Raw genomic sequence first — 57671 nt, forward strand, 5'->3', positions numbered from 1 at the left:
TGCCATAAATAATGAACCCCAAAAGTTTTTGTCTAACTTTTGGGGTTCACTTCAAATTGACACCCTTTTTCTATTCTTTCAACTCTTGGATAGCCCTTTCAACAGCGACAGGGTCTTTCAAATCAACCCCTCTTTTTTTCATCGAAATATAATAATTACCCGGAATAATAACATATCGATATTGTATGTTGACATTTATGGAAACTACTGGGCCACCATCATAAACCATTCTAAGAATTACTAATTCCCTCAATTTGGGGTGAAAGGTGATGGTCGACATCTTAAAAAACGCATTACTTGAAAATGGCAGTGGGTAAACACCTTGACCATAATCCAAATAAACCAAAATAGCAGAATTTGCTAAAACCTCCTTAGTTAATTGTGGTTCATAAATGTGAGCAGCTCTAACCCTTGTATTGTCAAATGATGTATCCACCATGCGGACCGCTAATCTCCAACCTGAATACATAATCTTAACATTGGCTTTTAAATTTGTTCCAGCTCCCCAACCAGTACTCGTCTTTGGTCCATATAAAACCATTTGAGCAGTGTTAAAATAAAAGTCGCCTACAACACCCAATGTTACCGCAGGAATTGCAGTACCTGAAAGAAATTGAGAGCCATTTTTCCCATTGGCTCCATTGGTTCCGTTCTTCCCATCAGCACCTTTGAGTTTGGTCGGTTTTCCCCAACCTGCAGCTACCTTTGGCCCATACAAATCACCCGTCGTCGTTCTAAAGTAGAAATCTCCATTTTTACCCAAACTTGCAGCAGGAACTACGGTACCACTATAAATCATAGATCCATCAGCTCCTTTTGCTCCAGTAACACCTTTATCGCCCTTATCTCCTTTTGCTCCTTCAGGGCCCATTTCACCCTGATCACCCTTCTTACATGAACCTGTCCCGAAAATAATGAAGGCCAGTAAAATCATTAAAAATTTAGTTTTCATAATCTTTTGTTTAAAATCATCATATATTATTGGATGACCTAAACTACTTGTTAATGAAAACTTAAATTATCAATAATGAGTAAAACCCAGTGCAGATTGAGTGAACAATTTATTCTAATGAGGGATTAAATCATAAGCTGTTTAAACATAAATCATCAAATCAATTTAAAGTCAGGGTATTCAACCCTTCCTTCACTTTAAATTCCTTAACAACCTCCCCAAAACGAACTTTAACCTTTTCAGCAGCTTTTGCTTGTACAGTTAAAGAAACAATCTTACCATTTTCCCATTTGAAACTTAGTTTTTTGTCACCCCTAGTTTTTATTCCATTGACTGAACCTGATTCCCATGAAGAAGGAATGGCTGGTAATAGATGGATTTCATTGTTATGGGATTGAACTAACATTTCAGCAAAACCGGCAGCTCCACCAAAATTCCCGTCAATTTGGAATGGTGGATGGGTACTGAACAAATTAGGCAGACAGGTTTTCCCGATCAACTCCTTTAGATGTTTATTAGCTTGTTCTCCATCATATAATCGAGCATAAAAATTGACAATCCATGCTTTACTCCAACCAGTATGCCCTCCCCCTGAGGCAAGTCTGTTTTCAATCGTTTTCTTGGCAGCCTCAAATAATTTAGGGTCATTAGGATTAATAGAATTCCCTGGATACAAACCCAACAAATGCGACATATGTCTATGCCCAGGCTCCACTTCATCATAATCATGGATCCATTCCTGGATTCCACCATTTTTCCCTACTCGGATTGGAGGTAATTGCTTCCTCACTCCTTTTATCCGTGCCACCAGCTCCTTGTCTTCATTCAATATTGTGGCAGCTTCTTCGAAATTATCAAAAAGCTCTAAAATGATTTCTATATCTATGGTACTCATATAAGATAACTGGGACCTAACTTCTTTCCCATCAACCATGGTCTTAAATTCATTTTCTGGAGAGTGAGAAGGATTAGTCACTAAATAACCCTCAGGTGACTTGATCAAGAAATCTAAAACCCATAACAAAGAACCTCGAAGAATAGGATAAGCCACATTCTTCAGGTATGCCCTATCTTGACTGAAAGCAAAATGCCGATAAACCGGGAATGTCATCCAAGGACCAGCCATTGGCGATACACCCCATACGCCATCAGCCACCCCTGTTCTTCCAAATGGGTCAGTCAAGTGGTGGATCGTCCAACCTCGCGCAGCATACATTTCCTTTGCCGTTCTTTCGCCCGGTTTCATTAATTCTTTCATGAATTTCGCCAATATCACACTTGTTTCCCCTAAATCTCCAGACTCCGCAGGCCAATAGTTCATTTGCAGATTGATATTGGTATGAAAATCAGAGTTCCATGGTGCTTCATATTCTTGGTTCCAAATCCCCTGCAAATTCGCCGGCAATCGTCCTGGAGATCGACTTGAAGACATCAAAAGATATCTGCCATATTGATAAAAAAGTACTGGCAGTCCAAAGTCTTCTTGCCCTTCCGAAAAAGCCTTCAACCTTTGGTCTGTAGGCAAATTTGATTCAGCAGATGAATTTATGGACACTTTAACCCTTTCAAACATCGACCGATGATCATTTACATGACTGAGTAAGTAATCCTGAGCTTGATCATCTAAAATTAAACCCAATCTACTTTTTACATCAGCCTCCAAATTTCTGTTTCCAGAAAAATTAAGCTTCTCCAATTCATAATCAGTCACACCTGTATAAACCAATTCAAGCTTTTTTACATCTTTAAATCGAATTCCAGATCCAGCATCATCACTGAATACTTCATATTCCCCATCTATGCTCTTGACCATAAGTCCAGCTGCAAATTGCATATGTGATCCGGCAGGTCCAGCATCCTTTTTGACTGAATCTTGAATCTGCCCCGAATAATATGCTCCATTCTTCCATGTTCCATATTCCTTCACATCTCGACTCCTATCAAGCTTTACAGTAAAGGAAATTGCTGCTGTTGACTCCCATTTCAGAAACATGGCATCAGCTAATGAAGGAATGTAGGAAGTTTGAACTATTTGATTCGATTTGACCATAAATGTCGTCCGATGGACTCCTTCATTAAGATTAAGAACTCTTGAATATTCTTCTACCTTTTCACTTCCCCAATCGTATTCCACTCTTATATTTCCCAATGGCTGATATGATCGGATCCTAGCAGGAGTGCCAACCATATACTTTGTTGCCAATTCTTTAGCCAATTCAAATTGATTTCGGAAAATGGCACCTTGAATTTCCTTCAAATGCAAAGCAGATTCAGGATTATTTTTATTGATTTGGTTTCCTGCCCATAGGCTCTCCTCATTCATCTGGAACAGCTCATGATCATATCTACCATGAACCATCGCCCCAAGACGCCCATTACCCAGTGGCAATGCTTCTGTCCACTTGGCAGCAGGTTGTTGATACCATAACTTTAGATCATTCTCCTGTCCGAACAGAAAACAAGGAATTAATATGAAGATTAGGTTTAGTAGGTTTTTCATTTCATTAATTTACGAATTTTGACCTAAGACCAAAAAACAAAAGACATTAGACTTGTGGAAGTTTCAAGTCTAATGTCTTTTATCTCTAAATCTTGTGTGAAAAAAGAAAGAGAGCAACTCGCATTGCTCTCTTTCCCTTAATTATTCGCCTTGCGGCTTATTTTCTTGTTTTGGCTTATCTTCTCTTGGAGGACGAGGCAACAAAACTTTACGGGAAAGCTTCATCTTACCTTGTTTGTCTACATCCAAAAGTTTCACGGTAACCATATCTCCTTCTTTGAACACTCCGTCCATAGTCTCAAGACGTTTCCAGTCAATTTCAGAAATATGTAATAATCCGTCTTTACCTGGCATGATTTCAACGAATGCACCAAATGGCATGATTGATTTCACTTTACCTTCATAGATCTCACCAATTTCTGGTTTAGCAACGATCGCTTTGATTCTTGCCAATGCAGCATCGATTGCTTCCTTATTATCAGCAAAGATTTGAACCACACCTTTATTGTCAACTTCTTCAATTGAAATAGTAGCACCAGTTTCACGTTGCATTTCTTGGATAATTTTACCACCTGGTCCAATTACAGCACCGATAAATTCTTTATCGATTAAGATTTGGATGATACGTGGAGCGTGTGGTTTGTAGTCCTCACGTGGAGCAGAAATAGTTTTAGCCATCTCTCCCAAGATATGTAGACGAGCTTCTTTCGCTTGATCTAATGCCTGAGTCAACACTTCCCATTTAAGACCATTGATCTTAAGGTCCATCTGACAACCTACAATACCTTTTTCAGTACCGGTAACTTTAAAGTCCATATCGCCTAAGTGATCCTCATCACCTAAGATATCCGAAAGGATTGCATATTTACCTGTTTTCTCATCAGTGATCAGTCCCATTGCAATTCCTGAAACCGGAGCAGCAATCTTAACACCCGCATCCATTAGCGCCAATGTACCAGCACATACGGTTGCCATAGATGATGAACCATTTGATTCTAAGATATCAGAAACAACGCGGATAGTATAAGGATTATCTTCTGTTGGAAGGACTTGTTTCAATGAACGCATCGCTAAGTTACCATGTCCAACTTCACGACGACCTGGACCTCTGTTTGGCCTTACTTCGCCAGTTGAAAATCCTGGGAAATTATAGTGTAAGATGAATTTGTTGTAACCATGGAAGAACGCTCCATCGATCATTTGCTCATCATCTTTTGCTCCTAATGTCACAGACGTCAATGATTGTGTTTCACCACGTGTAAACACTGCTGAACCGTGAGCTGCAGGTAAGTAATCTACCTCAGTCCAAATAGGACGTACAGTACGAACATCACGACCATCTAAACGAATTCCTTCATCTAATACAAGATTACGAACTGCGTCATATTGAACATCGTGGTAATACTTCTTCATCAAGAATTCTGTATCCTCATCGATCTCATCACCCATGGTTTCAAAGAATGATTGACCAATCTCAGCAAACTTCTCAGTACGCTCATGCTTGCTAGATTTTGATTTAGCAACTTCATAAACTTTCTCATAAGTTGCAGCATAGATCGCTTCTTTCAATTCTGGATTAGAAGGCTCATGGTTGAAATCACGTTTTTCTTGTGATCCAACTAGGTTTGCCAATTCAATCTGTCCAGCAACTTGCTTTTTGATAGCTTCGTGTGCAAAAGCAATCGCTTCTACCATTTCAGTTTCTGAAATTTCTTTCGCCTCTCCTTCTACCATCACGATGTCTTGTGCAGAACCCGCAACGATAAATTCCAAAGATGCTTTCTCCAAAGCTGAAACAGTCGGGTTGATCACCAACTCTCCTTCAATCTTCGCAACACGAACCTCTGAAATAGGTCCATTGAATGGAATATCAGAAACAGCAATAGCTGCTGATGCTGCCAATCCTGCCAATGCATCTGGCATAATTTCTTTGTCCGCAGAAATTAAGCTTACCATAACCTGCGTATCTGCATGGTAAGTCTCTGGGAACAATGGACGTAAAGCCCTATCGATCAAACGTGAAATCAAAACCTCATAATCTGAAAGCCTTGCCTCACGACGTAAAAATCCTCCTGGAATACGACCTGTAGCCGCATATTTCTCTTGGTAGTCTACTGATAATGGAAGAAAATCAGCACCTGCTTTAGGTTCTTTTGACGACACCACGGTCGCTAGCAACATCGTTGCTCCTTGTTTCAAAACTACTGATCCATCAGCCTGTTTAGCTAACTTACCAGTCGACAATTCAATGGGAGCTAGTCCGCCACCCATTTCAATTGTTACTTTCTTTTCGTTATAACTCATTGTTTTTTCTTTGTGATGCATTTGCCTCATTTTACATGCACCAAATTAATATTGACCTTTTTAATCGCACAAAGGTAATTAAAAATTCATTGCCGAATCATCAACGGCCAAAATTTTAGAATCTCTGCCCATTCATTATAAGCGTGGTGCAATTTTATTAATTCAAAATAAAAAAAGGGACCCTGAATTTTCAGGGTCCCTTTTAAAAGCTCTTTACAGATTGCTTATTTGATGATATCACGTAAGCCTAATGCTTTGATGATAGCACGGTATCTTTCGATATCCTTTTTGTACAAATAAGCTAATAATGAACGACGCTTACCTACTAATTTTTGTAGGGAACGTTGTGTGTTAAAATCTTTTCTGTTTGATTTCAAGTGCCCAGTTAAGTGAGCAATTCTTTTTGTAAATAAAGCTACTTGTCCTTCTGCAGAACCTGTGTTTTCAGCTGCTCCTGCAAATTCTTGGAAGATATCAGCTTTGTACTCTTTACTTAAATACATTTCGTGAATAATATTAAAGCGTTAAAAATTTTATTAATTGCGTGCAAAGTTAACATCTTCTTACCGAAACAAAAAATTTATTGTTCTTTTATTGATGCTTCTATTGCTCAGTAACTTAGAATTATACTTTAATGTAGATTTTCTTTTGATCTAACCAGTAACAAATCGCCCACATCACGACCAGAAAACATAATGAATAGGCAAACGAACCTATTTCGGGAATTCCTGGAATCTGTGCACATACATTTTTATAGAACCAGGTTAACGGACTACCGAATGTTGTTTCTCCAAGGTCGTTCACTCCCATTGGAATCCGGATTAAACCCAAGGTCTTCGGCAACAACCCACTTAAAACAAAGATAAAAAGTGGATTTTTCCCAAAGACATCAAAGAATCGTGTCAACCAATTCTTAACTCCCTGCACTTCTATATACCAGATCATGGTTCCAATAGTCAGAATTCCTAAACCAGTGGTATATAAAACATATGAACTTGTCCAGATCTTTTTATTGATTGGAAATCCTAATGACCAGATCCATGCCAAGACCAATAGAATAAAGCCAGTTACAAACATCCCTGACAACAACTTAAAATGAGGTTCATTGCTCTGTGGTACCTTTGTCCATAACCAATCTACTTGACCTTGCTTTTTGATGAAGACTCCAGCCAAATAACCGAAAACGACCTGAACAACAGCTGGCATAGCACTCATTAATCCCTCTGGATCAAACGGAACACCTTCTCCTTTATACATATGTGCAACCCCAAGGATCTGCTTGTCTATCGCTGTACCAAACCACCCTTCTAATGAATAAGGATCTCCTGTCCCCAAAAAGGCACATAATCCCCAATAACCTAAAAGGATCGCAGCTGAAATATATATTAAGGTTCTAGGTTTAAAATAATAAGCCAAAATAGAGGCAAAGAAATAAGCAATGGCAATTCGCTGTAATACCCCTAAAATCCGAACTCCCTGTTCAGGATTGCTGCTATTTACCCATTCCCTAAATTGAAGGACCCCATCAGACCAATGTACAAATGGAAACCAGTTCAATCCCAATCCAATCAAAAAGATCAGTATCGTTCGCTTGATCACTTTCTTCCAAAATATGCCATCGCCAGCCTCCTGTAATCTCGGAATCACAAATGACATCGCATTTCCAACTGCAAATAGAAAAAAAGGAAATACCAAATCCGTAGGGGTACAACCATGCCATGGAGCATGCTTCAAAGGTGCAAACATGTGCGACCAGGTCCCCGGGTTGTTAACCAAAATCATTAAGGCAACTGTCGCTCCCCTAAAGACATCTAATGAATAATAGCGCTGTTTCATAATTTATATTCTCCCGAAGTTACAATTAAACCCACATAAAAATGCAATACATATTCTTTTTATTAGCCAAACAGGCATAAAAACGCATAAATCCTCGCTACTTTGCTCTATTTTCTGATAAATTTAACAACACTTATTAATTTTTTTAAAAAGTATTTGTTTGTTAATTGCTTTTTATCATAACTTTACGAAAGTATTAAATAATCAATTTTAACTTTGGATAGCCTTAAATTATCAATACTAAAGCGGTTATATTTTTCCAATCCGCAATCGATTGCAGAACTTAGTGCGTCGATTGGGAAAAGTGTGCCCAATATTACCAATGCCGTAAATAAATTATTGCAACTAAACCTGATCGAACAAGACGGCCTTGCCCCTTCCACAGGCGGTAGACGTGCTGCTCAATTTGTGCCCAACGAAAAACATCTCCCTTTAATTCTATCCATTGCTATTGACCAATTCTATACTTCAGTGGTCGTTGTTGACTTTAAAAACCAATATAAAACTGCAATAAACACTGAAGTGATCGACCTAAGAGAGGACGATGCTTATGAAAAAATTATTGCACTGACTAAAAACACAATCAAACAAACCGACGCTTATCAAATTTATGGAATCGGTATAACCATTCCTGGATTTGTAGATAGCAAAACTGGCAAAAACAATTCTTATAGTAGCAATTCCCCATTCTACGACCTGAAAACTAACATTCAAAAAGAATTTAATTTGCCGACTTTTGTGGAAAATGACTCTTCCGCAATTGCAATAGCAGAACATAAATTTGGATCTGCAAAATCCATTCAAGATGTTATGGTGGTTAACCTCAATTGGGGTGTTGGACTAGGAATGATCCTGGACAACGAACTCTACCGTGGACATTCTGGATTTGCAGGTGAGTTCAGTCACATCCCTCTTTCTGACTCAAACAAACTTTGTTCTTGTGGTAAAAAAGGCTGCTTGGAAGTTGATGCTTCCCTGTTGGCTGCCGTAGAATCTGCATCTAACTCTCTAAAATCCGGCGAGGCATCCTCGCTACAAGCTGTTTTCAAACAACAAAAATACCTGACTGGTGACCAACTTTTAACTGCTGCCATACATGGAGATCAACTCGCCATGGAAGCGGTCAATAAAATTGGATATATGTTAGGAAAAGGTATTGCAACCCTAATCCATATCATCAACCCTGAATTGGTGTTGATATCTGGACGTGGTGCAAAAGCCAAGGATGTACTGTTGCCTAAAATTCAAAGCGCAGTATTGGAGTTTAGTATCAAAAGATTATCACAAAACACAAAAATTGAATTCTCTAACACAGAAAACATACAATTATTGGGTTCAACATGCATCTGCATCTTGAACGCAGACAAAAACATCTATAAAACACAATTAATAGACTAATTACTTAAAACATCAACAAATGAGCAATTTTTACTCAAAATGTTGCAGTATAACCTTAGTTATGCTTTTCAGCTTATCTTCGTTATTTGCACAACAAACTGTTACGGGGAGAGTAACAGATCCTAATGGAGCAGGTCTTCCAGGAGTGAGTGTGTCTGTTGTTGGAACAAACAAAGCAGCTCAATCCAACATGGATGGAAACTACTCCATCGAAGCCAATAATGGCCAAAAACTACGCTTCACCAGTGTAGGCTATCAAACACAAGAAATCAATGTTACTTCTTCTACATTAAATGTAACCATGCAGGAAGATGCTGGTAACATCGATGAAGTCGTGGTAACTGCCATGGGTATCAAAAGAGCACCTAAGGAATTAGGGTATGCCATGAGTACCGTTGAAGCAAAAGAATTGACCAAAACAGGTTCACCTAACTTTGCAGGTGCGTTATATGGTAAAGCGCCAGGCGTTCGTATTTCTGCAGCGCCAGGTGGTGCAACTTCTGGTATTAACATCAATATCCGTGGTGTCAACTCAATCACCGGTAACTCTCAGCCTTTAATTATTATTGATGGTGTTCCAATGAGAACGACTACCTTCAATAACTCTAACTACTGGGGTGACCAAAGAGCAAGAGGTAACGGATTAGAAGACCTAAACCCTGAAGATATCGAATCCATCACTGTACTTAAAGGTGCTTCTGCAGCCGCTCTATATGGTTCCGAAGCATTGAATGGGGTAGTAATGGTGACAACAAAATCTGGTAAAGGTGGAGAAGGCGTTGCAATCGACTTCAACGCAACCTACACCCATGACCAGATCGCCTACTTACCTCGCTTTCAAGATGTGAGAGGTCCAGGTTATACCACTCAATATGCTGATGCAGGTCAAGGTGAAGACATGTTCTTCTATTATGGTGATGATCTAGCTGTTGATGGTGTAAAAAGAGGTCTTTTAGGAGCAACAATTAACTTTGGTCCTAAATTCGACGGCCAACCTGTTGTTTCTTGGGATGGTAAAGTAAGACCTTATGTAGCGCAAAATTCATATGGCAAACTATTCAACAACCCAAATAACACCATCTTCAACTTAGCCCTATCGCATACAAGTGATAAAGCAAACACAAGGTTCTCGTTGACTAGACAAGACAACGAAATGACCGCTCTTTCTTCTTACAACAAGAAAAACATCGCTAGTATCAATTCAACTATGAAATTCTGGGATAAATTGACCACAGATATCGTAGTAAACTATGTTAACCAACATACCCACAACAGACCATTCTTGACAGACCGTCTTGTAAACAACTTTACAGGGATGATCTCAACTTTTGATAATCCAGAGTGGTATTTGGACAGATATAGCACTAGCTTGGGCTATAAATATGTAACTGGTTCTAACCAAAGTTTGACGCCTGGAGAAAACCTAAGACACAATGGCTATAAAGCTGACGTATTAGACTTCATGTGGAATAACTTGGCTAGACAATATGATGAATACTCGAACAGGGTTATCGGTTCATTTACCAACACTTGGCAAGTAACACAAGACTTCTCTATCCGCGGTAGATTCTCTGCAGATATGACGAACTTAAAAACAGATGATAAACAACCAAACGAAATTCCGGTTGCATTCGGACAGTCTGGATATTATGCATCTAATAATACAACTGCAAATATTTACTACACCGACTTATTGGCTTCATACAGCAAGCAAATCACCGAAGATGTAAAATTAGGGGCAATGCTTGGTTATACAGCTACTAAATTGAATACTACGAATTTATCTGCAAATACCGACGGTGGTTTATCAGTAAGAAATTGGTATGATATCAGTGCATCTAACAATATTTCAAGAGGAAACTCAACAAAATTGAACTCTTTACGTGATGCTACATTCGGAACCATCAACTTTAACTTTAAAGATTTCTGGTTTGTGGAAGGTACGTTAAGAAGAGAGCAAATTTCTCAAATGCACCCTGATAACAACGTATTATACTACCCTTCAGTAAATACCAGTATTATCTTGAATGAAGCTTTCCAAATGCCTGAATTCTTCAATTATGCTAAATTAAGAGGTTCATATGGTATCGTGGGTAAATATCCAGACATCTACTTAAGTGCCTTAAGTTATTCCCAAGCTACTTTGGGTAATCAAGGTACCGATGCATCAGTATTGTACACTCAGATCCCAACTTCTTCTTTCGGTAATGAGAAAATCAAACCTGAAAACAAACACGAATTGGAAATTGGTTTAGAAACTAGATTGTTCAACAACAAATTAGGTTTAGACATTACCTATTATAACGGTAAAATCGTTGACCAGATCTTAAACTATACCCTTCCTTATTCTACAGGTTCTAATTCAATCCTTGCTAACGTAGGTACATTGAGAAACACTGGTTACGAATTTGCGTTAAACGGAGCTCCTATTTCAAATGATAACTTCAAATGGAATTCGATCTTAAACTTTGCATTCAACCGCAATAAAGTAGAAGCCCTTCCAGGTGGTGCTTCCCAATTAATGTTAGCAGATTACGATGGTTCTGCAGCAAGATTAGTTGCAAACGTAGGCCAATCTATGGGTGATATCATGGTACACCCTTACGTATATGATGCAAGCGGCAAAAAGATTGTTAATGATAATGGTCTTTACCAATTAGATCCAGATGAATGGGTAAAAGCGGGTAATGCAATGCCAAAAGTAACAGGTGGTTTCATCAATACCTTCACTTACAAAAACATCACTTTAGATGCATTGATTGACTTCCGTTGGGGCGGACATGCCATGCCTACTGGTATCAACTGGATGAAATCTCGCGGTCTATTGGAAGAAACCCTTACAGCAATGGATGCTGAGCACGGTGGTCTAAGCTACTATATCAAAGATGGTAAAGGTATTGCAACAACTGGAAACGCTGGCCCTGCTGGTGAAAAAGTTTTCCACGATGGTATGGTAATGGACGGCGTATTAGCAGATGGTTCTCCAAACACCAATATCATTTCTCAAGCATTCTACTACGCTCAAACTTACAACTGGGGAGGTCCTCAATACTCTAACTCAAACTACGGTTTGTATGTTCAGAAAAACAATTACATTAAATTAAGAGAACTTTCATTGGGTTATAGATTACCTGCTTCTGTAGCAAAAAGCTTAAGAGCGAAAAACCTTCAGATCTCTGCATTTGCAAGAAACCTATTCTTCATTTATAGATCAATGAAAGATTTAGATCCTGAGCAAATGACAGGTGGTTCTTATTGGGTAAACAACGTTACTAATGCGGGTACTTCTCCTGCAACTAGAACTTATGGTTTCATGTTACGTGCAAGCTTCTAAAATTATGAAAACAAACAAATTATTGGTGATCGCGGGATTAATGGCTGCATCACTAGCAACGATAACCTCTTGTAAAAAAGAGTCCTTTGATGCTGAATATCGGAACCCTTCTAAAGTAACGAGTTCAACCATCGAAAAACAATATACAGGTGTACAATATGGCTATATAGAATTAGTCGTTCCTACCTATAGAAATTACTTTGTAACCCTTTCTCCAACCATCCACCGTTATCTACAGACGATTGGCTGGGCAAACACCACTGATCAATTAACGCCAGGTATGGCCGCAATTAACGATCGTTGGGAAAGATACTATAGAGGATTAGCTCAATTCAGGGAATTTGAAAAAGTGTATAACGCTAGCCCTGAAGATGAAAAGGCAATGAAGAAAATCTTCTTATTGACGGCAAAGGTCTTTTTCTATGACCTAACACAACAACAAGTGGATTTACATGGCGATATTCCATGGTCTCAAGCTGGTATGTTAAGTACAAATGGTGGTGATTATACCATCTCTTACTCAAAATTTGACAAGGCTGCTGATATCTATACAGCTATGTTAGACGATTTAAAATCTATCAGTAATGAGTTGAGCAATTATACGCTTCCAGCAGCTGTAGTTAGTTCTTTCAAGACTCAAGATCTGGTTAACTCTGGAAATGTAGACTTGTGGAAAAAATACTGTAACTCTTTAAGATTACGTATGCTGACCCGCGTTGGAAAAGCTTCTCAGTTTTCTGCTAGAGCTACCCAAGAGATCAATGAGATCTTAGGTAATCCAACAAAATTCCCTGTCTTGGCATCAAATGCAGATAATATCCAAATTGATATCTTCAATAACGCTTCTGATGTGAATGCAAGAGGATTTAGGGATGCAATCGAAAGCTGGAACAACAATATTGCTGGAAAAGTAATGATTGACCACATGCTAAACAATGCCGATCCAAGACTTCCATTTATGTTTGAACCAGGAGCTGGTGCCAATGGAGCTTTCATCGGTCTAGATCAATCCCTTACAAGCGCTGTTCAATCTTCACAGATTGCTGGAACACCTGCTAACCCGAGTAAGATTGCCATCTATAACAGATCTACTTATTCTCGCAACCAGAACTTCCCTGGTATCTTGATCACGGCTTCAGAAGTTGATTTCTTGAAAGCAGAAAATCAATTGAACAGTGGAAACGCGACAGCAGCAAAAGCTAGTTTTGAAAAAGCTATCAAAGAATCCATTGAACTCCAGGTTTCCTTGAGAAATATCAGTAATGATGGAACCGTAGCAAAACCTACTGCTCCAACTGCGGCTCAAACAACAGCTTATATCAATAAAATCGGATGGGGAACAAACAATCTCCAATTGATCGCTATGCAAAAATGGTTACACTTCAACATTATCCAATCCGTAGAAAACTGGTCGGAGGTGAGAAGATTAAACTACCCAACTTTTGCTTTCCGTGTTGAAACTTCGGATTTCCAAAAAACAGTTCCTGTAAAATGGAATATGGTTCAAGATGAAATTACGTACAATCAAGAAAACTACAACGCTATCAAAGATCAAGATAACGTAAATACAAAATTATTCTGGGATGTAAATTAATGCCCAAACTAATTATTATTTGAAAAGCCACTTCGCGTGGCTTTTCTTTTATCAACCCCCTAAACTTTATACCAATGAAGAGATCAACATTATTTACCGCAGCTTTCCTCCTTGCTTCATCCCTTTCTTTTGGCCAAGCGCACAACGTCTCCGCGGGTTATCAAAAACCTACTGATCAACAGGTCATCCAGAACCTGGAGCAGTGGCAGGACATGAAGTTTGGGCTTTTTATGCACTGGGGAACCTACAGCCAATGGGGAATCGTGGAAAGTTGGAGTATTTGCCCTGAAGATGAAGGCTGGACCCAACGCAAACCCGAACACGGAAAAACCTATTTTGAATATGTAAAAAATTACGAAAACCTACAGAAGTCTTTTAACCCAATAGATTTCAATCCCGAAAAATGGGCCGATGCAGCAAAAGCTGCCGGAATGAAATATGTCGTATTTACGACCAAACACCACGATGGCTTCGCCATGTTTGACACCAAAGAGTCTGATTATAAAATCACTTCCAAGAACACCCCTTTCTCTAGTAACCCAAAGGCCAACGTCACCAAGGAAATTTTCAATTCCTTCCGAAATGAAGGGTTCAAAATAGGAGCCTATTTCTCCAAACCGGATTGGCACACAGAACACTATTGGTGGCCCTATTTCCCACCAAAAGACAGAAATGTAAATTACGATCCTACTAAATATCCAGAACGCTGGAACAATTTCAAAAACTACACCTACAACCAGATCAATGAACTGACCTCCGAATATGGAAAAGTTGACATCCTATGGCTTGATGGGGGCTGGGTCAGACCCTTCAGTACCATTGACCAATCCGTGGATTGGCAACAAGGCATCAAGGTCGAACAGGATATTGATATGGACCGTATCGGTGGAATGGCAAGAAAAAATCAACCTGGAATCATTGTAGTAGACCGTACTGTTCCCGGAAAATGGGAAAATTACGTGACACCGGAGCAGGCTATTCCTGAACATCCGTTAGATATTCCTTGGGAAAGCTGTATAACCATGGGAAATTCCTTCTCTTATGTGCCTAATGACCAATATAAGCCTACAAAAAAGATTGTAGAAACCTTAGTCAAGATTATTTCTCGAGGTGGCAACTACCTGATGAACATTGCTCCTGGACCAAATGGAGACTTTGACCAAGCTGCATACGATCGCCTTAAGGAATTGGCAAAATGGGTGCAGATCAATGAGTCTGCAATTTACGCTACGAGAAGTGTTGCTCCATACCATGAAAATGAATATTACTACACCCGTAGCAAAGACAATAAGACTATCAACGTATTTCACTTGTCCGAAGGTGAAAAATACAGTGCTCCAACCTCCTTTTCATTCCAAATCCCTGCCAACAGTAAAATTAAGGCAGTGAAAATCCTAGGCCATCATGAAAAAGCAAAATGGACTTTAAAGGAAAACATACTCACTGTACAGAATTCAGCCAAGAACCTGGATTATGCAACAGCCATTCAAGTCAGCTTAAGATAACCACTATCTGATTACAATTTCTTATCTTAAATACCGGATAAGAAATTGTAATCTAAATTGAAAACAACGCGTATGAAAACCTCCTATATAATCATCCTTCTTCTTTTTAACTTAAATCTTTTCGCGCAATCTCCTCAACCTGAAATATTGAAATCGGAGTTTCTTTTTGAACAAGGCAAATATTTCGATCAATGTCATGCTTCAACCATTGAGGAGGCAAAAGACGGAACCTTACTGGCCAGTTGGTTTGCAGGAACTCATGAGGGCAACCAAGATGTTAAGATTTGGGGCGCTATATATGATGGAGAGAAATGGTCCGAACCAACAATTTGGGCCGATGGAGTCGCTGATAAAACCTATCCATGTTGGAACCCCGTGCTTTTCCGAAAAAACAACGATCAAACCATCTATCTTTTTTATAAAGTGGGCCCCAATCCAAGGGAATGGTGGGGAATGGTCAAAACCTCAAAAGACAATGGAAAAACTTGGTCAAAGGCAGAAAAACTACCTGATGGAATTTTAGGCCCAATCAAAAATAAACCTAAACAGCTTTCTAATGGTACCGTTGTTTCTCCATCCAGTGAAGAATTAAGTGAAACCCGTTGGCTTGCCCAAGTTGAAATTGCAGACAAGAATATGAAAACATGGAAAAAATACCCAATCAACCATGAATCAACCTTGAATGTCATTCAACCAAGCGTTCTACAACACCCAAACAATAAGTTACAGGTTTTATGCCGCAGCAGAGAGGGTTCGGTCATTTCATCTTGGTCTACCGATAATGGCAAAACTTGGTCAGACCTTGAAAAAACAAATCTGATCAACCCCAATTCTGGAACTGATGCCATACCGGTAAACAACCAATATTGGATTGTTTACAATCCTGACATTCCCGGAAAAGAATGGTGGGAAGGAAGAGCGAAATTAAATATTGCCTTTTCCAATGATGGACTGGACTGGAAAAAGTTCATGGAATTAGAAAATCATGATAAAGGTGAATTCAGCTACCCGACCATCTTCCAAGATTCCAAAGGCAAAATTCATATAACTTACACCTACAATAGAGTCAATGTAAAACATGTGGTTTTAGACCCAAAATAAAACAGAAGGCCAGAATGAATTCTGGCCTTTTTCTTATTTCAATTTTTTACTGTCCATAACCTCAAATTCCCCATTCAGCTTAATATTATCGGATGCTGGACCTATCAATACCTTGAACTTTCCTTTTTCGACTTGCCAATCTTTGCTTGCTGTCCATAACTTCAAATCATTTTGATCAAGGGTAAAACTAACTTTTCGCGTTTCTCCCTTCAACAAAGGAACCCGATCAAATCCACGTAATTGTTTAACTGCTGAAACAGCGGAGCTGACCTCATCGATTAGATATAGCTGTGGCACTTCCTCACCATCAAAATTTCCTGTATTGACCAAATCGAAGGAAACTTCCACAACTACATCCTCATCCCCTTCTAATATCCCCATCTCCAAATTCTTGTATTCAAAATCAGTATAACTCAACCCGTATCCAAAGCTATATAATGGAGTAGACTCTTCATCAATGTAAGGATGATGTTTGGGCTTTTGATGATTGTAATATACCGGCAACTGCCCAATAGACCTTGGAACGGATATAGGAAGTCGACCTGCTGGATTATAATCCCCAAACAGCACATCCGCGATTGCAGTCCCTCCTTCTTGCCCTGGATACCAGGCATCAAGAATGGCAGGAATATGTTCATCCGCCCAATTCAGGTTTAATGGCCTTCCTTTAATAACCACCAATACAACTGGCTTTCCAGTTGCTTGAATGGCCTGCATTAATTCCAATTGATCGCCCATCATATCCAAGGAAGCACGATCAAACCCCTCTCCACTTTCCATATCAGAAATCCCTTTTTTGCTACTTTCCACCTCTGCAGCGCCCGTTGCTTGATAGGAAGTCTTAAAGTCGCGAGCACTTGAACCTCCAACAACCAAGACCACAACATCCGAACGTTTCGCAGCAGCAACTGCAGCAGGGATATCGGTCTGCCCCGTATCACGGATCGCAGCCCCTTTTACATATTCAACTTCAGTTCCTGAGCCCAATTTCTCCTTAATCCCAGCCAAGACGGTCTTGACCTTGCCATCTGCCTGTGGGGCTGTATAATCTCCTAATTGATTGTAAACATTATCTGCATTCGGTCCAATCACCGCAATTCGCTTGAGATCTTTTTTCAAAGGAAGAAGATCACCCTCATTTTTTAGTAATATAATCGACTCTCGTGCAACTTGTCTTGCAACTTCTATATTTTCAGGACTAGCAACTTTCTTCTTTGCTTCCTTTTCTGAAACAAAAGGATTTTCAAACAGACCTAAGCGAAACTTCGTAGTTAAGACTCTGCCAACCGCTTGGTTTAATTCATCTTCACTCACTAATCCTTCCTTGATAGCTAACAACAGATTCTTACCATAAGCCGAACCGCTTAAATCTACATCCAATCCTGCTTTCAAGGCTTGCGATGCCCCTTCTGCTGGATTTGCAGCCGTATTATGCCCTCCAGACAATCCTTGTATACTCAATAGATCAGACACGACAAACCCTTTAAATCCCCATTCTTTTCTCAAAACTTCATTCAACAACCAGGAATTTGAAGAACATGGAATCCCATCTATGGAATTATAAGCCGTCATTACGGACCAAGCTTCCTGTCCAACCGCTTTTTCAAAAGGGAATAGATAATTCATCCTCAAATCCCGCTCCCCCACTGAAACACTACCTCCATTATGCCCCCCTTCAGGGACACCATATGCTACAAAATGTTTTAAAGTGGAAATCACCTTTCCTGCTTGACCAAGTTCCTCTCCTTGCATGCCCCTGACCATGGCTTCTCCCATCCTTCCCACTAAAAAAGGATCTTCTCCGTAAGACTCTTCCGTTCTTGACCATCTTGGTTCTCGAGCTAGATCCAATACAGGACCATAGCCATTATGGGCTCCAACTGCGGAGGCTTCTGAAGCAATTACCCCCGCCATTTTTTGGATCAAAAACCGATTCCAGGTACTGGCCTGACCGATCGCTGTCGGGAAGGTTGTAGCTCCAATAGCCATATGCCCATGTGGAGTCTCCTCGGAAAGCAACAATGGTATGCCCAAACGAGTACTATCTAACATGAACTTTTGAATGGCGTTGGTTGCCTTAGCAGCCTCTTCAGGTTTTAAACCAGTCGACAAAGTCTTCTGGGTCCAAGGGTCGGCACGTAGCGTAGCCCACATTAAACCTATTTGTTGATTCTTGACAGTCTCTTTAAACTTTTGACTTACGCCTATTTTTCCAGCACGTTTATCATACATTTCCCAACCCAAAACCTTTGACAGTTGACCGACCTTCTCTTCAAGGGTCATCCTGCCTAAAAGGTCTTCCACCCGTTTCTCTACGGGAAGATTCTTATTCTTATAGGGAAGTTCCTGCGCTTGTAAATTGGATTGACAGAATGCCATCAAACCAAATATCAAAAGTCCTTTTATCTTAATTTTCATCTATTAGCTATGCTTGGGTTTAGGGATTAAAATCTACTTGTTATAATCATGGTAATTTAATCAATTTTATCCTTTTAGCGGTAAATAAACTATCTATTGCTTGCCAACCCTATTAGAATATGTTTTCAGTTTTCCATATATTTGGATAGACCCAATTTTATTAAAACCAACATGGCATCATCATCAAAGCATATCCTTCTGATCCTGTTATTGACATTGACAAGTCTCAATATCTTTTCCCAAACCAAGAAAGCCCAATGGTTGGAAGATGACCGTTTCGGCATGTTTATTCATTGGGGCCTTTACAGTGCAACCGAAGGGATTTGGAAGGGCGAAAGGTTAAGACACCCCAATAATTACGCGGAATGGATTCGATACAGAAACCGCATCGGCGAAGCAGAATATGGTGAATTGGCAAAAAGATTTGACTGGGATAAAATCAATCCGGAAGAATGGGTACTCCTAGCCAAAAAAGCCGGCATGAAGTATATTGTCATAACCTCAAAACATCATGATGGTGTAGCCCTTTGGGATAGTAAAGTCAGTGATTATTCCCTCCCAAAACTTAGCGGAACGAATAGAGATGTCATTAAAGAAATTGCAGAAGCCTGTAAAAAACACAATATCAAACTATGTTTTTACTATTCCCACTGGATCGACTGGCAACATCCCTATGCTTGGAACCATAACCAAGAAGTCACAGGCCGAGTTACAGATGCTCAATACAATCAGTATTGGCAGCAAAAGGTAATCCCTCAAATCCGTGAATTGCTAACTGATTATGGCGATATCGCTATGATGTGGTTTGATATGTGGATTCCTTACCAACAGAGCATCATCAAAAAAGAACAGCTTGATCAACTCGCCAATCTCATCCATGAATTACAACCTCAGTGTTTAATCAATTCTAGATTAGGTTTCCCGATTGAAAATGAACATGTAGACTTTGAAACTTTAGGTGATAATCAATTCGGATCGGCTTATACCGACCATATTTGGGAAACACCTGGTACCATCGCTCATTCATGGGGATTCAATGCCCTGGAAAATGAATGGAAGTCCAGCAATCAATTGTTCCAATCTTTAATCAACAATGTTAGCTTGAACGGTTCTTACACCCTGAATATCGGTCCCCGTGCCGATGGTTCTGTGCCATACGAAGGCGTTCAGCGATTAATGGACATGGGACAATGGCTCAGTAAGTATGGACAAGCTGTTTATTATAACAATGGTCTGCCAATCCGCTTCTCCCAACATGACTGGGGTAAAATGACCATCAACAACAAAACAAAAGAACTTTATTTACACGTCTATAATTGGCCTTTGGATAAAATCCTTCGTGTGACCGGATTGCAGAGCAAACCAACCAAAATCGAGGTGCTAAACGGAAATAAAAGCCAAGCAGTAAAATTTGAACAGTTGGGCCCTATCATCCATATCCATGTACCGGAAGAGCAACCTGACCCTTATGTATCTGTCCTAAAAGTAACAATGGATCAGCCTCAATTCAATACAGAAGTCGTTGCTGAATCTACCTTTGGCGGATTCTCATTAAATGCCAAGAATCATCTTTCAAAAGGACTGGAGTTCAAGGCCTTTGATGGCACTAAACCCGACCACCTTGTACTAAAGGCCAACCAAAAAGTGCAATGGAAAGTTTATCTTCCAGAAGCCGGAGAATACAGCATAGAAACCTCTTTACATAATGGTTCAGGCAAAACCACCCAACTCAGCATCAAGGATATCGAAAGCACCTTCACCGTATCCGCAGCTCCCAATGGAAAAGTAACGGTGGAACCTAATCAAAACTGGTATGTAGAAGAATTCTTGGATGTCCCGGTAGGAAAGATCAACATCACAAAACCCATAGAACTAACCCTAGAATTCTCCGCATCAGACCCTATTCTTTTTAATAGAATATGGATTGACAAAAAGAAATAGTAAGGAAGGATTGGGGGATTGAACCATGATGCCAAGATTTGGTTTTGAACCAGGATTAAAGGGATGAGAGGATGGTCCAAGATTATTATTCCGCTAGGAAGGTGTCCAATTTTCGTAGGCTCTTTTCGAATACGCCCGTTTCAAAATTAATCGAACTTTGCCAAAGAAACCCCTGGTGGGGGTGAAATATTTGTAGAAATTGGATGGCTGAAATGGCGAACCCCCAGTGGGGGTGAAATATTTTTCAATAGATCTTTTTAAAGAAGGAAAACAGTTCGTTCGCTGTGCTCACGATGACAGCGATCCTAAAAAATAAAAAAATAGATTCTTCGTTTCACTCTGAATCCCTCTTTAGCATATTTTGATTCTGAACGACGAGTGAGGAATCTTTACGGTTCTCCTCAGACAGGTCCTGTCATGCTGTACCGAAGGTACAGGAACTGTAAGCCTATACTTTTCTTGGCTATTCTTTGAATAAATCTGTAAGTTTTGATGCTACCTCCAAACTAACTACCCATGTTTGCAAGAAAAATAGAACCCCTCTAGGCTTCTATTTTTAATTGCGAATCCTTATAAACAAGAAAAGGCTACCCAATTGGGCAGCCTTTTCTTGTTTATTAAATGCAAAAACTAAATCGCTTTTGTTTTCTCTTTCAACCACGCTTTTTCAGCATCATCCAATTTAGGGGACAATTGTTCATAGACCCAACCATTATATTGGTTCAACCAATCGATATGCTTTTGGTCCAATAGGGTTTTTTCAACCAACGCAGTATCGATATAACACACCGTTAAAGTCTCAAAACCCATAAAATCACCAAATTGATTACTCTCCACTTTCTTCGAAAGCACTAAATTCTCAATACGGATTCCATAATGACCTTCTCGATATAAACCTGGTTCAATGGAAGTAATCATGCCTTCCTCAACCGGAATATCGATTGCCGCCATATTGAAAACCTGTGGTCCTTCATGAACGTTCAAGAAAAATCCTACCCCATGTCCAGTACCATGTCCATAATTGCGTAAGGTTTCCCAGATAGGCCTTCTGGTAATGGCATCAATGGAATATCCCTTAGTTCCAACAGGAAATACAGCCTGAGAACCCTCAATAGTTCCTTTTAGCACAATGGTATAATCGGTTTTCTCCTCAGGTTGTATCTGTCCTAATGAAATTACCCTGGTAATATCAGTCGTACCATCTAGGTATTGACCACCTGAATCCACTAACAACAAACCTTCAGGTTTCAAAACCGAATTACTGGATTCTGTCGCTTTATAATGCGGTAAAGCACCATGGGCTTTATAACCAGCAATGGTATCAAATGAAATATCCACAAAACCCGCGGAGGCAGCACGTAGTCCTTGCAATTTTTCAGCAATAGAAATTTCTGAGAGTTCTCCCGATGCTACATTTTCCTCAATCCATTTAAAAAATTTGGTCAATGCAACCCCATCCTTTATCATGGCATTTCGGGTATGATCTACCTCTACCTTGTTTTTAATAGCCTTCAATGACGTTGAAGGATTCATGTCTTCCAAAATTTCGATGTTTTCTGGAACAGAATCATAAATGGCAAAACAAGTACGCTTAGGGTCTAATAATATACGTTCGCCTTTCAACTGTTTTACAGTCTCAAATGCTTCCTGATAGTCAGCGACTTCTACTCCAGAATCCTTTAAAGAAGAAATATCAGCAGGAGATAATTTCCCTGAACCAATAAACAAGGTGTTTTTATCCTCTTCAATCAGCAAAAAGCCCAATACAACCGGATTGCAATGAACATCATTCCCACGGATATTAAGGATCCATGCCAAATCATCCAATGAAGAAACGAAATGAAGGTCGGCCCTTTTATCTTTAAGTTTTGATTTTATGCTTGCAATTTTGTCTTTTGTAGACTGTCCAGTCGTACTTACATCCAGCAGAAATGCTTTTTCAGTGGGCAGTTCAGGTCTACCTTCCCAAATAGGTTCCAAAAGATCTAGATGACCATTCACATGGATGCCTAAGGGATTCAGTTCAGACGCTACGGCTTGTGCAACCGCAACAGAAGCTAAATTACCATCGAAAGCTACCGTATCGCCTTTTTTCAATGTCTTGGAAAGCCAGGTCGCATATTCTGCTTTACCTTGAACCTGTAACTTCACTAATTCAAAGCCGGTACCCGCCAATTGCTCATTTGCTTGAACAAAATAACGAGAATCTGTCCATAAACCCGCAAAATCTTGCGTGATGGCCAATGTCCCAGCGGAACCGGTAAAACCCGAGGTCCATGCTATGCATTTGTATCTTTCCGGAAGGTATTCGCTAATATGTGGATCGGAGGAGGGAATTATATAGGCATCTACACCCTTTTCTTTCATCTCTTTACGGATGGAAGCTAACTTATCGATGTATTTCATTATGTAATTTTTAATAATCCCCGCAAGTTATAAAAACTCTCACAATTAATACATTTACTTCATCATACATTTGAAATTTTACAATTTAAATGTACTACTTGTGCAGTAGATTACGATATTTGCTACCTATGAGAAGATTTTTTTCATTTTTTTATTTCCTTGCTGTTATCAGCGTCCTAAACACGCAAACAGTACAAGCCCAAGGAGTAAAGGCAAAAGTCCAAACGGCATTTGATGCTTTTAGCAAGAACCCGTCTCTAAAAAATGGCATGGCTTCCTTGACGGTCATAAACTCTAAAACTGGTGAAATTGTATTCGACAGCAATAACCAGATCGGAATGCCTACCGCATCAACCTTGAAAGTAATCACGTCCATTACAGCACTAGACCTGTTAGGGGCTGATTTCACCTATAATACTGAACTTTTCTACACCGGTCAGATTGACTCTTTAGGCACCTTAAATGGCGATATCATTATTGAAGGTAAGGGCGACCCTACCCTTGGAAGTGATAGATACCCAGATACAAAACCGGAAGTTCTATTGGCAAAATGGTCTGAAGCCATCAAAAACCTCGGCATCAAAAAAATCAATGGTAAAATCATTGCTGATGATATTTTCTTCAACGGCTACGATGTTCCGGGAACTTGGATGTGGACCGATATCGGAAATTATTATGGGGCAGGATTCTCTGCTCTAAATTGGAAAGAAAACAAACTGGGAATCAACTTTACACCGGGTGCAGCAGGAAAACCAGCAACATTACAGCCTGTAGAAAAAGCTCCATTCTACCATTTAATCAATGAAGTAAAAACAGGAGCCAATGGTTCTGGTGATAATGTATATGCTTATTCAGCGCCCTATTCCACTCAAGTGTACTTAAGAGGTACCTATGGTGCTAATCTCAAAAAAACCATTGAAATCTCAGTTCCTGACCCTGCTCTTGACCTAGCATATTCGCTTTCTGATGCCTTAGGTAGGGATTCCATCTTTGTTACAGACTCCTTAAATAAGGTAACTACTGCAAAAAGATTAACGGATATGGACTCTTCAAGTATCTTGGATGCAAAAAGAAATTCAATCCTTCTGGTCAAATCGCCTAGATTAGGTGAAATTGTGCATTGGTTCAACCAAAAAAGCATCAATCTATATGGAGAGTCGCTGTTAAAATTGATCGGTGTGGTTTCCGCAATGGAATACAACACAGAAAAATCAGCAACCCTAGTCTCTAAATATTGGCAGAATAAATTATCGATCGACCCAAGTGCCATCAATACCTTCGATGGTTCTGGCTTATCGCCTCAAAATAGAGTGACGACTTTGGCGATGAGCAAAATCATGCAATATGCTAAAGGGAGACCTTGGTATGATGAGTTTTTAAAATCTTTGCCAACAATTAACAATACGACCATGAAAAGTGGTACTATTGGCGGTGTATTAGGTTACACAGGCTACCAAAAATCAAGCGATGGACAAGAATATACCTTCGCATTGCTTGTCAACAACTACCAAGGCCCTGCTGGACAGATGCGCCAACGTATGTTTAAATTATTAGATGTATTAAAGTAGATTATTACTAGGTGATAATCATGAAATATTAGTATAAACCAAAATTGTAATGAGTAACATCAACAGAAAGAAAGACGCTTTAAACTACCATGCTATGGGGCGTCCGGGTAAAATAGCAGTGGTTCCTACAAAACCACACAGTTCACAAAGAGACTTATCTTTAGCCTATTCCCCAGGTGTAGCCGAGCCTTGTCTGGCAATTGCAGAAAACAGCGAAGACGCTTATAAATATACTGCCAAGGGAAACTTGGTAGCCGTAATCAGTAATGGTACTGCCGTATTAGGCCTTGGTGACATTGGTGCCCAAGCTGGTAAACCCGTTATGGAAGGTAAAGGATTACTTTTCAAGATCTTTGCCGATATCGATGTATTTGACATCGAGTTAGACACCAAGAACGTTGATGAATTTGTCAATATCGTTAAAGCTTTGGAACCTACTTTCGGTGGTGTGAACCTAGAAGATATCAAAGCACCTGAGTGTTTTGAAATTGAACGCCGCTTAAAAGCAGAAATGAACATCCCGGTAATGCACGATGACCAACATGGTACCGCAATTATTTCTGGGGCTGCTCTGATCAATGCTTCTGAATTACAAGATAAAAATATCGCCGACCTAAAAATCGTGGTGAATGGCGCAGGTGCTGCAGCAATTTCGTGTACGGCAATGTACGTGGCTGTAGGCGCTAATAAAAACAACATCGTGATGTGCGATAGTAAAGGAGTTATCCGTAAGGACCGTGAGGTATTAGACCCTACAAAAGCTGAATGGGCAACTGACCGCGATATCCATACCTTAGCTGATGCTGTTAAAGATGCTGATGTTTTCATCGGTCTTTCTGCTGCAGATGTTTTGACGCCGGAAATGTTGAAAAGCATGGCTCCAAAACCAATCGTATTGGCGATGGCAAACCCTAACCCTGAAATCGCCTATGAGCTTGCTCTTGAAACTCGCGATGATATCATCATGGGTACTGGACGCTCTGACTTCCCTAACCAAGTAAACAACGTTCTTGGTTTCCCTTACATTTTCCGTGGTGCACTAGATGTAAGAGCTACAGCCATCAACGAAGCCATGAAAATTGCTGCTGTTAAGGCAATTGCTGAATTAGCAAAACAACCTGTTCCTGAAGAAGTGAACATTGCTTACAATGCCAACAACATCCGTTTTGGAATCGATTATGTAATCCCTAAACCTACAGATCCACGCTTGATCACGGAAGTTTCCGTAGCGGTTGCAAAAGCTGCTATTGAATCTGGTGTGGCGCGTAAGGTAATCGAAGATTGGGATGCATACCGCGATGAATTACGCAAGAGATTGGGTAAAGATGAACGTTTGATCCGTACCATTACCGCCAAAGCAAAATCCAACCCTAAACGTGTTGTATTTGCTGAAGCCGATAATTATAAAACCCTTCGTGCTGCACAGATTGTTAAAGAAGAAGGTATTGCTTTCCCAATCCTTTTGGGTAACCAAGAAAAAATCAACAATTTGATCCATGAATATGGTTTTGAACTGGATGGTGTAGAGATCATCGATCCTCAAGCTGAGATCAAATCCGAAAGATTTGAAAGATACGCAGAACACTTATACCAAAAAAGACAACGCAGAGGTGTTAATAAATTAGACTCTCGCAAGTTAATGACCAACCGTAACTACTTTGCAGCAAGTATGGTTGAATTTGGCGATGCAGATACCCTAATTTCCGGTTTGACACGCAACTATGCTTCAACAATCCGCCCTGCATTACAAGTAATCGGAGCAAAACCAGGAAGCAGGGTCGCTGGTATGTACATTATGTTGACAAGCCAAGGTCCTTTATTCTTTGGTGATACCACTGTAAACTCGAACCCAAGTGCGCGCGAACTTGCTGACATTGGGGTATTATTGGATTCAGCAGTTAAAAGATTCAACGTTAAACCTCGTTTAGCGATGTTGTCTTACTCTAACTTCGGTTCAAATATTGGAGATATTTCCGATAAAGTAAGGGAGGCTGTAAGCATCTTGCATAAAGAACATCCGGAAATTGTTGCAGATGGTGAAATTCAAGCAAACTTTGCATTGAACAAAAACCTATTGGCAGATAACTTCCCATTCTCGACTTTAAATGGTGAGCCAGCAAATACCTTGGTATTCCCTAATCTGGAATCTGGTAACATTGCTTATAAATTGCTACAGGAAGTTGGAAATGCAGAGGCTGTCGGACCAGTTCTATTAGGAATGAACAAACCTATCCACGTATTGCAATTGGATAGTTCGGTTCGTGAAATTGTGAACATGGTTACCATTGCAGTAGTGGATGCAATTGAACACGAAAAAGAATCAAAAAATCAGTAAGCATAGCTTATGTACGAATATTTTAAAGGTAAGTTAGTTTTTAAAGCTCCAACCCATGTCGTTTTGGAGGTGGGTGGAATTGGCTATTACTTGCATATTTCATTGACTACCTACAGCCAGATCAAAGATCAAGAAGAATGCAAACTTTTTGCTTCCTTTCAGGTGCGCGAAGACTCCCAAACGCTGTTTGGCTTTGCTACAGAAGCAGAAAGACATCTCTTTCACCATTTGATCTCTGTGTCTGGAATCGGTCCCAATACCGGTAGAATGATGCTTTCTTCGATTACTCCTGAGGAAATCCAACAGGCTATCGTCAATGGACAGGTCAATGTCATCCAGAAAATCAAAGGGATTGGTCCAAAAACAGCTCAACGCGTGATTCTTGAACTTCAAGATAAACTTAAAAAGCAAGGTCCAGATGCATTGATTCCATTGATCGTCAGCAAACCTTCTTCAGCCGAAGAAGCATTGACGGCATTGGTCATGTTAGGTTTCCCAAAAGCTCAAGCGGAAAAAGCCCTTCAGGCCATTTATACCGCCGAGCCTGACCTTTCTGTAGAGCAATTGATCAAAGCAGCCTTAAAACGCCTGTAAGGGTTAATTATCTTTATAAAAACATGATTAAGAGGTTATCTGAAGAAGATAACCTCTTTTTTGATGGTTGTTGATTTAGAATTTTATGCCATCATGATCGAGAGTAGGCCTCGGAAATATCAAAAGCCCAATTATGAAATCTTTCAAGATTGTATTGGTGTACAGTTCCTGTACCTTCGGTACAGCATGACAGGACTTGTTGGAGGAGAACCGTACAGAATCAAAATATGCTAAAGAGGGATTCAGAGTGAAACGAAGAATCTGTTTTTTTATTTTTTAGGATCGCTTTCATCGTGAGGGTTTAAAATTCAAACTAAATTTATCGGAAGGTGATGACAGTATAGTGGAAGGCAAAAAATTGTTTTTTTTAATTTTAGAGATATAACCCCTTTTGGGGTTCCATTATTTTAGCAGACATGGCACCTTAGCCTGAAAGTCGCGCAAAAACGATGTTCGATTAGTCGAACATCGTTTTTGCATTAGCCCTATATTGTTTACCATCCATGCTAAAATAATTCATCCCCGTTGGGGATGTATGGCGGCTAGAAATATTTTTTTGATAAATAAATATGGGACTGAAAGGCTAGAAACACAGTTCTATCAAACTTGTCATTGATACGAAGGGAGGGTCTCGGATTTTTACATACCCAATTTTGTTTATGATCGCATTGGCGTACAGTTCCTTGACCGTCGGTCAAGGATGACAGGGTCTGTGGGAGGAGAACCGTACAGATTCCTCACTGATCGTTCAGAATAAAAATGCGCTGAAGAGGGATTCAGAGTGGAGCGAAGAATCTATTGTTGTTATTTTATGAGGATGTTGGACATTGCGAATCGTAAGATGAGGAAACTGTTTCAAATGAAGTATGGATGGTTCCGAGACCCTTCGGGGCTGCCCTCAGGGTGACACAGAAAGGGTATAGAAAAATATTTCACCCACGCTGTGGGTTCGCCATTTCAAACATCCAGTCTCTACAAAGATTCCACCCCCTCTGGGGGTTCTCACCATTAACAAACATTATCCTTCCGAAGGAAGCCCTTTAGCATCCGGCTCATTTCCAATGGCGGAAAAATGGAAAGAATGCCGTTGCCCCGTGCGATGGGATTGGCCTTGGAATGCTTTCAAAAGATCATCCCTTTTGATGGGATGATCTTTTGAAAGATATTCCCGACAACAAGGCATTCTTTTCATGTGCAGATGACCGTGCGAAAAGCCATCTTAAATGAGCCGAAGCGTTTACGGATTCGAGTTGTTTCTGGTATCCGTGAGCTCCTTCGTCGGTATGGTTACTTTTGCGCTTCAAAAGTAACGAAGAGGATTAGTGTCCATGAGAGCCTTCAGGCTTACACAAATTATTAAGGACTTTATTTGTCGGTTGTATGCAATATATCCCTACGACACGATATACAAAGCAAGCGAACAATATTGAATGTTCTTGGTCTATCCTCTCATCCCGTACCCCGAGCGGCGTCGAAGGTCATCCTGGTTCAAAACCATATCACCCAACAATTCCGTATATTTGCATCACAAAAAGGATCCAAACCATGGCAGAAGATTTACACATAGCAAGCGGAAGTAAAGAACAACAATATCAATCCTTGATCCCACAGATCAAAGGGCTTCTGCAGGGAGAAACTAATTTTATTGCTAATCTGGCAAATATCAGCGCAGCATTAAAGGAACAGTTCAATTTCTTTTGGGTAGGTTTCTATCTTGTTGAAGGAAACGAATTGGTCCTCGGTCCTTTCCAAGGACCAGTAGCCTGTACAAGAATCGCTTATAACAGAGGTGTTTGTGGGACAGCTTGGGCAAAAGAAGAAACCGTCATAGTTCCCAATGTCGATGAATTCCCGGGACATATTGCCTGCTCATCTTTATCGAAATCTGAAATAGTTGTTCCTCTCTTTCAAAACAAAAAATGCATTGCCATACTAGATGTCGACAGCAAAGAATTAAATTCGTTTGACTTAATCGATAAGCAGTATCTAAATACCATCTTAGAACTTCTTAATTCTCAGTAAAAATCTTTATATTTGTCCTGCCAAACACATTAACTATTAACCAAGCATGGCAGCACCAAAGACATTATCATTTTTGAATTTAGTGATGGTAGCCCTCAATTTTCTATGGATCGCATGCCTAGAGAATGGCTTCTTATTCAGCTTTTCATTTACTGATACCATTGCCTTCTATCCATCTTACTTGACGCCAGCAAAGTTCAGCTATAAAATCTGGACATTTATCGCTTTCAATATGGTGTTGGCTGCTTACATGATGTATGTAGGGACGCAAAAAAACAGCTTGAATGAAAATGTAGTCCGGAAAGTTAAAAAAATCGACTACCTGTTGATTTTGAACCAGATGGCCCTCGGTCTGAGCATGACCTTGAAACACAATGATTATTTCTATTGGTCCTTAATGTATTCCATAATCTGTCTCGTTTCAGTAATGGTAATCAACAAGCGGATCCAAATCCAAAAGCTGACTACCAATTCCTTTACCCGATATTTTATCCGTTTAGGATTTGGCGTGTATACCGGCTGGTTAATGTTCGTGATAGGCTTTAATTTTGCAGTTATCCTTTCAAAACTGAGCCTTACCTTAGGGGATGCTTTTTACTTCTATCTGAACCTGGGTGCATTGGCAATCATCTGTGCCTGCATGTTAGCATACTCTTACTACAATTATTTACCTTCAGTCTCAGCAGTATTGGCTTGGGGTAGCTATGGGGCATATGTAGAAAACAAACAGGACCCTCTCCCTACCCAATATGACATCCTGCCTTTCTTGATTATCTCTATGATTTTGGGGTTAATCTTTACCGCATTCAACTATTACAGGTGTACGGTCAGAAGGAAATCACTTACTGTCGCTATTCAGGAACCACCTTCCATAACTTAATGGTCTTGTCATCACTTACGGTAAAGATCCGATCTTGATCCCAGAGTATGTTATTGATGGATAGATAATGGCTGTCATAGCCACGGTCTCTCGAAATATTCTTGATCAATGCTAGATCTTCCAGTCGCCAAACTTTTAAGGTCTTATCTCTGCTAACCGTAGCAATGAGATCCTCCTCCATATTCATGCTGATACCATACACCGTGAACATATGTGGAACGATATCCTGAATCGTATCCAGATTGGCGTCCAGTTTATATAACTTCGCATCCCTTCCACCAGAAAGCAAATTCCCAGCTGGGTCAAATTGTAAACTGGTTACCGGTAACTCATGTACTTTCCTTTTCTTGAATTCCTGAAAATCGTGGGCATGGTATAAATGGATTTCACCGTTCTTATCACCAAATGCAACAGTCGAACTATTTTTATCCACTTCAATTACCCTAACGGTAGTATTGGAAACCTTGAACCTATAAAGCAGCTCAAAATTCTCCAAGCTCCATACATAAGCATAACCTTCCTCCCCGATTGCAATCATTTCCTGTTTACCGAGAATGGTTTTTATCGAGAATACAGCGCCCTGTTCCACCTTAAGGTTGGCCTTTAAACTTTGGTTCTGTGTATCTACCACCAATATCTGACCGGATCTCATCCCAATCGCCAGCAAGGAAGTTCCGGGTATGGACAAGAGTGCATAAACAGAGCTTCCAACCTTGCAAAGGATCCTTTTAAAGCTATTGCTTTCTAAATCCCATTCTACCACCCCTTTATCGTTGCCTCCTGTAAATAGGACATTCGGATCAACACTTGAAAGGGCCAAGGCAAATACAGGATTTTGATGACCAGACAAGGTCCCATTTAGGTTGATATTAAACTTTTCTAGATTCATGTTATACAAATATACCCTTGATCGCACAGAAATAAAAAGAAACCCGACCAGCTATCCCAAATGCTGACATAAGTCTTACGTTCAAGAGGAGATTTGAACCAGGATGCCCTTCGACGTCGCTCAGGATAAGGGATGGGAGGATAAACCAAGATCTGGGTTGAACCAGGATGGAGGGGATAGGAGGATGGACCAAGATTATTCTCCCGTTAGAAAGGTGTCACCCCTTCCAGGGGTTCCCAATTTATACAAACAACCATCCTTCCGCAGGAAGTCCTTTAGCACCTACCTCAATTCCTTGGCGGAAAAAATGGAAAGAATACCGATGACCTGTGCGATGGGATTGGGCTTCACCGCCATTCTCCAAACAAAAAATCCCCAGCCAAAGGCTGAGGATCACTCAAATAAAAATATCTTGTTCTCCTATTGATGTCTTCCTTCCAAATTCTTGGCGATGGTTTCCAGGCTTAGGCCTTTCTCCTTTAAAAGAACAATAAGATGGAACATCAAATCTGAAGTCTCATTGATAAAATCCTTTTCGGTTTCCGTAAGAGCTGCAATAACCGTTTCAACAGCTTCCTCACCCACCTTTTGGGCTATCTTATTGATACCTCTTGAACGCAGGCGGTTCACATAGGATTCATCATTAGGAAAATCAATCCTATGCTGAACAATGCGCTCCAACTGCAATAGAAAGTTCTGATTAAATTCCGTATTAAAGCAACTACGGCTTCCTGTATGACAGGTAGGACCCACAGGGTCAGCTTTAATTAAAATGGTATCCTGGTCACAATCGATATGAGTACTAACAACATGAAGAAAGTTTCCGCTTTCTTCACCCTTTGTCCATAGTCTATTTTTGCTCCTTGAAAAGAAAGTGACTTTTTTCTCTTCTTGGGTTTTGTTCCAAGCCTCTTCGTTCATATAGCCAAGCATCAGAACTTCCAAAGTCTGATTGTCTTGGATAATTACTGGAACAAGTCCGTCACCTTTGTTAAAATCAATACTCATGTTTTATGTATTATCGCCTAACGGAAATTCCATTGGCGTGCAATGTTTCTTTTAATTCAGGGATTAAAATCTCCCCATAGTGGAATACAGAAGCTGCAAGAGCGGCATCTACATTGGACTGTTGGAAAACATCCACAAAATGCTGCTGGTTACCTGCTCCTCCGGATGCGATCAAGGGAATATGGATAGAATCATTGATCTTTTTCAGCAAGCCATTATCAAATCCATTTTTGGTCCCATCATGGTCCATGGAAGTCAACAGGATTTCACCGGCACCTCTATTTTCTGCTTCCTTGATCCAATCTTCCGTTTCAATATCGGTAAGGTCTCGGCCTCCACGTAGGTGGACAAAATTCTTGCCATTTACCAATCGGGTATCAACCGCTAAAACCACAAATTGAACACCAAAAGCTTTCGCAAACTGGTCTAAGAGTTCAGGATTACGGACCGCAGCTGAATTGATGGAGATTTTATCTGCACCAGCATTCAACAGGATATCCGCATCCGATAGCTCATTGATCCCACCTCCGATGGTAAATGGAATATTGATCTGACTGGCTACGGCCTTTACCAAATCCACCGTAGTTTTTCGGCGTTCATGGGTAGCTGTGATATCCAGGAATACCAGTTCATCTGCTCCTTGCTGCGAATATTGCCAAGCTAATTCAACGGGATCCCCAGCATCTCTAAGGTCAACAAAATTAACCCCCTTTACCGTCCGGCCATCCTTAACATCCAAACAAGGAATAATTCGCTTTGCTAGCATTTTAAAGACTGATTAATGCTTTTAAGTTCCAAGCTTTGATCTCTTCGATGCTGATCCTGTTTTCATAGATCGCCTTACCAACCACCACAGATTCCATTTTGCCTAAATTGTTCAGTTCTTCAATATCAGCCATTGAACTGATACCGCCTGAACCGATCAATTTGATAATTGGCGAATGATCCAATAATTTCTTGTATAATTCAACGCCTGCACCACCTAATTTTCCATCTTTACTGATGTCGGTACACAAGAAGCGATAAAAACCTAATGCCAAGCATTTATCAATGTATTCGATTAATTTGATCGGAGAACTCTCCAACCAACCGGAATATTTGATGACTTCATCCAATACATCGATCGCAATCACAATGTGATCTGCATATTTTGTTCTACCTTCATTTAGCTTGCTCAATTCCTCTAAAAAGGTAGGGTTTGTAATAGCTTGTGTGCCTACGATAACGCGATATACACCTGCATCTACCAATTCCTTAACTTTTTCAATGCTACGGACACCACCACCATATTGGACTTTCATTTCGGTTCTCCGAATGATATCAAACAGGTATTCCTGATTGCTAAAATCTCCCTTCGCACCATTGAGATCAATGATATGAACGATTTCGGTACCATTCGCATGGTATTTCTCGATCTGTTCTTCCAAAGTAATGGAGTAAGTCGTAACATCTTCATAGTTACCCTCTCTCAAACGGACAACCTGTTTGTCCAATACATCAATTGCAGGTATAATATACATAGTCTAAAAATTCATTTATAATTCATTAAAATTCAGCAATAACTGCTCCCCAACTTTTCCAGATTTCTCGGGATGAAATTGTACTGCCCAGAAATTATCCTTTGCTATTGCTGCCGAAAATGGCAATCCGTACTCACAAGTAGCTATGCCGTAGGTTAATTCATGTTCAATGTAATAAGAATGAACGAAATAAAAATAGGCATTATTAGGAATTTCCTTAAAAAGTGGACAGTTCTCTTCAAAATTAATACTGTTCCAACCCATATGAGGCACCTTCTCTTTAACCCTATCCTCAAAGTGTAACGTCTTCAGGGGAATGATCCCTAAAAGGTCTGCTTGACCTTCCTCTGAATAATCCGTCATCAGCTGCATGCCCACACAGATCCCCAACACCGGTTTTTTTAAGGTCTTGATGGTATCGGACAGCCCAGATTCCAGCAACTTTTGCATGGCCGCCCCAGCATGTCCTACACCTGGAATAATAATCCTTTCATACTGCTCAAAATCCTCAGGATGGTTAATCATCCCATATGAAATGTTCAGTCGTTTTAAGGCTGCAGTGATGGAAAATATATTCCCAGCTCCATAGTTTACTATCCCAATCATAATTCCTTTATATATAACCCCTTAAATCCCATTTCGTTTTTACAGAAGACCTTTTGTACTTGGAAGTTGCATATTATCAACATCTCTTCGTACCGCTTTTTTGATGGTTTTCGCAAAAGCCTTGAAGATGGCCTCTATTTTATGGTGCTCATTATCACCAGTCGCCTGAATGTTAAGATTCGATTTTGATGCATCTGAAAAGGATTTGAAGAAATGGAAAAACATCTCGGTTGGCATATCTCCAATTTTCTCACGTTTGAATTCTGCATCCCAAACAATCCAATTCCTACCTCCAAAATCAATAGCTACCTGTGCCAAGCAATCATCCATTGGAAGGGTAAAGGCATAACGTTCAATCCCGCGCTTATTCCCCAACACGTCCAAAAAGATTTCACCCAAGGCAATTCCTGTATCTTCGATGGTATGGTGCTCATCGATATGTAGATCACCTTTAGCTTTGATCGTTAGATCCAATGCACCATGACGCGCTAATTGATCCAACATATGATCGAAAAATGGAAGGCCCGTTTCTATATCGGATTTTCCACTTCCGTCTAAGTTCAATTTAATATAGATATCCGTTTCATTGGTCTTACGATGGTGCTCACCGGTACGGCTTCCCAATTTCAAGAACTCATAGATAGCTTTCCATTCACTGGTTTCCAATGCAATGCAATCCTCCGAAATGGCAACATTCTCATGCATGCCCAACTCATCGTTATTCCTTAACCAAATAGCCTTGGCGCCAAGGTTCTGAGCCAATTTCACATCATTGACACGGTCTCCGATGACGAAAGAATTCGCCAAGTCGTATTTCGCGGCGTCAAAATATTCCTTTAACATGCCAATTCCTGGCTTGCGAGTGTCCGCATTCTCATGTGGAAATGTTTTGTCGATATGTTCTTTAACAAAACTCACCCCTTCACCTGAAAAGGCATCCAAAACAAATTGATGCACCGGCCAAAAGTTCTCTTCAGGGTGCGAGGAAGTGCCCAAACCATCCTGATTACTTACCAACACCAACTCAAAATCAAGTTCTTTTGCAATTTTTGGCAAGTACTGCAAAGCCCCTGGATAAAACTTCAACTTAGCAAAGGAATCAATCTGTTCATCCTCAGGTTCTAAAATTAAAGTTCCATCTCTATCGATAAACAGTATTCTTTTTAATTGATCAGCCATGCTTACTTATTTATAAAATTGTTGGATCTCTTCTAATAATTTTTCGTTTTCAAGCTTTGTTCCGATGGTAATGCGCAGACAACCTTCACATAAAGCAACTTTGGATCGGTCGCGAACGATAATGCCACGTTCCACCAAGTGCCCATATAATTCTTTTGGACGTTCCAGCTTAACCAAGATAAAGTTGGCATCTGAAGGTGTAATATGCTCTACCTGTTGAAAAGCCTCCAATTTCTTGGACAGCTCTTCTCTTTCGGCAACTGTCGTTTTAATCCATTCGTTGACTACCTCTACATTTTCTAAAGCTTCCAATACTAAGTCTTGCGTAGCTTGGTTGATATTGTAAGGTGGTTTGATCTTATTGAAAACCTCAATGATCTCCTTACTGGCAAATGCTAAGCCTAAGCGTAAAGCGGCCAAGCCCCAAGCCTTTGAAAGGGTCTGCAAGATGACCAGATTAGGAAACTCCGGCAAAGAATGGGTAAAGGACTTCTGCTTGGAATAATTGATATAGGCCTCATCTACGACCACTAAACCAGAGAAGTTCACTAAAAGTGTTTCTATATCTAAAGGATCGATGCTGTTTCCGGTGGGATTGTTAGGCGAGCACACAAAGATCATCTTGCTGTGCATATCGATTGCTTCAGCAATTCCGTCAAGGTCAAGCTGAAAATCCTTGGTCAAATTGACTTTCCGTGTTTCAACATCATTGATATTGGCGGAAACCTCGTACATCCCATAGGTTGGAGGTACCAAGATCACATTATCTATTTTCGGGGTACAGAATGCTCGGTATAGAATATCAATGGCCTCGTCTGAACCGTTGCCCAAGAAAATATTTTCCGCAGGCACACCCTTGATCTTGGAAAGCTTACCCTTAAGTTGATGTTGAAGGGGATCCGGATAACGGTTATAATCATGTGGAAGCGGAGAGCCAAAAGAGTTCTCATTGGCATCTAAAAAAACAGATGCTTCTCCCTTAAATTCATCTCGCGCCGAAGAATAGGGCACAAGGTTCTTGATGTTATCTCGAAGAAGTGCGGTTAAGTTGAATGACATTGTAGTAGTCTAAAATTTTTCGAGCTGTAAATATGGCCAAAAATAAACAAAATCACTAAACTAAAAACCATTTCCCTTCCACCGATAGTTCGGTATTTGGAAAAACCTGCTGGGCTTCCTCCAATAACGGCTGCAAAGTCCTGTATCTCGCTGAATAGTGGCCAAGTAAAAGCTTCTTTACATGGGCTTCCTTTGCAATTTCTGCTGCTTCCAAGGAAGTCGTATGGAAGGTCTCTTTGGCACGGTCTACCATTTCATGTAAAAAGGTGCTTTCATGGTACAATAGATCAGCCCCTTCTATTGAACGCAGGTAAATCGGATGCCTTACGGTATCCGAGCAATAGGCATAGCTCCTTGATTCTGGAGGTGGTAAGGTCAATTCACTTGCTGCATAGACCTTTCCCTGTGGGTCAACATAATCGATCCCTTTTTTCAGGGCTGCAAAATAAACCTTGGGGATCTTTAACTCCTCCACTTTATCCGCTCGCAAGGCTGCTGCCCGTTTGCCTTCATCAAACCGAAATCCCGTGCAGGATATTCGGTGGATCAATGGAAAGGACCTGACCGTCAACATCCTCGACTCAAATATCACCTCTTCCTGATCCGGATTGGTCTGATGGAAGATGATATTATAACGGATGACCGTTTCAGAATATTTAAAATGTAACTCTAGGATTTCCTGCAACGGGGCAGGACCGTAGATATGGAGATCAGCCTTCCTACCAACCAGGTGCATGGACGATACCAGGCCAACAAGACCGAGGTAATGATCACCATGCAGATGGCTAATAAAGATGTGATCGATGCGATTGCTCTTGATCCCATACTTGGAGAGCTGCATCTGTGTGCCCTCCCCACAGTCAATCAAGAACAATTGCTCATTATAATTTACTACTTGAGATGTAGGATGACGCTCGAACATGGGTGTCGCCGAACTGTTTCCTAAAATTAATACCTCAAATCGTAACATACTACTCTTGCTCTTCTTTTAAATCTAATCGGATTTCATTCCCAAAGATCAGGTCCTTGGCTTTCTCAATGTTCTTGGTAATGATCAGGTATTTATCCAACCCCAAAGATTTGATGTAAGTCAAGATCTCCTCATTTAGATTTGTCAAGATAAATAGGCCCCCTAATGATTTACATAGACGACGAGCCAATAGACCTGTGCGAATCCCTGTCTCATCAGTGGATTTCACATTGTTCATGTCCAAAACAATATTGCGTTGCCCACCTGTATTGCGCAACATAAACTCGCCTTTTAAACTTGCGGCAGTTTCTCCGTCCAACCTCTCTTGAAGAGGCTCTATTACAACATATCGATCGTATTTGTCTACCGTAAATTTCATCTGTCTATAAATAATTAGTTGTGTTTATCCTTAATTCAGTTCTTCCAAGGCTTTCGCTACATTCTTTTCTACCCGATCCAGGACATGCCCTTCTTCCGGATAATGAAACTTCTCCCCAGTAATGTGTTCGTAAAGCTCAATATAGCGCTCAGAAATGGATTTAACAATTTCTTCGGTCATTTCAGGTACTTTTTGTCCTTCTTTTCCTTGGAATCCATTTTCGATCAACCATTGTCTCACAAATTCTTTCGAAAGCTGTTTCTGCGGCTCCCCCTTTTCCTGACGCTCCGCATAGCCTTCTGCATAAAAATAACGGGAGGAATCGGGCGTATGGATTTCATCGATCAAATAGATCTGTCCATCTTTTTTTCCAAACTCATATTTGGTATCCACCAAGATCAAGCCTCGTTCGGCAGCAATCTCAGTTCCACGCTGGTATAAAGCATGGGCAAACTTCTCTAACTGCGAATAATCCTCTTCTGATACAATGCCTCTAGCAATGATATCCGCTCTGGAAATATCCTCATCATGGCCCACATCTGCTTTTGTCGATGGCGTAATGATTGGAGTAGGTAATTTATCGTTCTCTTTTAATCCTTCAGGAAGTTCCACCCCACAAAGCACCCTTCCCCCATCGCGATAGGTTCGCCAAAGATGTCCGGAAACATATCCACGGATCACCATTTCAACCTTGAAAGGTTCACATTTCTTTCCTATTGTAACATTTGGGTCTGGAACGGATGCCACCCAATTTGGAAGGATATCAGCTGTGGCAGACAGAAATTTGGATGCAATTTGGTTCAAAACCTGACCTTTAAAAGGAATAGGCTTTGGCAATACCACATCAAAAGCAGAAATACGGTCTGAAGCTACCATCACCAGGTAGTCCGACCCGATGCTGTACACATCTCTTACTTTTCCTCTATAAAATGCTGTCTGTCCCTTGAAGTTAAAATTTGTTTCTTTTATTGTATTATTCATTGTGTGTGCGTCTGAAACGCATTAATTTAATCTTAAATGTCACCGTAAGCTTCCAAGATACGTTTCACCAATTTATGGCGAACGACATCCGAACCGCTCAGGTAAATCATATCTATCCCTTCAATCCCATCCAAAATCTTTACGGCATTGACTAATCCCGATTGCGTTTTTTTAGGTAAATCTACCTGGGTCATATCCCCTGTCACGATAAATTTGGCAGTTGGCCCCATCCGTGTCAAGAACATCTTGAGCTGCATATCTGTGGCATTCTGTGCCTCATCTAGGATAACAAAGCAATTGTCCAAGGTCCTTCCGCGCATAAATGCCAATGGAGCTACTTCAATGGTTCTGTTCTCCAGATATCCCTTCAGTTTTTCCGCAGGAATCATATCATCCAATGCATCATAAAGCGGACGTAAATATGGATCAACCTTCTCTTTTAGGTCCCCTGGCAAGAAACCTAGGTTTTCACCAGCTTCAACCGCTGGCCTGGTCAGGATAATACGTTTGATTTCTTTATTCCTTAAAGCTCGTACCGCAAGGGCAACTGCTGTATAGGTTTTTCCGGTACCTGCTGGACCAATGGCAAAAAGAATGTCATTCTTATTGATACTGTCCACCATACGCCTCTGATTAGGCGTCCGAGCACGTACCACGATCCCATTTGGACCATATACGATAGGTTCGCCTTTAAATGCGGCCACCTTTTGCTCGCCATCTTCCTTCTCTGCAATAACTGGCTTTACATTCGACACCGACCCTAACAAACTTTCCAATTCCAACAAGGAAAGAGTCTGAAATTGGTTGATATGAGCTAGAATATCATCAAATACCTGTTGAAACCTTGTCCGCTCCCCTTCTTCCCCTAAAACCTTCAAGGTACTCCCTCTTGCTACCAGACGTAACTTCGGAAAAGCTTTCTTTATAAACTCAAAATTTTCATTCTGAGCCCCCCATAATGTCACCAAATTGACGACATCTAAATTGATTTCTAATTCGCTCAAATTGTTTCCTAATTAATTTCCTGAATATTTCACGTCCTGTCCGATTGGCGTGCAAATAAAGATATCAAAAAAACGAAAATATTATGCGCTTTTCGCACTTTCTTGAATCAAAAATACAAACTAATTGAGCAGAATTAAAAGCAATTGCAAGTATTAATTCATAATAGATTTAGCAATCTATTTACTTTTTCTATTTTTGTAATTCGCTTAACAAAATATCAATATAATTTTTTTAGCTTCAGGCTTGCTGAACACTATGGGAGTAATTACGTTAACCACCGATTTAGGTCATCGCGATTTTTATCAAGCTGCACTCAAAGGCAGTATCATTTCGCAGTTGCCGAATGTTAGGCTCGTTGACATTTCTCACGATATCCCCTCTTTCAGTATACAACATGCGGCTTTCGTTATCAACAACGCTTATCCGTACTTTCCAAAGAATACCGTACACTTAATCGGTATCGACACCGTCTTCCAAGAAGACTCGCGTTACCTCGCCATGGCCTACAAAGGTCAGTTCTTTGTCGGTGCAGACAACGGGATCTTCAGTATCATCATCGGTGAAGACAAACCAACTGAAATGGTCGAGATCAATATCATGCAGGATCTGCGCTACCTGCATTTCCCGCTTGCTGATATCCTGACCAAAGCTGCCTGTCACATCGCAGATGGCGGTAAACTCCAAGATATTGGCATCCCTATCGACAATGCGGTACAGAAAGTCACATTTCAACCCATCTACAACCAGAACAGCATCAAGGGCCATGTCACCTTCATCGACTCCTTTGGTAATGTCATCAGTAATATCAGCAAGGACCTCTTCAACCAAGTCCAACAGGGCCGGGATTTTATCCTACGTTTCAAGCGAAACGAAACGATCAGCAACCTGTCCTGGCACTACAATGAGGTTGCCGAAGGTGAGAAACTATGCTTATTCGGAATCAGCAATTTCTTGGAGATAGCCATCAACAAAGGCCATGCAAGCCAGTTGTTGGGACTATACCAAGATGAAACCATTCTTGTTGAGTTCCTGGAAAAGAAATAGACCCTCCGATGGAGTGTGGTCGACAAAATGTTCCACGTTTTTTTCTTGTTCGCAATCGACTAAACGATAAATTGTTAAGTGTTAATTTCACATGTAAGAAACACTGGAATTTAATCATATCTCATTCGAGACTCATTCCGAATTTTCCGAACGCAAACCGGATTTCCTCGAATATGCCTCGAATAAGGTCAAAATAAAACTCGAATAAATAGCCCCTTCGAAAGTACAAAAAACAAAGGGTAGCAAATCACTTTGCCACCCTTCCCATGCTATGGTTATTAGGATTATTTTATCATGAATGCGTTTTAGAATCCAAATCCTATCTTTAAGGAGAACCTATGTGCATCCATTTTCTTGGTTTCTGCATATTCATCAATTGGATAAGCCTGGATGTAATCCACATAGGGCTCAAAAATAGGTGGCTTTTGCTGGGTATATTTAGCTTTTATAGCTTGGTATTGATAGCCTAAAGTGAAAGATATAAAACCAGTCCCTTCGGACAGTTTCAATTTCAGGCCCAATTCTGGGGCTATCCGTATTCCACCTGAGATATCGGCCTTTTGTCGAGGTTCATTTTCCCAAATAATGCCGTAACCAGCATCTAATCCAGAAATTAACCTTGCTTTACCGGGATCCAAAAAGGTGTATCGGGCTCCCAAGGAAATCGGGACAGAGGAAAAAGTATGGATGGCATCAACGGCATATTTTTCGAAACCCGTAGTCCCTCCGATAGCTAGGTCAGGATTCAATAGGTACCCATTAAAGGTTTGGGCGGTAATGCCGGCTTCCTGGAAGGTCATATCATAGGCCATGACCCCAAATTCGGTATGGTTCATGTATTTTTTCTCTTGCGCTCTTAACACTTGGATACTGTTCAGTCCTAAAATGAGGACCAAAAACAATTTGAAACACTGCTTCATAAAGAATTATTTTTTCAGGTTAATGGAAATACAGCTCAATTGTTTCAAATTGGCTTTGTTAGTATAATCATATTGACAGATACCCTCAGGCCCCAAGACTATCAAGGATTTTGGTCCGGCAATGACATCAAAGCTTTTCAGGTTTTCCAAGTTCTGCATGATGTTCTTATCAATGGCCGTGACATCGGTAACTTTGAAGCTTTTCAAACCGGACGCACCTTCACATACATAGAGATGCTCACCGGTCAGGGCCAATCCATGGGGGCTCTTCAGGTTATAGCTCTTTACCAATTGTGGTGCAGTCAGGTCACGGATATTGACAACTTGCAAGGCATTGACGTTTCCATTACATATCGTACCGGTCCGCAACGTCACAAAGGCAAAATCATCGTTGACAACGACAGGATCACAGGCAAAGGCATGGGAATAATTAGAAAGCTCCTTAGGGCTGGTCGGATTAGTGATATCTAGGATATGCATACCATTATTTGCACCGACAAACAGTGATTTCTTATATGGAAACAAGGTTTCGATTCCAAAACCTAGGCTCACTTCATTGATCAATTTTGGAGCGCGGGCATTTTGAAGGTCAAAGTTTTTCACTTTATCCTGAAAAATGGCAAAAAGAAAGTTTTCGGCAATGGCAAACCTAGCCAAGGAACCTGCTTGCCCGACAGTGTTTCCACCGGTGCCACCCCCATTTGAACCGGAATAATTATTACCTATACTTTCATAGACTAAATAGCGTTGGCCATCAGGTTTATATTCGCGATGATCAGCGAAACTCACCAAAGAGTCTCGGTATGCCACGGGGACAGGGTCATCATCCCTTAAAACATTAACCGGTTTGTTGTCTATTATATATTTGACAGCAAACACATCCTTTTGTCGATTAACCAAGACGGGCTTGCTGATATTCGAGATATCAAAGGTCAACAAATCGACAATATTATCAACATAGAGCAAGTTATTTTGTACCCCAAGATCAAAATTCCCAAGGATCGGCAGAAAACCTAATGCTTTGGGGGTTGCAGGATTGCTATTATCATAAATATGAATACCTTTATTCGGTTCATTCATCAATAGATAATCCTTATACAGATAAATTTTACCTGTCGAAGCCATCGGTTGGGGCTGAGCGATGCTAATATTGCTGGCCCTGATTTCTCGCAAAGTTTTATAGATGGGAATCTTGGCGATATAGGTCCCCTGGGAATCAATTTTGTCACAGCCCCAAAAAAGAGAAAGTAGCAGGACTGGCAAAATCAGCAAAAAGCATCTTTTAACAGTTAGTGTTGTGGATTTCATAAGTTTATACAATTGGGTTATATTTATGATATACGGTAACAGAACTCATATTGCGACAGCAGGTTAATGTTTTTTCACAATAATGAGATTTTATTGATTGTCGGTAATAAATAGACCTTGAACCAGCATCTATACAAAAACAGGCAGTAAAATTGCGGTTAACGAATCCATGATTAAAAAAAATAAAGCAAGAATCATCCATACAAATATGAAAAAACACAGCCTCCTGATATTTATTGCGCTCTTTTTTGTTCAATTGTTGCATGCTCAAGATAGTACGGCGGTCAAGGCAGACTCCATAACGTTTGAGGCACAACGGGAACGAGTGAACCAATTATTGAACGATAGGAGCCGTCGATTTGGCGAATATGACCAGTCATTGGAGAAGAAAACTGGGGTTTTCGGACTGTTCAAGACCAAGAAGGACATGCAGAAATCCATCGATATCCTGAGACAGGTGGTATTGAACGACAATAACATCTTTTTGGAAACCCGGAAATTATTAGATTTAAAGGATGCGCAAAGTGAACGCTATCAACGGTTGGCCAGTGAATATGACATGCAGGTTTCTGCGTACATGAAAACCATCACAAAACTGCAGAATGAAAATGACAAACTGCGGGAGGAGCTGAAATCCATGGAAAGTACGGATACAGGGAATGGGGTGCTGATTTATTTGGCTGTTATCGTCATCATAGCTTTAATAATCCTTCTGATTTATCAGTACAATAGGCATAAACCCAAAAAATTGACGGAATAGTGATAAGAAGACCTATTTATATTGGTACTTTTGCTCAAAAAGAGAAAGAAATTAGTACATGGCCAGACCGAGATTGAACAGTGGAGACACCCATTCGGGGGATTTACCCAAACCGAAGCTGAACAAAGAAATTTTCCAGAAAGCATTACGGATATTTTCCTACATCAAGCCTTTTAAGTGGAAATTTGTGATTGGGATGGTTTTTTTAATCCTTTCCAGCTTAACCATGCTGACCTTTCCGGCACTATTAGGAGCAATGATAGATGCAGCACAGGGACGCGTGAAATACGAGTGGCTACCGGCTAGCGTGATGTACATAGGTGGATTATCATTGATCATCTTATCCTTTCAGTCCGTAATTTCTTTTTTTCGGATCCGCTTGTTTGTGGAGATTGCCGAAAAAGCATTAGCGAATATCCGCAAGGACACCTACCATCGCTTGATTACCCTACCGATTGATTTTTTTGCCAACCGCAGGGTTGGTGAACTGAACAGTCGCCTGTCATCCGACCTTTCCCAGATCCAGGACACCATGACCACGACCTTGGCAGAAATGCTCAGGCAGACCATCAGTCTATGTTTTGGGGTAGCTTTATTGATATGGGTTTCGCCAAAGTTGGCATTGATGAACCTATGTATCCTACCCTTGATAATTATCGTGGCGATTATTTTCGGGAGATTCATCCGGAACCTTTCAAGGGAAGCACAGGATAAACTGGCAGAATCCAATTCTGTTGTACAAGAAACATTATTGGGCATCAGCAATGTCAAGGCTTTTGTAAACGAGTTCTTTGAATCAAAGCGTTATGCAGAAAAGCTGAACCAATCGGTGGCATTAGCTGTAAAAGGTGCTACTTACCGTGGTATTTTTGCCTCCTTTATCATATTTGCCATCTTCGGGGCAGTCATTATCGTTATCTGGTACGGAGCCTCCTTAGTATCCATCCATGAAATTTCAGTAGGAGATTTAACGACCTATATTCTATATTCCATGTTTGTTGCTGGTTCAATGGGTAGTTTCCCAGAACTCTATGCCACCTTACAACGCTCTTTAGGGGCAAGTGAACGTGTGCTAGAAATCTTGAACGAGCCGAAGGAAGACATACAGGTCAGCGAAGATGATAAAGAGATCAGAGTCGAATTGCATGGTGATATCCAATTTGACCATGTGACCTTTGCCTATCCGACCCGCCCGGACCTGACCATATTAAAAGATCTCTCTTTCCATGTTGCTGCGGGCAAAAAACTGGCAATTGTCGGCCCTAGTGGAACTGGGAAATCGACCATTGCATCCTTGATCCTACAATTTTACCAGCCTAGCAGTGGTACCATAAAATATGATGGTATTCCAGCAGAACAGCTGGCCTTGACCGATATCAGGAACCAAGTTGCCATTGTCCCTCAGGATGTACTCTTGTTCGGAGGTACCATTCGTGAGAACATCAGCTATGGAAACCTGAATGCAGAAGCGGAGGATATCATTACCGCTGCAAAACGAGCAAATGCGCACCAATTTATCATGGACTTCCCAGAGGGTTATGATACCGTTGTAGGCGAACGCGGCGTGAAATTATCTGGAGGGCAAAGACAAAGAATTGCCATTGCCCGTGCCCTATTGAAGGATCCAGCTATCTTAATCTTAGATGAGGCTACCTCTTCCCTAGATTCAGAATCTGAAAGAATGGTCCAGCAGGCATTGGTAGAACTGATGAAGAACAGGACATCCATTATTATAGCACACCGACTGTCCACTATTCGAGACGCTGACAAGATTATTGTTGTCGAAGAAGGCGTCATTTCAGATATGGGAACCCACCAGGAATTGATGGAAAAAGGCAGCGGATTATACCAACATCTCTACACATTACAGTCCCTTCACGTAGTTGAAAGTTAATTTTTGTTAATTTAGGGAAGCAAAAAACATTTTGGCTTATACCTTGTTTATCATTAACAGAACATATTAGACTAAATAGGATAAAAAAATAGAATCATGGAAAAAAATAGAAATGGATTAGTGGCATTTGCCTTACTAGGATTAGCAGTAGGAACTGCAGCATATTACTTATTAGGAACTGAAGACGGAAAGAAACAATTAGATCGTGCTAATGATGGCATCAAGAGCTTAACAAAATCGATCAAGGATCTTTCTAAAAAAGAAGCGAAGAGAGCTCAAAAATTAGCTAAAACTGCTAAGGAAGATTTAGAGAACTTAAAAGACCGTGCTAAGAATGCTGGCCGTGATGCTTTGGATAAAGCTTCATCAAAAGCAAACGAATGGGCTGGAAAGGCATCAGATGCTGCCCATAATTTAGCAAACAAAGCTGAAGATGCAGCTGATAAAGCAAAGTCAGAAATTAAAAACGCTTAATTTCTAGCGCAATCATACAATGCTCAACAGATTGATTTGTATCTTTGTGCTACATGAATCTGTTCGAACAAGTAAAAACATTAATATATAAAGATGTTGTATTAGAATGGCGCTCGAAATATGCCATTAACAGCATCCTACTTTATGTGGTATCCACAGTATTTGTATGTTATCAATCATTCAAATCTGTGGATACTATTGTTTGGAACACCTTGTTCTGGATAATTCTCTTATTTGCGGCGATCAATGCGATGAGCCGCAGTTTCATCCAGGAAACGGGCACACGCCATCTCTATTATTATGCGATCGTTGGCCCAAAGGCTATTATCCTTGCCAAGATCATTTACAATTCCCTGGTCATGATCCTGATGACCGCCATTGCATTCATCGTGTATAACCTGATCTTTAAAACAGAGATTGGGAATCTCCCGGTCTATCTATTAAGCATCTTATTGGGGAGTATATCCTTTGCCACCGTATTTACGATGATTGCGGGGATCAGTGCAAAAGCAGGCAATAACAGCACGATCATGGCGATATTGAGTTTTCCGGTTATCATTCCCTTACTGATCATATTGATCAAACTTTCGCGATCGGCATTAATGGGCGGCTTTTTATCGAGCAGTTGGGCTGATATTGCTGTGTTATTGGCAATTAATGTCGTTACAATTGCTATTTCTTTGCTGTTATTTCCTTACCTTTGGCGAGATTGATTTTTGTTCTTATGAAAAAAAGTTGGTGGAAAATTTTAGGGGTTGTCATGGTCGCTAGTACCATAATTGCAGGACTCCTTGGCCCCGTTCCCGTATTATCTATTTTAAATGAAACCATTCGTAATGTATATTTCCACGTTCCAATGTGGTTTACGATGATGATTCTGTATTTAATATCCCTGATCTATAGCATTAAGTATCTGAACACTGGTAAGCGTGAATACGATTTTATGGCTGTTGAGGCCGTAAATACCGGTATTTTATTCTGTGCCTGTGGATTGATGACAGGTATGTTATGGGCAAATATTACTTGGGGAGCACCATGGACGAATGACCCACAGTTGAATGGAGCAGCCATTGCCACCTTGATGTATTTGGCCTACTTGGTCCTTCGCAATGCCATGGAAGAAGAACAAAAACGCGCTAAGATCTCTGCGATCTACAATATTTTTGCATTTCCGATCATGATCGTATTGATCTATATCCTACCCAAGATGAACGATTCACTGCATCCGGGAAGCGGAGGCAACTCTACTTTTGGGGATTTGGATATGGACAATTACATGCGTCCGGTATTTTACACAGCAGTAATTGGTTGGATATTGATTGGTTGTTGGATAGCGACCCTACGCTATCGCGTTCGTATAATTGAAGATAAAAGAAATAGTTTTTAATATGAGAAATTTCCTATTGTCCCTACTGGCATTAATGATCAGTTTTTCGTTGAATGCCCAAGAAAAGGTTCAGATGGCTGATGGTCTCCGTGCTGAAGGAAAAATCTATGTGGTGGTGGCAGTGATGCTGGTAATCTTTTTATCAGTTGCCATTTACTTATTTAGCATAGATAAAAGAGTCAAAAAACTAGAAAAAGATAAATAAGGGAGCAACACTCTATGCTGATCAACCAACATCGAACACTTTCGGGACTGAACGTATTTCTCGTTATTCTTGTTGGTACCGTATTATGCCTAGGTGTGTTCTACCATCTGCCTGAGAAACTGACTCCAGTTTTATTTGAACCAGGATTGGACCGCTTAGCTGGAATCCGTTTAGGATCCAACTTTTCACCCTCCGGTAATGTATTGATTACCTTGATTTTGACCCTGCTACAGGCATTTTCCTTAAATCGGGTAGTAAACCATTTCAACCTATTGGGAAAACCTAGCTTCCTGACGTCATTGATGTTCATGACCCTAGTGAGTCTATTCATCCCGTTCTTGGTCCTATCGCCTACCCTGATCTGTAATTTCATTACCATTTGGATGCTCCAAAAGCTGTTCAATATCTACAAGCACGTGGATATTAAAGGGATCATGTTTGATCTTGGTCTTTTGGTGGCATTGGGAAGTTTAATTTATTTCCCCTTCATCGTGATGCTGTTGTTGATTTGGTCAAGCTTAGTCATATTCCGTCCTTTTTACTGGCGGGAATGGATCACACCATTATTAGGGGTGATAACGGTTTATTTCCTATTGGCGGTAGCTTACTTCTGGTTGGAAAGAATGGATGAGTTCTATCAGATATTCCTTCCCTTTACCTATGCATTTCCAACGAAACTAAACATGGATATGCATGATTATTTTGTCCTGATCCCTATCGTCATTTCGTTGGGAGGATTTTTATTTATCCTAAAGGACAACTTTTTCAAGAGTGTGGTACAGATAAGAAAAAGCTTCCAGTTATTGTTTATCATGTTGTTATTGATCTTTGGTTCCTTTTATTTGAACCAGGATAGATCGATCAATCACTTTTTGCTTTGTGTACCCCCTCTATCCATTTACCTGGCCTATTTTTTCACGCATGCCAAGGTGAAATGGTTTTACGAAACGCTATATCTAGTCATATTATCCACAATTATCTATTTTCAATTTTTCTAAACTACTGTCCAATAGGTGTTTAACCTTTTTTAACAAACAAAAAGCTTGTGATATTTAAAAAATAGATAGTTTTGTAGCAAAAATTCGGATAATACAGCCATCATAAAAGATTTAGGCGCATTGATTTGAACAGAAGATATTTTGCAAGAATAATGCAGCGATAAATCCACTTAAAATGTCAGAACAGTTGAAACTATTTTACTCTAATACGTCCTTACTTATTTTATTAGGAATAAGTTCAATTTTACTCTCGAGTACACGCTCCTATGGGCAATCCTCTACCTCACATTCGCCATATTCCCAATTTGGATTGGGACAAATGCGCGAAGATCTACTTCCTCAGACCCGAGGAATGGGCGGGATTTCTGCTGGTGTAAGATTTCAGGGCGGTTTACCGGTTTTAAATATTTCAAACCCTGCATCCTATTCAGGATTCAACCGGACCATTTTGGATGCCGGTTTATATGGCAACGTCACTCAATTGCAGAAGAACAGCTTGACTGACCATACTGCAGATTTTGCATTTAGTCATTTTGCCTTCGGATTTTCATTGAACAAGAACAATGGACCAAAATTAGGTGGTATCTCCTTCGGATTGATGCCCTATTCAGATGTGGGTTATAGCATCTCCGCAAAAAGAGATATCAGCAATACACCTTATTTGACCAAATTGGTTGGAGAGGGCGGCCTGAACAAGGCCTATGTTGGATATGGGGTTTCTCCATTCAAAAACTTCAGCATTGGTGGTAATATTGGATTCCTATTTGGTAATCTATATGACAAATCAATCATTGAGTTTCCTTCCAACTACGACTACTACAATACCTCAAAAACAGATACCAGAAGAGTTACAGGTATTGTATTTGATTATGGAGCACAATATTTCATCCCATTGGGAAACAGAAAGAACTTAACCATTGGATATTCAGGATCACTGGATAACTCGGTGAAGAGTAAAGTTTCTACGATCGTGACCCGTACGATGACCGGTACAGGAAACATAACGGAACAGGTTCCGATTGACACCTCTTATTCAGATGTACTATCCAATCGTAAAATCAACTTACCTTTAAGACATAATGTAGGTTTTACGTTCAGCAAAGGTGTGAACTGGACAGTAGGTGCTGATTTCAAATACGCAGATTGGTCGAAATACCAAGTTCGTCAGGGAGAAGATGCCCTAGGAAAGAACATTGGTTTTGCTGTCGGTGGACAGATCAAACCGGATCCTACCTCATTGAACTATCTAAAAGTAATCGATTACCGTTTAGGTTTCAGATATAACAAAACACACATGACCGTGAACCAGCAACGTATCAATGATATGGCAGTGACGGTGGGATTAGGATTACCATTACCAGAGACCGGTTTTGGAAGGACCTTCTCCAATGTGAACATTTCGGCCGAGTTTGGCCAACAAGGAACGATCAAGAGCAATTTGGTCCGTGAGCGATATATCAATATCAACTTAGGGTTCACCATTAATGATGCTTGGTTTATCAGAAGAAGTTACGATTAACAAATGCGCATTGCAGAAATGAAAATATCGAGAATATTGCCCCTAACAATTGTTTTGCTAGGGGCAATCTTGTCAATTGCCTGTGAAAATGACACCAAGGACATCGATCGCTTGGCAAATATCAAGCAGGAAGAGGCTGTGGATATTTCCAAGGATGTAACGGTTGTATATAGCGATTCGGCGAAGGTAAAAGCTGAACTAAAGGCACCTGAGATGCGTGTCTATCATGACAGTACCGGAAATTATGAGTTCAAGAAAGGCGTCCTGATTATTTTCTTCGACGACCAAGCCAAAGAGATGCAACGAGTAACCTCCGAATATGCCTTGCAGAAAAGGATTGAAGGACTGACAGAATTCCGGAAAAATGTAGTGATTACCAAGGTGGATGGGACGATAATCAAGACGGAAGAATTGATTTACGACGAGAAGAACAAGAAATACTATGGTAGTCAACCCATTACTGCGGAATACAATGATGGTCGGACCTCTGCACAGGGGACATCCTTCACGGCGGATGCAGATTTCAATGACATTCGATTTATGAACGGTACTGCCATTCATATTCCATCGGCAGACTCCCAGCTTCCTTCGTTTGGGAACTAACAGAAATAGAAGGAATTGGCGAAAAGAAAATTGAAATAGGCTAAATATAAATTTTTACCTTATTTTTTTATAAAAGTTGTATCTTGCGCCTTGTTTTTAAGAAAAACAAATTAATTAAAATATTAGCATAAAATTATAGAATATCGTTATGGGATTAATGACCTCTTTGCGAAACCGTGCGGGCTTAGTAATTTTCGTGATCGGTTTGGCAATTGTTGCATTTTTATTGGGTGATGCCATCAATGTTGGTACCCCATTTTGGCAAAGAAGCCAAAATGAAGTGGGTAGTATCAATGGAGAAGGGATAGATTATCAAAACTTCAATGTACAAGTTGACCAAGCAAGCCAAATGTATCAACAACAAATGGGAGGAGCTTCCTCGCCACAGATGCGCGGATTTGCCGTACAACAAGTATGGAACCAGTTTTTAACACAGAATTTATTAAATCAAGAAATTGATAAAATCGGTCTTCAGGTAGGTAAGGAAGAATTGAACAGCTTATTGTTCGGTAACAATCCTTCACCACAGATCATTCAAGCTTTCACTAATCCACAGACTGGACAGTTTGACAAAAACTACCTTTCTGCAGTTATTGAACAAGCGAAAACCAATCCGGAGATGAATGCACAATGGGAAGGTTTATTGCAGAATGTGAGAAACGAACGTTTGAACCAGAAATACACGAACTTGATCAACAACAGCATCTACACTACTTCTTTAGAAGCTGAATATGATTACAATTCACGTAATAAACTTGCAAACTTCAAATATGTCATGTTAGACTATGCATCGGTAAAAGATTCAGAAATCAAATTGACAGATGCAGACTACAAGGAATATTACGACAAAAACAAAAATGCGTTCAAAAATCCAGAAGAGATCCGCACGTTAGAGTATGTTTTGTTTGATGCGAAACCTAATTCTGCTGACTCAGCATTAGTATTAGGTGAGATCCAAAAATTGAAAACAGATTTACAGGCTTCAACGAATGATTCAAGCTTTGTAACGATCAATTCAGAAAACAAATACCCTGTAAGATATTATACAAAAGGTCAATTGAGCCCTGCATTGGATTCAGTAGCTTTCCAAACAGCTGCTGGAACGGTAGTTGGTCCTTTCTTGACAGAGAATGTTTACGAGATTGCCAAGGTAATCGCAGTAAAGAACAGCCCAGATTCAGTTAATGCAAGTCATATCTTAATCAATCCAGCTACAGAAGGTGGTGTTGATAAAGCCATGGCGAAAGCAGATTCGATCAAGAACCTGATTCAAGGTGGAGCGAGCCTCTCAGCTCTAGCGGTTGAGTTCAGCGCAGACCCTAACAGCAAAAACAATGCTGGTGAAATCGGTACATTAACTCGCGGTGCATTCCCTGAGCTTGATGAAACCTTATTCGAAGGTAAAACTGGTGATGTGAAAGTGGTATCGACCAATTATGGTGTCCATATCGTTAAAATCAACAGACAGATCGGTAATTCTCAAATTGCGAAACTTGCTATCGTAGACAAGAGCATCAATTCAGGAAAAGAAACTACAGATGCTGCATATTCTAAAGCGAACCAATTCTATACAGCTGTAAACAAGGACAATTTCAATGATATCGCGAAACAACAGAACGTTGAGATCTTGAAAAACGACCGTACAGTTGCTATGGACAATATGTTAGGTGGAGTTGAAGTACCTAGAGAGCTAATCCGTTGGGCTTTTGAGGCTAAAAACGGAGAGGTTAGCGACAAGGTTTATGAAACTACGGATAACTTTATCGTTGCAAGGGTAACCAACATCCAACCAAAGGGAATCCAGCCATTGGAATCAGTTAAGACATTAATTGAGCCCGTTGTTAAGAATTTAGTTAAAGCACGCATGTTGAAGGAGAAAATGAACAATGCATTGTCTGGAGCTGGGAACATCGATCAGGTGGCTCAGAAATTAGGCAAGAATGTTCAGACAGTAGACAATGTGGTTTTAGCGAACCCAGTAATTCCGGGAGTAGCAGTTGAGAATGCTGTTGTAGGAACAGTATTTGGTCTTCAGCCAAACAAACCATCTAAGTCTATCGAAGGGAAACAAGGTGTTTATGCTGTTCAAGTGGCAGGCTTTGTAAATCCAAAGGCATTAGCTGGCGAGGAATTGACTACACAACAAAAGCAGATCACAGAAGCAAAATCGCAACGTTCATGGGGAACTATCTTGAAAGCCCTACAGGACAACGCGAAGATTGTTGACAATCGTATTAAATTCTATTAACATAGAATTGATTAAATTTGTAGCTGGATGACGAATGTTATCCAGCTTTTTTTATTTTTATAGAAATGGACATTCAAGAAAACATAATAAACAAGGTCGCTCAGAGCGGGTTGATAACGATTGATTTGGCAGAGCATGCTCCAAAGGCAGCTATTGAGATTTATGATATCAAGGATAATTTATTTCATGGTCTGATCCTTAAGGAAAAAGACTTCAGGGAGTTCATTAAAACCCATGACTGGACGCAGTATAAGGACAAACATATCGGGATAATCTGTTCGGCAGATGCGATTGTGCCTACCTGGGCCTATATGCTCCTATCTACAAAGTTAGCTGATCAAGCCTTGTCGATCCACTTTGGGGATGAGGACTATGTGCGCAAGGTCTTATTTGACCATGCCCTTTCTACCCTGGACTATAGCCAGTACCAGGACCAACGTATCGTAGTAAAAGGTTGCGGAGATATTCCGGTACCTGAGTCAGCCTTTGTTACATTCACAACACAATTAAGCAAGGTTGCCAAAAGCGTCATGTACGGGGAGCCTTGTTCCACTGTCCCTGTATTCAAGCGAAAATCTTAAACTTTCCAATATAATTGCTGTCAAACCCGTATGAAAAGATTTATTTCATTAATTGTATTCAGTGTTTTTTTGATGACCACGGTCATTGGACAAACCCTACCCTATTTAAAAGAACCTACCTTCAAGCCCGGCGAAATATTAAAGTATAAGCTTAGATATGGTTTTATTTCGGCAGCAACTGGAACCCTTTCGGTTCAGGAGTCAAAATATAGTTTTGGGATCAACGATGCTATCCATTTATCGGCCTTTGGGCAGACCTCAGGAGCATTTTCCAAATTTTACACGGTCAAGAACCAGTATGATTCCTATATAGATCAGTCCAACTTCCTTCCTATTCTCTATACCGAGAATATCAGGGAGAACAACTATCGAAGGGTAGAATATGCGACATTTGATCACAAGACTAAAAAGGTAAAGGGTAAAAAAGGTACTTTCAGCAGCCCGACACAGCAGACTTTTGATTTGGTTTCTGCATATTATTTTTCCAGGAACCTAGATTTTTCAGGCTTAAAGTCTGGCGATAAATTTAAGATCACTTACTTTTTGAACGATGAGGTTGCACAGCTTGGTGTAGAGTATATTGGGGTTGAAAAGGTAAAGTCGGTATTGGGGGAACTGGAATGTATCAAGCTTAGTCCAGAAATATCTCCAGGAAGAATCTTTAAAAAGAGCAGTCGTTTGTATCTTTGGGTTACCAATGATGGCAATCGTATACCTGTGAAGGCTCAAGTGGAAATCTTGATTGGATCAGTGACTATGGATTTAGTGAGTGCAGATGGTCTAAAGTATCCATTGGGCAAGAGGGTAAGTTATTCAAAATAGAAAATGATAGAAGTAGGAAATGTCCTTGTTCATGAGGATATCATCAACAATGACTTTGTGTGTAATCTCAGCAAGTGTAAGGGAGTTTGTTGCATTGAAGGCGATGCAGGAGCTCCATTGACGGAAGCTGAGACCAAGATATTAGCGGATATTTATCCAAAAGTAAAACCCTACCTCACTGAGGCGGGGATAAAGGCCATTGAGGAGCAGGGAACCTCGGTGGTTGATGCCGATGGCGACCTGACTACGACCTGTGTGGGCGGCAATAAGGAATGTGCCTATGTAACCTGGGAAAACGGGATTACGAAATGCGGTATTGAAAAAGCCTATGAAATGGGGGATGTGCAGTGGAAGAAACCGATTTCCTGCCACCTCTATCCTATCCGTGCTACGCACTACCCTGAGTTTGATGTTTTGCATTATGACCGTTGGTATATCTGCAAAGATGCCTGCAGTTTTGGGCAAGAACTTAAAATCCCAGTTTATAAGTTCCTGAAAGACCCTTTGATTCGTGAATACGGTGAAGAATGGTACCAACAGCTTGAAAATACCTTAGCTTCTAAAGCATAATTTTAGTATTTTTATTGCGATTCAGTTTGACCTGAAGGTCTTATACCCACTACATGTTAACATTAGACGAAATACAACTTCCTATAAAAGAACATCTCAAACGCTTTGAAAAGACCTTCAAGGCTTCTATGCAGAGTTCCGCCCCGCTATTAGATCGTATTACACGTTATATTATTAAGCAGAAGGGAAAACAGATGCGACCTATGTTTGTTTTCTTTTCAGCTGGATTGACCGGAGGTATTACCGAATCCACCTATCATGGTGCCTCGTTGGTAGAATTACTTCATACTGCTTCCTTGGTACATGATGATGTAGTGGACAATTCCAATGAGAGACGTGGTTTTTTCTCGATCAATGCCTTATGGAAGAACAAGGTTGCTGTATTGGTCGGCGATTTTTTGCTTTCCAAGGGTTTATTGTTATCGGTAAAGCATAAGGAACATGATCTGTTGCGCCTAGCCTCGGAAGCCGTGGAGCAAATGAGCGAGGGAGAATTGCTGCAGATTGAGAAAGCAAGGCATCTGGATATTGAAGAGGGTATCTATTATGATATTATCCGTAAAAAAACGGCTTCTTTGATTGCTTCCTGTTGTGCCATCGGTGCTTCATCAGCTGGAGCAGATGCAGAAACCATTGAAAAGCTACGATTGTTCGGAGAAAAGGTTGGAATAGCTTTCCAAATCAAGGATGATCTGTTTGATTTTGGTTTGGATGATGTCGGAAAGCCGGTTGGTAACGATATCAAGGAAAAGAAAATGACCTTGCCTTTGATCCATGCCCTTTCTGTTGTTGATAAGGCGCAGAAAAGGAAGATCATCAACTTAGTGAAGCATCATAATGAAGATGCGCAAAAAGTGGCTGAAGTCATCAATTTCGTCAAGATCAACGGTGGATTGGACTACGCTACGGAGCAAATGCTGAAATATCAGCAGGAAGCTTTTGATATCTTAGATACCATCCCGAACGGCGGAGAATATAAATTAGGATTAGAACAATTAGTACGTTACACTACAGAAAGAAAAAAATAGAATATGAGCCACGAAGCACTTTTTATGATCGGATTTATAATATTTATAATTCTGATGCTAGCGATAGATTTAGGTCTATTTTCCAAAAGTGACAAACCAGTATCGTTAAAAGTTGCAGCCATCATGAGTGCCATCTGGGTAACCTTTGCCCTCTTGTTTGGCTTGCTCCTGTACTATTGGGGAAATGAACTCCACAATGTTCATGACATGGCTCGACTCAAGGAAGTCGTCGCAAACCATTTCCATAACATTACCATCAATGAAAACGACCTAGCGGGCAGTATTCATATCTACAACAAGAACCTGACCCTGGAATACCTGACCGGTTATGTGGTTGAGTATGCCCTTTCCGTTGACAATATTTTTGTAATGGTTCTTTTGTTCAGTTCATTTGGTATTCCTGAGAAATACTACCATAAAGTATTGGTTTGGGGTATCCTAGGTGCGATTATCATGCGTTGTATCTTTATTTTCGTAGGTGCAGCCTTGATCACCAAATTTGGATGGATCCTTTATGTATTCGGTGCATTTCTGGTTTATACTGGATTTAACATGTACATCAACCGTAACAAAGAGGAAGAGGTTGATCCGGAGAACCACCCTGTGGTAAAATTTGCATCAAAACACTTTAAAGTAACCCATAAGTTAGACCAAGGAAGGTTCTTCCATATTGAAAATGGCGAAAAATACATGACTCCTCTGTTCTTGGTCCTTTTGGTGATCGAGTTTACCGATTTGATCTTTGCAGTTGACTCGATCCCTGCGATCTTCTCGGTAACGAAAGACCCTTATATTGTATTCTTCTCCAATATCTTTGCGATTCTGGGATTAAGGTCAATGTTCTTCCTATTGGTAAACATTATCCACAAGTTCCATTATTTGAAAGTTGGATTAGCATTCCTGTTGATCTTCATCGGTCTGAAAATGTTGTTGCACAGTTACCTGAAAGAATGGGGCTTTACGACATCGCATTCCCTGATCGTCATTATAGGCATATTAGCACTAAGTATCATTGCATCCCTTGCC

At 40.3% G+C, this 57671-nt stretch carries 48 protein-coding genes (1 of these 48 running past the window's edge); 28 read left to right on the forward strand and 20 right to left on the reverse strand.

Annotated elements, in window-relative coordinates; translation table 11 throughout:
- Positions 1–70: 70 nt before the first annotated feature.
- The 5 genes from RT138_RS10885 to RT138_RS10905 form a co-directional block, all read right to left on the reverse strand.
- Positions 71–952 carry a hypothetical protein gene (locus tag RT138_RS10885; protein ID WP_313190702.1) on the reverse strand — a complete coding sequence of 294 codons (882 nt, stop codon included), beginning with the start codon at positions 950–952 and terminating at the stop codon, positions 71–73.
- A gap of 160 nt (positions 953–1112) precedes the next feature.
- On the reverse strand, positions 1113–3452 hold the full coding sequence (locus RT138_RS10890) for a glycoside hydrolase family 95 protein (RefSeq protein WP_313190703.1): 2340 nt from the start codon (positions 3450–3452) through the stop codon (positions 1113–1115).
- Between the two features lie 141 nt (positions 3453–3593).
- On the reverse strand, positions 3594–5756 hold the full coding sequence (gene pnp / locus RT138_RS10895; protein ID WP_313190704.1) for a polyribonucleotide nucleotidyltransferase: 2163 nt from the start codon (positions 5754–5756) through the stop codon (positions 3594–3596).
- A gap of 224 nt (positions 5757–5980) precedes the next feature.
- On the reverse strand, positions 5981–6259 hold the full coding sequence (gene rpsO / locus RT138_RS10900) for a 30S ribosomal protein S15 (RefSeq protein WP_093100604.1): 279 nt from the start codon (positions 6257–6259) through the stop codon (positions 5981–5983).
- A gap of 121 nt (positions 6260–6380) precedes the next feature.
- Positions 6381–7592 carry a heparan-alpha-glucosaminide N-acetyltransferase domain-containing protein gene (locus RT138_RS10905; RefSeq protein ID WP_313190705.1) on the reverse strand — a complete coding sequence of 404 codons (1212 nt, stop codon included), beginning with the start codon at positions 7590–7592 and terminating at the stop codon, positions 6381–6383.
- 306 nt (positions 7593–7898) lie between these two features.
- Between RT138_RS10905 and RT138_RS10910 the strand changes: the two genes are divergently transcribed.
- From RT138_RS10910 to RT138_RS10930, 5 genes are all read left to right on the forward strand, one after another.
- Entirely contained in the window at positions 7899–8990 is a 1092-nt protein-coding gene (locus RT138_RS10910; RefSeq protein ID WP_313190706.1) for an ROK family protein, read from the forward strand.
- A 61-nt stretch (positions 8991–9051) separates the two neighbouring features.
- Entirely contained in the window at positions 9052–12324 is a 3273-nt protein-coding gene (locus tag RT138_RS10915; RefSeq protein ID WP_313190707.1) for a SusC/RagA family TonB-linked outer membrane protein, read from the forward strand.
- A 4-nt stretch (positions 12325–12328) separates the two neighbouring features.
- Positions 12329–13918, forward strand: a complete 1590-nt coding sequence (locus RT138_RS10920; protein WP_313190708.1) for a SusD/RagB family nutrient-binding outer membrane lipoprotein — start codon at positions 12329–12331, stop codon at positions 13916–13918.
- Between the two features lie 74 nt (positions 13919–13992).
- Complete coding sequence (locus RT138_RS10925; RefSeq protein WP_313190709.1) at positions 13993–15423, forward strand: alpha-L-fucosidase; 1431 nt, start codon at positions 13993–13995, stop codon at positions 15421–15423.
- 72 nt (positions 15424–15495) lie between these two features.
- Positions 15496–16524 (forward strand): sialidase family protein, encoded by a 1029-nt coding sequence (locus RT138_RS10930; RefSeq protein ID WP_313190710.1) that lies wholly within the window; start codon positions 15496–15498, stop codon positions 16522–16524.
- Between the two features lie 33 nt (positions 16525–16557).
- On the opposite strand, the gene RT138_RS10935 is transcribed toward RT138_RS10930, so the two are convergent.
- Positions 16558–18942, reverse strand: a complete 2385-nt coding sequence (locus RT138_RS10935) for a glycoside hydrolase family 3 N-terminal domain-containing protein (RefSeq protein ID WP_313190711.1) — start codon at positions 18940–18942, stop codon at positions 16558–16560.
- A gap of 171 nt (positions 18943–19113) precedes the next feature.
- On the opposite strand from RT138_RS10935, the gene RT138_RS10940 reads away from it, so the two are divergent.
- On the forward strand, positions 19114–20883 hold the full coding sequence (locus RT138_RS10940) for an alpha-L-fucosidase (protein WP_313190712.1): 1770 nt from the start codon (positions 19114–19116) through the stop codon (positions 20881–20883).
- Between the two features lie 630 nt (positions 20884–21513).
- Here RT138_RS10940 and RT138_RS10945 read toward each other — a convergent pair.
- A complete protein-coding gene (locus tag RT138_RS10945) occupies positions 21514–23289 on the reverse strand; it encodes an aminopeptidase P family protein (RefSeq protein WP_313190713.1) in 1776 nt (591 codons plus the stop codon).
- A 128-nt stretch (positions 23290–23417) separates the two neighbouring features.
- On the opposite strand from RT138_RS10945, the gene dacB reads away from it, so the two are divergent.
- The 5 genes from dacB to RT138_RS10970 all read left to right on the forward strand — a co-directional run bounded on the left by dacB (position 23418) and on the right by RT138_RS10970 (position 30688).
- Positions 23418–24857 carry a D-alanyl-D-alanine carboxypeptidase/D-alanyl-D-alanine-endopeptidase gene (gene dacB, locus RT138_RS10950; protein ID WP_313190714.1) on the forward strand — a complete coding sequence of 480 codons (1440 nt, stop codon included), beginning with the start codon at positions 23418–23420 and terminating at the stop codon, positions 24855–24857.
- Between the two features lie 49 nt (positions 24858–24906).
- On the forward strand, positions 24907–27192 hold the full coding sequence (locus tag RT138_RS10955) for an NADP-dependent malic enzyme (RefSeq protein WP_313190715.1): 2286 nt from the start codon (positions 24907–24909) through the stop codon (positions 27190–27192).
- Positions 27193–27201: 9 nt separating this feature from the next.
- A complete protein-coding gene (gene ruvA, locus RT138_RS10960) occupies positions 27202–27786 on the forward strand; it encodes a Holliday junction branch migration protein RuvA (RefSeq protein WP_185211333.1) in 585 nt (194 codons plus the stop codon).
- Between the two features lie 1545 nt (positions 27787–29331).
- Complete coding sequence (locus RT138_RS10965) at positions 29332–29808, forward strand: GAF domain-containing protein (protein ID WP_313190716.1); 477 nt, start codon at positions 29332–29334, stop codon at positions 29806–29808.
- Between the two features lie 46 nt (positions 29809–29854).
- A complete protein-coding gene (locus tag RT138_RS10970) occupies positions 29855–30688 on the forward strand; it encodes a hypothetical protein (protein ID WP_313190717.1) in 834 nt (277 codons plus the stop codon).
- Here the strand turns inward: RT138_RS10970 and RT138_RS10975 are convergent.
- On the reverse strand, positions 30660–31577 hold the full coding sequence (locus tag RT138_RS10975; protein ID WP_313190718.1) for a WD40 repeat domain-containing protein: 918 nt from the start codon (positions 31575–31577) through the stop codon (positions 30660–30662). The genes RT138_RS10970 and RT138_RS10975 overlap by 29 nt on opposite strands.
- Positions 31578–31680: 103 nt before the next feature.
- On the opposite strand from RT138_RS10975, the gene RT138_RS10980 reads away from it, so the two are divergent.
- On the forward strand, positions 31681–32004 hold the full coding sequence (locus tag RT138_RS10980) for a hypothetical protein (RefSeq protein ID WP_313190719.1): 324 nt from the start codon (positions 31681–31683) through the stop codon (positions 32002–32004).
- Here RT138_RS10980 and hisIE read toward each other — a convergent pair.
- Genes hisIE through RT138_RS11030 form a run of 10 tightly spaced genes read right to left on the reverse strand, consistent with a single transcriptional unit; the run spans position 31998 to position 40283 of the window.
- On the reverse strand, positions 31998–32585 hold the full coding sequence (hisIE, locus tag RT138_RS10985) for a bifunctional phosphoribosyl-AMP cyclohydrolase/phosphoribosyl-ATP diphosphatase HisIE (protein WP_313190720.1): 588 nt from the start codon (positions 32583–32585) through the stop codon (positions 31998–32000). The two genes, RT138_RS10980 and hisIE, sit on opposite strands and share 7 nt — an antisense overlap.
- 10 nt (positions 32586–32595) lie before the next feature.
- Positions 32596–33351, reverse strand: coding sequence for an imidazole glycerol phosphate synthase subunit HisF (gene hisF, locus RT138_RS10990; RefSeq protein WP_254526561.1), 756 nt, complete (start codon positions 33349–33351; stop codon positions 32596–32598).
- A gap of 1 nt (position 33352) precedes the next feature.
- Complete coding sequence (locus RT138_RS10995; protein WP_185211341.1) at positions 33353–34105, reverse strand: HisA/HisF-related TIM barrel protein; 753 nt, start codon at positions 34103–34105, stop codon at positions 33353–33355.
- Between the two features lie 15 nt (positions 34106–34120).
- Entirely contained in the window at positions 34121–34711 is a 591-nt protein-coding gene (hisH, locus tag RT138_RS11000; RefSeq protein ID WP_313190721.1) for an imidazole glycerol phosphate synthase subunit HisH, read from the reverse strand.
- 39 nt (positions 34712–34750) lie between these two features.
- Positions 34751–35890: a bifunctional histidinol-phosphatase/imidazoleglycerol-phosphate dehydratase HisB gene (gene hisB / locus RT138_RS11005; RefSeq protein ID WP_313190722.1), complete on the reverse strand. Its 1140-nt coding sequence runs from the start codon at positions 35888–35890 to the stop codon at positions 34751–34753.
- Positions 35891–35896: 6 nt separating this feature from the next.
- Positions 35897–36949: a histidinol-phosphate transaminase gene (gene hisC / locus RT138_RS11010; RefSeq protein WP_313190723.1), complete on the reverse strand. Its 1053-nt coding sequence runs from the start codon at positions 36947–36949 to the stop codon at positions 35897–35899.
- Between the two features lie 55 nt (positions 36950–37004).
- Positions 37005–37919: a ribonuclease Z gene (locus RT138_RS11015; RefSeq protein ID WP_185211345.1), complete on the reverse strand. Its 915-nt coding sequence runs from the start codon at positions 37917–37919 to the stop codon at positions 37005–37007.
- Position 37920: 1 nt separating this feature from the next.
- A complete protein-coding gene (locus tag RT138_RS11020) occupies positions 37921–38298 on the reverse strand; it encodes an STAS domain-containing protein (protein WP_093100638.1) in 378 nt (125 codons plus the stop codon).
- A gap of 30 nt (positions 38299–38328) precedes the next feature.
- Positions 38329–39279: a phosphoribosylaminoimidazolesuccinocarboxamide synthase gene (locus tag RT138_RS11025; protein WP_313190724.1), complete on the reverse strand. Its 951-nt coding sequence runs from the start codon at positions 39277–39279 to the stop codon at positions 38329–38331.
- 32 nt (positions 39280–39311) lie between these two features.
- Entirely contained in the window at positions 39312–40283 is a 972-nt protein-coding gene (locus RT138_RS11030) for a PhoH family protein (protein WP_185211347.1), read from the reverse strand.
- A 256-nt stretch (positions 40284–40539) separates the two neighbouring features.
- On the opposite strand from RT138_RS11030, the gene RT138_RS11035 reads away from it, so the two are divergent.
- On the forward strand, positions 40540–41328 hold the full coding sequence (locus RT138_RS11035; RefSeq protein ID WP_313190725.1) for an SAM-dependent chlorinase/fluorinase: 789 nt from the start codon (positions 40540–40542) through the stop codon (positions 41326–41328).
- 305 nt (positions 41329–41633) lie between these two features.
- Here the strand turns inward: RT138_RS11035 and RT138_RS11040 are convergent, their stop codons facing one another.
- Complete coding sequence (locus tag RT138_RS11040) at positions 41634–42248, reverse strand: hypothetical protein (RefSeq protein ID WP_313190726.1); 615 nt, start codon at positions 42246–42248, stop codon at positions 41634–41636.
- A gap of 6 nt (positions 42249–42254) precedes the next feature.
- Positions 42255–43556, reverse strand: a complete 1302-nt coding sequence (locus RT138_RS11045; protein WP_313190727.1) for a hypothetical protein — start codon at positions 43554–43556, stop codon at positions 42255–42257.
- A 208-nt stretch (positions 43557–43764) separates the two neighbouring features.
- On the opposite strand from RT138_RS11045, the gene RT138_RS11050 reads away from it, so the two are divergent.
- The 15 genes from RT138_RS11050 to RT138_RS11120 all read left to right on the forward strand — a co-directional run.
- Positions 43765–44316, forward strand: a complete 552-nt coding sequence (locus RT138_RS11050; RefSeq protein ID WP_313190728.1) for a hypothetical protein — start codon at positions 43765–43767, stop codon at positions 44314–44316.
- 58 nt (positions 44317–44374) lie between these two features.
- Positions 44375–46210, forward strand: coding sequence for an ABC transporter ATP-binding protein (locus tag RT138_RS11055; RefSeq protein WP_313190729.1), 1836 nt, complete (start codon positions 44375–44377; stop codon positions 46208–46210).
- 96 nt (positions 46211–46306) lie between these two features.
- The gene (locus RT138_RS11060; RefSeq protein ID WP_313190730.1) at positions 46307–46684 is read left to right on the forward strand and encodes a YtxH domain-containing protein; all 378 of its coding nucleotides are present in this window, start codon (positions 46307–46309) and stop codon (positions 46682–46684) included.
- Between the two features lie 53 nt (positions 46685–46737).
- Complete coding sequence (locus tag RT138_RS11065; protein ID WP_313190731.1) at positions 46738–47397, forward strand: heme exporter protein CcmB; 660 nt, start codon at positions 46738–46740, stop codon at positions 47395–47397.
- A gap of 11 nt (positions 47398–47408) precedes the next feature.
- Positions 47409–48071, forward strand: coding sequence for a cytochrome c biogenesis protein (gene ccsA, locus RT138_RS11070; protein ID WP_185211355.1), 663 nt, complete (start codon positions 47409–47411; stop codon positions 48069–48071).
- Position 48072: 1 nt separating this feature from the next.
- On the forward strand, positions 48073–48276 hold the full coding sequence (locus RT138_RS11075) for a CcmD family protein (RefSeq protein WP_185211356.1): 204 nt from the start codon (positions 48073–48075) through the stop codon (positions 48274–48276).
- A gap of 14 nt (positions 48277–48290) precedes the next feature.
- Positions 48291–49274 (forward strand): DUF6427 family protein, encoded by a 984-nt coding sequence (locus tag RT138_RS11080; RefSeq protein WP_313190732.1) that lies wholly within the window; start codon positions 48291–48293, stop codon positions 49272–49274.
- Positions 49275–49593: 319 nt separating this feature from the next.
- A complete protein-coding gene (locus tag RT138_RS11085) occupies positions 49594–50793 on the forward strand; it encodes a hypothetical protein (RefSeq protein WP_313190733.1) in 1200 nt (399 codons plus the stop codon).
- A 3-nt stretch (positions 50794–50796) separates the two neighbouring features.
- Positions 50797–51396, forward strand: coding sequence for an LPS export ABC transporter periplasmic protein LptC (gene lptC, locus RT138_RS11090; protein WP_185211359.1), 600 nt, complete (start codon positions 50797–50799; stop codon positions 51394–51396).
- Positions 51397–51544: 148 nt separating this feature from the next.
- Positions 51545–53644: a SurA N-terminal domain-containing protein gene (locus tag RT138_RS11095; RefSeq protein WP_313190734.1), complete on the forward strand. Its 2100-nt coding sequence runs from the start codon at positions 51545–51547 to the stop codon at positions 53642–53644.
- A 65-nt stretch (positions 53645–53709) separates the two neighbouring features.
- Positions 53710–54225, forward strand: a complete 516-nt coding sequence (locus RT138_RS11100) for a DUF2480 family protein (RefSeq protein WP_313190735.1) — start codon at positions 53710–53712, stop codon at positions 54223–54225.
- Between the two features lie 30 nt (positions 54226–54255).
- The gene (locus tag RT138_RS11105) at positions 54256–55047 is read left to right on the forward strand and encodes a DUF3108 domain-containing protein (protein WP_313190736.1); all 792 of its coding nucleotides are present in this window, start codon (positions 54256–54258) and stop codon (positions 55045–55047) included.
- Positions 55048–55050: 3 nt separating this feature from the next.
- Entirely contained in the window at positions 55051–55617 is a 567-nt protein-coding gene (locus tag RT138_RS11110) for a DUF3109 family protein (protein WP_313190737.1), read from the forward strand.
- Positions 55618–55670: 53 nt separating this feature from the next.
- A complete protein-coding gene (locus RT138_RS11115) occupies positions 55671–56645 on the forward strand; it encodes a polyprenyl synthetase family protein (protein ID WP_313190738.1) in 975 nt (324 codons plus the stop codon).
- A gap of 24 nt (positions 56646–56669) precedes the next feature.
- Positions 56670–57671, forward strand: partial view of a TerC family protein gene (locus RT138_RS11120; protein ID WP_308214526.1) — the 5' portion only. The gene runs 33 nt beyond the window's last position; 1002 of the gene's 1035 nt are visible here — the first part of the coding sequence; the start codon lies at positions 56670–56672; its stop codon lies off the right edge, out of view.

The organism is Sphingobacterium sp., from assembly GCF_032065005.1.
Taxonomy (GTDB): domain Bacteria; phylum Bacteroidota; class Bacteroidia; order Sphingobacteriales; family Sphingobacteriaceae; genus Sphingobacterium.

Bases quoted from the DNA above. Each gene is read 5' to 3' on its own strand.
- RT138_RS10885 (WP_313190702.1), bottom strand. From the start codon at position 952: ATGAAAACTAAATTTTTAATGATTTTACTGGCCTTCATTATTTTCGGG.
- RT138_RS10890 (WP_313190703.1), bottom strand. From the start codon at position 3,452: ATGAAAAACCTACTAAACCTAATCTTCATATTAATTCCTTGTTTTCTG.
- pnp (WP_313190704.1), bottom strand. From the start codon at position 5,756: ATGAGTTATAACGAAAAGAAAGTAACAATTGAAATGGGTGGCGGACTA.
- rpsO (WP_093100604.1), bottom strand. From the start codon at position 6,259: ATGTATTTAAGTAAAGAGTACAAAGCTGATATCTTCCAAGAATTTGCA.
- RT138_RS10905 (WP_313190705.1), bottom strand. From the start codon at position 7,592: ATGAAACAGCGCTATTATTCATTAGATGTCTTTAGGGGAGCGACAGTT.
- RT138_RS10915 (WP_313190707.1), top strand. From the start codon at position 9,052: ATGCTTTTCAGCTTATCTTCGTTATTTGCACAACAAACTGTTACGGGG.
- RT138_RS10920 (WP_313190708.1), top strand. From the start codon at position 12,329: ATGAAAACAAACAAATTATTGGTGATCGCGGGATTAATGGCTGCATCA.
- RT138_RS10925 (WP_313190709.1), top strand. From the start codon at position 13,993: ATGAAGAGATCAACATTATTTACCGCAGCTTTCCTCCTTGCTTCATCC.
- RT138_RS10930 (WP_313190710.1), top strand. From the start codon at position 15,496: ATGAAAACCTCCTATATAATCATCCTTCTTCTTTTTAACTTAAATCTT.
- RT138_RS10935 (WP_313190711.1), bottom strand. From the start codon at position 18,942: ATGAAAATTAAGATAAAAGGACTTTTGATATTTGGTTTGATGGCATTC.
- RT138_RS10940 (WP_313190712.1), top strand. From the start codon at position 19,114: ATGGCATCATCATCAAAGCATATCCTTCTGATCCTGTTATTGACATTG.
- RT138_RS10945 (WP_313190713.1), bottom strand. From the start codon at position 23,289: ATGAAATACATCGATAAGTTAGCTTCCATCCGTAAAGAGATGAAAGAA.
- dacB (WP_313190714.1), top strand. From the start codon at position 23,418: ATGAGAAGATTTTTTTCATTTTTTTATTTCCTTGCTGTTATCAGCGTC.
- RT138_RS10955 (WP_313190715.1), top strand. From the start codon at position 24,907: ATGAGTAACATCAACAGAAAGAAAGACGCTTTAAACTACCATGCTATG.
- ruvA (WP_185211333.1), top strand. From the start codon at position 27,202: ATGTACGAATATTTTAAAGGTAAGTTAGTTTTTAAAGCTCCAACCCAT.
- RT138_RS10965 (WP_313190716.1), top strand. From the start codon at position 29,332: ATGGCAGAAGATTTACACATAGCAAGCGGAAGTAAAGAACAACAATAT.
- RT138_RS10970 (WP_313190717.1), top strand. From the start codon at position 29,855: ATGGCAGCACCAAAGACATTATCATTTTTGAATTTAGTGATGGTAGCC.
- RT138_RS10975 (WP_313190718.1), bottom strand. From the start codon at position 31,577: ATGAATCTAGAAAAGTTTAATATCAACCTAAATGGGACCTTGTCTGGT.
- RT138_RS10980 (WP_313190719.1), top strand. From the start codon at position 31,681: ATGCCCTTCGACGTCGCTCAGGATAAGGGATGGGAGGATAAACCAAGA.
- hisIE (WP_313190720.1), bottom strand. From the start codon at position 32,585: ATGAGTATTGATTTTAACAAAGGTGACGGACTTGTTCCAGTAATTATC.
- hisF (WP_254526561.1), bottom strand. From the start codon at position 33,351: ATGCTAGCAAAGCGAATTATTCCTTGTTTGGATGTTAAGGATGGCCGG.
- RT138_RS10995 (WP_185211341.1), bottom strand. From the start codon at position 34,105: ATGTATATTATACCTGCAATTGATGTATTGGACAAACAGGTTGTCCGT.
- hisH (WP_313190721.1), bottom strand. From the start codon at position 34,711: ATGATTGGGATAGTAAACTATGGAGCTGGGAATATATTTTCCATCACT.
- hisB (WP_313190722.1), bottom strand. From the start codon at position 35,890: ATGGCTGATCAATTAAAAAGAATACTGTTTATCGATAGAGATGGAACT.
- hisC (WP_313190723.1), bottom strand. From the start codon at position 36,949: ATGTCATTCAACTTAACCGCACTTCTTCGAGATAACATCAAGAACCTT.
- RT138_RS11015 (WP_185211345.1), bottom strand. From the start codon at position 37,919: ATGTTACGATTTGAGGTATTAATTTTAGGAAACAGTTCGGCGACACCC.
- RT138_RS11020 (WP_093100638.1), bottom strand. From the start codon at position 38,298: ATGAAATTTACGGTAGACAAATACGATCGATATGTTGTAATAGAGCCT.
- RT138_RS11025 (WP_313190724.1), bottom strand. From the start codon at position 39,279: ATGAATAATACAATAAAAGAAACAAATTTTAACTTCAAGGGACAGACA.
- RT138_RS11035 (WP_313190725.1), top strand. From the start codon at position 40,540: ATGGGAGTAATTACGTTAACCACCGATTTAGGTCATCGCGATTTTTAT.
- RT138_RS11040 (WP_313190726.1), bottom strand. From the start codon at position 42,248: ATGAAGCAGTGTTTCAAATTGTTTTTGGTCCTCATTTTAGGACTGAAC.
- RT138_RS11045 (WP_313190727.1), bottom strand. From the start codon at position 43,556: ATGAAATCCACAACACTAACTGTTAAAAGATGCTTTTTGCTGATTTTG.
- RT138_RS11050 (WP_313190728.1), top strand. From the start codon at position 43,765: ATGAAAAAACACAGCCTCCTGATATTTATTGCGCTCTTTTTTGTTCAA.
- RT138_RS11055 (WP_313190729.1), top strand. From the start codon at position 44,375: ATGGCCAGACCGAGATTGAACAGTGGAGACACCCATTCGGGGGATTTA.
- RT138_RS11060 (WP_313190730.1), top strand. From the start codon at position 46,307: ATGGAAAAAAATAGAAATGGATTAGTGGCATTTGCCTTACTAGGATTA.
- RT138_RS11065 (WP_313190731.1), top strand. From the start codon at position 46,738: ATGAATCTGTTCGAACAAGTAAAAACATTAATATATAAAGATGTTGTA.
- ccsA (WP_185211355.1), top strand. From the start codon at position 47,409: ATGAAAAAAAGTTGGTGGAAAATTTTAGGGGTTGTCATGGTCGCTAGT.
- RT138_RS11075 (WP_185211356.1), top strand. From the start codon at position 48,073: ATGAGAAATTTCCTATTGTCCCTACTGGCATTAATGATCAGTTTTTCG.
- RT138_RS11080 (WP_313190732.1), top strand. From the start codon at position 48,291: ATGCTGATCAACCAACATCGAACACTTTCGGGACTGAACGTATTTCTC.
- RT138_RS11085 (WP_313190733.1), top strand. From the start codon at position 49,594: ATGCGCGAAGATCTACTTCCTCAGACCCGAGGAATGGGCGGGATTTCT.
- lptC (WP_185211359.1), top strand. From the start codon at position 50,797: ATGCGCATTGCAGAAATGAAAATATCGAGAATATTGCCCCTAACAATT.
- RT138_RS11095 (WP_313190734.1), top strand. From the start codon at position 51,545: ATGGGATTAATGACCTCTTTGCGAAACCGTGCGGGCTTAGTAATTTTC.
- RT138_RS11100 (WP_313190735.1), top strand. From the start codon at position 53,710: ATGGACATTCAAGAAAACATAATAAACAAGGTCGCTCAGAGCGGGTTG.
- RT138_RS11105 (WP_313190736.1), top strand. From the start codon at position 54,256: ATGAAAAGATTTATTTCATTAATTGTATTCAGTGTTTTTTTGATGACC.
- RT138_RS11110 (WP_313190737.1), top strand. From the start codon at position 55,051: ATGATAGAAGTAGGAAATGTCCTTGTTCATGAGGATATCATCAACAAT.
- RT138_RS11115 (WP_313190738.1), top strand. From the start codon at position 55,671: ATGTTAACATTAGACGAAATACAACTTCCTATAAAAGAACATCTCAAA.